Source organism: Streptomyces sp. NPDC005728, assembly GCF_040630895.1.
GTDB lineage: Bacteria > Actinomycetota > Actinomycetes > Streptomycetales > Streptomycetaceae > Streptomyces.
Map to the genome: position 1 here is coordinate 1 of NZ_JBEXYL010000024.1, position 57671 is coordinate 57671.

Below are 57671 nucleotides of genomic sequence, written 5' to 3' on the forward strand. Positions count from 1 at the left end.
CGCATCGGCGTCCACCTCTCCGAGGAGTTCCAGCTCCACCCCGAACAGTCCACGGACGCGATCGTGATCCACCACCCCGAAGCGAAGTACTTCAATGCACGGTGAGGCGCGCCGCACAGCGCGCTGATCGGATAAGTCGTACACTGGTCGGTCCACTGCAGGCCGGTTCCCTGTCCGGGAACCGGCCTGGTCGTCCCCCAAGGAGGTGCGCCAGGATGACCAGCACAGTTCCTGCGCTCGGAACCCGTACGGCCGAAGGCTCCGCCCTGCAGGCGGTGCTCCTCGACATGGACGGCACCCTGGTGGACACAGAGGGCTTCTGGTGGGACGTCGAGGTGGAGGTCTTCGCCGCCCTCGGCCACACCCTGGACGAGACCTGGCGCCACGTCGTGGTCGGCGGTCCCATGACCCGCAGTGCGGGGTTCCTGATCGAGGCCACCGGCGCCGACATCACCCTCGCCGAGCTGACGACACTGCTCAACGACGGGTTCGAGGAGCGTATCGGCCGCACCCTGCCGCTGATGCCGGGCGCCGCCCGGCTGCTGGCCGAGCTGTACGAGTACGAGATCCCGACCGCCCTGGTCTCCGCCTCCCACCGGCGCATCATCGACCGCGTGCTGGCCTCCCTCGGCCCCCACCACTTCGCCCTGACCGTGGCCGGCGACGAGGTGTCGCGCACCAAGCCGTACCCCGACCCGTATCTGCTCGCGGCCGCCGGGCTCGGTGCCGATCCGGCCAGATGCGCGGTGATCGAGGACACCGCGACCGGAGTCGAGGCGGCGGAGGCGGCGGGCTGCCGGGTGGTCGCCGTGCCCTCGGTGGCGCCCATCGCACCGAGCGGCCGGCGTACGGTCGTGACCTCGCTCGAAGAGGTCGACCTGGCATTTCTGCGCGGTCTGATGACGGAAATGCGCTAGCCGTTCACCCAGCGTGCAAAGCTCATTGGACGGGTTGGACAAAATTCCGAGGAAGTACACCCGGGGGGAATTCAAAGCGGGCCGTCCGGCTGAATTCCGGTAACCGCCAACCCAGTTGGGGATGTGACGTTCCCCACTCCCGCTGGGCTCGACAACGTTGCCCTGATGTGCTGATCGCCCCCGTCCAGGGCTGTCTGGCGTGCCCTTGTGTCCCGATTGATGGGAAGCTGCACTAATCCTGCCGCTGTCGGGTTTTCGGTGTGTCCACGCCTGGTTTCACTGCGTGATGGGAGCCCAACTCAAGCGGCCGTGAACCCTGGTGCAGGCGCGGACTAATCTCATCGCGAGAACATCGCCGCAACCCCCGTGATCCGCCGCACCACCCCTGCATGCCGGGTACACGGATTCGAACAGCTCTGGAGAAACTCCCGCATGAACCGCAAGACTTTGGTGCTGCCGGCAGTGGTCGGTCTGCTGACGCCGGTTCTGGCCGCGTGCGGCGGATCCGACAGCGGGAGCAAGAGCGGGGACGCCATCGTCGTCGGCACCACGGACCGGTTCACCGTCACGAGCGACGCGCCGGCGCCCCTCGACCCCGCCTACGCCTACGACGTCGGCACCTGGAACATCCTGCGCCAGACCGTGCAGACCCTGATGACCCAGCCCAAGGGCGAGGGCGACCCCGTGCCGGACGCGGCCGAGAGCTGCACTTTCACCGACAGCGGCAACGAGCGCTACGCCTGCAAGCTGCGTGAAGGCCTGACGTTCGCGAACGGCGACAAGATCACCGCGCAGGACGTCAAGTACTCCATCGAGCGCGCCCTGAGCCTGAAGGCCGACAGCGGTGTCGCGGCCCTGCTGAACACCATCGACACCGTCGAGACCCAGGGCGACCGTGAGGTCATCTTCCACCTCAAGACGGCCGACGCCACCTTCCCGTACAAGCTGTCCACACCGGTCGCGGGCATCATCGACCCCCAGGACTACGCCAAGGACAAGCTGCGGGACGGCTTCGAGCTCGACGGCTCCGGCCCGTACACCTTCAAGGCCGACGTCAAGGACAACGAGATCGTCAGGGCCACCTTCACCAAGAACCCCTCGTACAAGGGCAGTGTGAAGGTGAACAACGACGAGGTCGTGATCCGCTCCTTCGGCGACGCCGACGCCATGGGCGCCGCGATCGACAAGGGCGACATCGACGTCATGACCCGCACGATGTCGCCGTCGCAGATCGACAAGCTCGACAGCGGCTCCGACGCGAACGTCGACCTCGTGGACATGCCGGGCCTGGAGATCCGCTACCTGGCCTTCAACACCAACGCGTCCACCGTGAAGACCAAGGCCGTCCGCCAGGCCATGGCCCAGATCATCAACCGGGGCGAACTCGTCTCCAAGGTCTACGGCACCCAGGCCGAGCCGCTGTACTCGCTGGTCCCGGCGAGCGTCACCGGCCACTCCAACTCGTTCTTCAACAAGTACGGCGACCCCAGCGTAGCCAAGGGGAAGAGCCTGCTGGCCAAGGCCGGCATCAGCACCCCGGTGAAGCTGACGCTGCACTACACGACCGACCACTACGGCTCGGCCACCAAGCAGGAGTTCCAGATCCTGCAGAAGCAGCTCAACGGCAGCGGTCTGTTCGACGTCAGCATCCAGGGCCACCCCTGGGCGACCTTCCGGCCCGCCGAGAAGAAGGGCGAGTACGACGTCTACGGCATGGGCTGGTTCCCCGACTTCCCGGACGCCGACAACTTCCTCGCGCCGTTCCTCGACAAGGACAACACGCTCGGCTCGCCGTACTCCAACGGCACCATCCAGCGCACGCTGATCCCGGAGTCCCGCCGCGAGGCCGACCGGCTCAACGCCGGCAAGAGCCTGACCGAGATCCAGGACATCGTCGCCGAGGACGTCCCCGTGCTGCCGCTGTGGCAGGGCAAGCAGTACGTCGCCGCACGGGACAATGTCACGGGTGTCTCCTACGCCCTCAACTCCTCCTCGACGCTTCAGCTGTGGGAGCTCGGCCGCGGTGTGAGCGGCTGACGGCATCCTTTGTCCGGGGCACGAAACGGGGGCCTCGGATTGACGAACCGACGACAAGGCACATAGTGAACCTGCGCAACCAGTGGCCAGTCCTGCCGATCATGGCGGGGCTGGCCTCCGGCCTGCTGACCGGCTGCGGCTCGGAGAGCGGTGGCTCCGGGGGTACCGGCTCCTCCGTGGTGATGGGGATGTCCGACGACGTCCTCGCCACGGACCCGGCCTCCGGTTACGACCCCGGCTCCTGGCTGTTGTTCAACAACGTCTTCCAGTCGCTGCTCGGCTTCCCCAAGGGCGCCACGCAGCCCGCGCCGGAGGCGGCCAAGGAGTGCACCTTCACCGACAGCCGGGCGATGGTGTACAAGTGCGAGCTCAGGGAAGGCCTGAAGTTCAGCAACGGTGACGCCCTCACCTCCGAGGACGTGAAGTTCTCCTTCGACCGCATGCTGAAGATCGCCGACGACGCGGGCCCGGCGATCATGTTCCCGATGCTCGGCAAGGTCGAGACCCCGAACGCGAAGACGGTCGTCTTCCGGCTCAAGGTTCCGGACGCCACCTTCCCCAGCAAGATCGCCTCCGGTGCCGGCTCCATCGTCGACCACCAGCAGTACGACGCGAACGGCCTGCGCACCGACGACAAGGCCGTCGGCTCCGGGCCCTACCAGCTGGACTCCTTCGGCAAGGACGAGGCGGTCTTCTCGGTCAACCCCAACTACCAGGGCACCGCCAAGACCAAGAACTCCGGCGTCACGCTGAAGTTCTTCCACGGCGACCGGACCGCCCTGAAGAACGCCCTGGAGAGCGGTGACATCGACATCGCCTACCGCGGTCTGACCGCGACCGACGTCTCCGACCTCGACCGGCAGGCCGGCAGCAAGGGCATCGAGGTCATCGAGGGAAGCAGCGCCGAGGTCCAGCACCTGGTCTTCAACATGAAGGACCCGGTCGCCGGCAAGCTCGGCGTCCGCAAGGCCATGGCCTATCTCCTCGACCGGGACGCCCTGGTCAGCAACGTCTACCAGGGCACCGCCACCCCGCTGTACTCGATCATCCCGGCGGGCATCGCGGGCCACAACACGGCCTTCTTCGACACCTACGGCGCCCGCCCCTCCCGGGCGAAGGCCGCCGCCGCGCTGCACGCCGAGGGCATCACCGGCAAGGTGAAACTCACGCTCCACTCCACACCGTCCCGCTACGGCCCCGCCACCGACGAGGAGCTGAAGGCCATCGCCGCCCAGCTCAACGCGAGCGGACTGTTCCGGGCCGACGTGGAGTCCGTCGCCTTCGACCAGTACGAGCAGGACATCGCCCGGGGCAAGTACGGCGTGTACGTGAAGGGCTGGGTGCCCGACTACCCGGACGCCGACAACTTCACGGCACCCTTCTTCGGCAAGGGCAACGTGCTGGGCAACGGCTACAGCAACAGCACGATCACCGGCTCCCTCATCCCCGGCACGGCCGCACAGAGCGACCGTTCGGCGACCGACGCGGACTTCGGCAAGCTCCAGGACATCGTCGCCGATGAACTGCCCGTGCTGCCGGTCTGGCAGGCCAAGCAGTACGCGGTGGTCCGTGACGGCGTCTACGGCCTGGAGTACTGCCTGGACGCCTCGACGGTGTTCCGGTTCTGGGAACTGAACAAGGGCTGACGCCCGTCCGGCCCGGTCGTGCGAAAGGGCGCCCTTCCTCACGGGGGAGGGCGCCCTCGGCGTCGTACGGGCCTACTGCTGCGCGCCGGGCCGCACCAGGCCGCTCTCGTACGCGTACACCGCGGCCTGCACCCGGTCCCTGAGGCCGAGCTTGGTCAGGACGTGCCCGACGTGCGTCTTGACGGTGGTCTCGCTGACGAACAGGTCGGCGGCGATCTCGGCGTTGGACAGCCCGCGCGCCACCAGCTTCAGCACCTCCACCTCGCGATCGGTGAGGGTGTGCAGGGTGTCCGGCACGGGCTCCTCGCCGGAGGGCAGATGCGTGGCGTACTTGTCCAGCAGCCGGCGGGTGATGCTCGGGGCCAGCATGGCCTCGCCGCTGGCGACGACCCGGATCGCCTGCACCAGCTCGTTGGCGGGCGCGTCCTTGAGCAGGAACCCGCTGGCCCCGGCCCGCAGCGCCTCCACCACGTACTCGTCCAGGTCGAAGGTGGTCAGCACCAGCACCTTGGCCGGGCCGTCCCGCCCGGGCCCGCTGATCTGCCGGGTCGCCTCCACTCCGTCCATCCGTGGCATCCGGATGTCCATGAGCACGACATCCGGTTGCAGGGCACGCACCTGGTCGAGGGCCTGCAGGCCGTCACCGGCCTCACCCACGACCGCGATGTCCTGCTCGGCCTCCAGGATCATCCGGAAACCGGTACGCAGCAGCGGCTGGTCATCGACCAGTAGGACGCGGATGGCCACGTGACACTCCTTCGCTAGTCCGGCCCCATTCTGCCCTGAGCGTGTGCAGCGGTTCGCCTCCGGGCTCACCCGGCACCCGGCTCAGGCGCCCGCACCGGCTCCGGGCTCGGGCGCCCGCACCGGCAGCGGATACGGCGGGGGAGTGCCGCCGAACTCCGGGCAGTGCGCCTGGTGGTCGCACCAGCCGCAGAGCTTGGTCGGCCGCGGCCGCCACTCACCGGTATCCGTGGCCTGCCGGATGGCCTCCCACAGGGCGAGGAGCTTGCGCTCCACACGCTCCAGGTCGGCGAGGACGGGGTCGTAGGTCAGTACGTCTCCGCTGCCGAGATAGACCAGCTGGAGCCGGCGCGGGACGACCCTCTTCAGCCGCCACACCACCAGGGCGTAGAACTTCATCTGGAAGAGCGCGCCCTCCGCGTACTCCGCCCGCGGCGCCTTGCCCGTCTTGTAGTCGACGATCCGCACCTCGCCCGTGGGCGCCACGTCCACCCGGTCGATGATCCCGCGCAGCCGCAGCCCCGAGTCCAGCTCGGCCTCCACGAACAGCTCCCGCTCGGCGGGCTCCAGCCGCGACGGGTTCTCCAGCGTGAACCAGCGCTCCACGAGCTGCTCGGCCTCACCGAGCCAGCGTGCGAGCCGCTCGCCCTCCGGATCGTCGGCGAACAGCTCGCCGACCTCCGGCCTGTTCTCCCGCAGCCGGTCCCACTGCCCGGGGATCAACGCCTTGGCCCGGGGCACGGTCCGCTCCGCGGCCGGAGCGTCGAACAACCGCTCCAGCACGGCATGCACCAGCGTCCCCCTGGTCGCCGCCTCGCTCGGCTTCTCCGGCAGCCGGTCGATCACCCGGAACCGGTACAGCAGCGGGCACTGCATGAAGTCACTGGCCCGGGAAGGGGACAACGAGGTGGGCGCGACGACAACACGGTCACCGACCGCCTCGCCGCCGCCGGCACCGGCTGCCTCCTCGACCGCGCCCGGCAGGGCGCCCGCGTCCTCGCTGCTGCTGTCCATGACCACAGACCATACGGCCCGGCACTGACAGTGACCCAGTCCGCGGGCCGGATGGGCCGTGCGACGGCGGGGCAAACACAAGGGGTGCCGGGGCGGAACGTGTCACCACGGCCGCATACCATCGAGTCAGACCCTTCCGGCCGTCAGGCGCGGAAGACGCTTCGAACGAGGGGACAGCGTGGACGTGAGCGGCGGGAGCGGGCAGCCGCGGTCCGGCAAAGACGAGCCGGCCGAGCACCCCGCAGGTCCAACGGCCCCGGCGACCGGCCCCACGGACCACCCCGGTCCGGAGCCCCACGACGCCCCGGAAGCTCCGGAGCGCACCCCTCCCGCGCCCCGGGACCCGGAAGACGTCACCGGCGAGGACGAGGACACCGCGATCCCGCAGTCGAAGCCCGACGAGGACACGCGCCCCACCGGCCCCGAGCCGGCGACCGGCGACGCCGCCCGGACGGTGAACCAGGAGCCGAAGGCGCGCGAGGATGCGGAGGGCGCCAGCGCGACGGCGGAAACCGACGACGCCGCGCGAGCGGCGACCTCCCGGTCGACCACCGACGCCGCCGCACGAGCCGCAACCTCCCAGCCGACGACCGGCGATGACACCCGGGCCGCAAGCTCCCGGCCGACGACCGGCGATGACACCCGTGTCGAGTCCGAGGGACACCGGACCCTCGCGCACTCCGGGATCGCCAAGGGCGAGCCTCCCCAGCCGCGGCCCGAGGAACCCGGTGGCGGGCTGCTCATGGGCCGTCTCTTCGGCGTGCCGGTGTACGTCGCGCCGAGCTGGTTCCTCGTCGCCGCGCTGATCACCTGGGTCGTCGGCGGCCAGCTCGACCGCGTGCTGCCGGAACTGGGCGCCGCCCGCTACCTGGTGTCCCTGGTCTTCGCCGTCGCCTTCTACGCCTCCGTCCTGGTCCACGAACTGGCCCACACGGTCGCCGCGATCCGCTTCAAGCTCCCCGTCCGCCGCATCCAGCTCCAGTTCTTCGGCGGCGTCTCCGAGATCGAGAAGGAAGCCGAGACCCCGGGCCGGGAGTTCGTCCTGGCCTTCGTCGGGCCGCTGCTCTCGCTCGTCCTCGCCGGGCTGTTCTACCTGGCCATGAAACCGGTCGAGCCCGACACCGTCCCGGGCGTCCTGCTGGCCGGCCTGATGATCTCCAACCTCATCGTTGCCGCCTTCAACCTGCTGCCCGGCCTGCCCCTGGACGGCGGCCGCATGCTCCGCGCCGTCGTCTGGAAGATCACCGGCAGGCCGATGAGCGGCACGGTCGCCGCCGCCTGGGTCGGCCGCGCCCTCGCCCTCTCCGTCCTGGTCGGCCTCCCGCTGCTCAACCAGTCCGGCGCCTTCGGCGGCGGCAACGAGGACATCAGCGGCATGGACACCGTCACGGACGCGCTGCTCGCTGCCATCCTCGCCGCGATCATCTGGACCGGCGCCGGCAACAGCCTGCGCATGGCCCGCCTGCGCGAGCACCTTCCCGAGCTGCGCGCCCGCACCCTGACCCGGCGGGCCGTCCCCGTACAGACCGACACCCCGCTCTCCGAGGCCCTGCGCCGCGCCAACGCCGCCGGCGCCCGTGCCCTGGTGGTCGTCGACGCCGATGGCAACCCCCTCTCCCTCGTGCGCGAGGCCGCCATCGTCGGCGTACCCGAGCACCGCCGCCCGTGGGTGGCGGTCAGTGGCCTCGCCCAGGAACTGAACGACGGCATGCGGGTCTCCGCCGAGCTGGCGGGGGAGGAGCTGCTGGACGCCCTGCGGGCCGCCCCCGCGACCGAGTACCTGGTGGTCGAGGAGAGCGGCGAGATCTACGGAGTCCTGTCCGCCGCCGATGTCGAGCGCGCCTTCGTGAAGGCCATGGCCAGGCCGTCCTAGTGGTCGGCGGCCTTCACAAACCCCGGTAGGCTGTTCACATGTCCGAACCGACCGGTGCCGCCCGCAGGCGCGGGCCCTTCAAGGTCGGGGACCAGGTTCAGCTGACCGACCCCAAGGGCCGCCACTACACGTTCACGCTCGAAGCCGGGAAGAACTTCCACACCCACAAGGGCTCCTTCCCGCACGACGAACTGATCGGTGCTCCCGAGGGCAGCGTTGTCCGCACCACCGGCAACGTGGCCTACCTCGCGCTGCGCCCCCTGCTCCCCGACTACGTCCTGTCCATGCCCCGCGGGGCAGCCGTCGTCTACCCGAAGGACGCGGGGCAGATCCTCGCCTTCGCCGACATCTTCCCCGGCGCCCGCGTCGTGGAGGCCGGCGTCGGCTCCGGTTCGCTCAGCAGCTTCCTGCTGCGCGCCATCGGCGACCAGGGCATGCTGCACTCCTACGAGCGCCGTGAGGACTTCGCCGAGATCGCCCAGCAGAACGTGGAGCGCTACTTCGGCGGCCCGCACCCCGCCTGGCAGCTCACCGTCGGCGACCTCCAGGACAACCTGTCCGACGCCGACGTGGACCGCGTCATCCTGGACATGCTCGCCCCCTGGGAGTGCCTGGAGGCCGTCTCCAAGGCGCTGGTCCCCGGCGGCATCCTGTGCTGCTACGTGGCCACCACCACCCAGCTCGCCCGGACCGTCGAGTCCATCCGCGAGATCGGCTGCTTCAACGAGCCGACCTCCTGGGAGACCATGATCCGCAACTGGCACATCGAGGGCCTGGCCGTCCGCCCGGACCACCGGATGATCGGTCACACCGGCTTCCTGCTGACCGCCCGTCGCCTCGCCGACGGCGTCGAGCCGCCCATGCGCCGCCGCCGCCCCGCCAAGGGCGCCTACGGCGAGGACTACGCCGGCCCCAACGCCGACGGCGGCGCCGGTCGCTGACCGCCCCCGCCGAGTACAACGCAACGGCGCCGTGGCCGCGTTCCCGACCGATTCCGGGAACTCGGCCACGGCGCCCTTTCGTTGGCCTGGCACCGGGATCCGTACGACCCCGCGCGCGTGCGCGCTCCTTGCCTGCGGGAATTCCGTACCGACCCCGCCGTTCCCCCGCACTGTGACGTGTGGCACCATGCTGGCCACCCCCCCCCACCGGCACAGCCCTCACAGGAGACACTCCTAGTGCAGCAATCCGCCGTCCCGGAGCTCGCCCACACGCACGCCCGGCCCATCCACTGGGTCGCCACAGCCACCGCGGTCGCCGGTGTGATCGCCCTGTCCTCCGTCGTACAGCCCGGATCGGCCACGGCCGCCCAGTCCGCCCCCGGCACCGAGACCAAGTCAGCCCCCGCCGCCGTCGCGCCGCCCGGCACGACGGGCGTGGCCTTCCCCCTCGAGTGCGGGCCCGTGAAGGCCGTGGTCGTGAAGAAGGCCACCGGAGACCTGGACGGGGACGGCAGGCCGGAAACCGTCGCGGTCGTGCACTGCGACGCCCCCATGGGCACCCCGCCGGACGGGGTCTACGTCCTCACCCGGGGCACGGACGGCGGCCCGGCCCGCGTGGTCGCCACGCTCGTCGACCCCAAGGACCGGCTCACCGTCACCGACTTCGCCCTGCGCGCGCGGGCCGTCAGCGCCACCCTGCTCGGCTACTCCTCGGCCGACGTGCCCAGTTGCTGCCCCGACGTGAAGACCCCGGCCAAGTGGCAGTGGAACGGCGGCGCGTTCCTCCGCTCCACCCCGGCCGGGGCCCACAGCATCTGACCCACCCGGGCCCGACCGGGACTCACGCCGTGTCGGGCCCGTACACCTCGACCCTGTCCGAAACCCGGCGCACGTGGATGCACTCGCCGGGGCACTCCTTCACCGAGTCCACGACGTCCGCGAGCAGCGGAAGCGGCACCGGTGTCGTGGCCCCCCTGTCCTGGAGCAGCTCGTCGTCCGAGCCCTTCACATAGGCCAGTCCGTCGATGTCCAGCTCGAACACCTCGGGGGCGTACTGGGCGCAGATCCCGTCGCCGGTACACAGGTCCTGGTCGATCCAGACCTCCAGCGTCTCGCCGCCCGGGGCCTCCTGCTGCACGGTCATCTCTCCTGCCGTCGGTTCGCCGGGCGGTGTTCCGGCGTGAACGCCAGCCGGGTCCGCTCCAGCGGCTGTTGGACACCCCGACCCTACCTCCGCGCGCTTTCCGGCCGTGTCCGACGGGTACGGGTCTCCGCCCGCGGGGTTTCCTCACGCGCCCCCTCGGGTACGAGCGTCCGACCGGGGAAGGGAGCCCCGAGGGCCGGGGGCGAACAGTTCAGGCCACCCCGGCGGTGACAACGACCGTCCGGACCGTCGCTCTGTGTGATGATCGCGCGAGCGTGCTCGCGCCTGCCTACGTACCGGACGACCGGCCGGGAACGGACAACTCCGGCCAGTCCTGAAGGGTTTTGACCGTCCCCGACAAGGAACAAGTCGCTTCCGAATCACGTTGAGTGGGTATTCCCTCCGTGCGAGAGGGAGCGCACCGGGTGACCGACGACACACCTTGACAGTCTTTGTGATCTAGGGGTTTCAATCGACACCCACCCAGGTAGGGTCTGGAAGCGTCCAGCTCCCCTTGGAGGAGGTGAGGACCGTGGCAGCCCACGACGACGACATGAACCGCGGCATCCGCCCGGGACGAGGGTCCGACGACCCGGCCGGGCAGATCGCCTACCTTGAGCAGGAGATCGCCGTCCTGCGACGTAAGCTCGCCGACTCTCCGCGGCACACGAGGATTCTCGAAGAGCGGATCGTCGAGCTGCAGACCAACCTGGCCGGCGTCTCCGCGCAGAACGAGCGTCTGGCCAACACGCTCCGCGAGGCCCGCGACCAGATCGTGGCCCTCAAGGAAGAGGTCGACCGGCTCGCCCAGCCGCCGGCCGGCTTCGGTGTCTTCCTGCAGGCGATCGAGGATGGCACCGCCGACATCTTCACCGGCGGCCGCAAGCTCCGCGTGAACGTGAGCCCCAGCGTCGAGCTGGACGACCTCAGGCGCGGCCAGGAGGTCATGCTCAACGAAGCGCTCAACGTGGTCGAGGCCATGGAGTACGAGCGCGTCGGCGACATCGTCACCCTCAAGGAGATCCTCGAGGACGGCGAGCGGGCTCTCGTGCTGGGGCACACCGACGAGGAGCGGGTGGTGCGGCTCGCCGAGCCGCTGCTGGACGTCACCATCCGCCCCGGCGACGCCCTGCTGCTCGAACCCCGCTCCGGTTACGTCTACGAGGTCGTGCCCAAGAGCGAGGTCGAGGAACTCGTCCTCGAAGAGGTCCCCGACATCGGCTACGACCAGATCGGAGGCCTGGGCAACCAGATCGAGGCCATCCGCGACGCGGTCGAGCTGCCGTACCTCTACCCGGACCTGTTCAAGGAGCACGAGCTGCGGCCACCGAAGGGCGTCCTGCTCTACGGGCCTCCCGGCTGCGGCAAGACGCTGATCGCCAAGGCCGTGGCCAACTCGCTGGCCAAGAAGGTCGCCGAGGTGACCGGCCAGGCCGCAGGCAAGAGTTTCTTCCTGAACATCAAGGGCCCCGAGCTGCTCAACAAGTACGTCGGCGAGACCGAGCGGCAGATCCGCCTCGTCTTCCAGCGTGCGCGTGAGAAGGCCAGCGAGGGCACCCCCGTGATCGTCTTCTTCGACGAGATGGAGTCGCTCTTCCGCACCCGTGGCTCCGGTGTCAGCTCGGACGTGGAGAACACCATCGTCCCGCAGCTGCTCGCCGAGATCGACGGCGTGGAGGGCCTGCAGAACGTGGTCGTGATCGGTGCCTCCAACCGCGAGGACATGATCGACCCCGCCATCCTGCGCCCCGGCCGGCTCGACGTGAAGATCAAGATCGAGCGTCCGGACGCCGAGGCGGCGAAGGACATCTTCGGCAAGTACCTCACCGAGCGGCTTCCGCTGCACGCCGACGACGTCGGCGAGCACGGCGGCAGCAAGGAGACGACCGTCCAGAGCATGATCCAGACGGCGGTCGAGCACATGTACGCCGAATCCGAGGAGAACCGCTTCCTGGAGGTCACCTACGCCAATGGCGACAAGGAAGTCCTCTATTTCAAGGACTTCAATTCCGGTGCCATGATCGAGAACATCGTGGGCCGCGCCAAGAAGATGGCGATCAAGGACTTCCTGGAGAAGACCCAGAAGGGTCTCCGCGTCTCTCACCTGCTCCAGGCCTGTGTGGACGAGTTCAAGGAGAATGAGGACCTGCCCAACACCACCAACCCGGACGACTGGGCCCGGATCTCCGGAAAGAAGGGCGAGCGGATCGTGTACATCCGTACGCTCATCACCGGAAAGCAGGGCGCGGACACCGGCCGCTCCATCGACACGGTGGCGAATACCGGTCAGTACCTGTAAACGGCAGGGCGGCTGCGGGTGCCCTCGGCGGGTACCCGCAGCCGACTGTTTTTCAGGCCACGACCGGAGCAGGCAATGACGCAAATGATCTCCCCACCAGCGCAAAGGCGTTCTAGGCTCTTTCCTACCGCCGAATCGCGCAGTGCGGGGACGGGCACCGCACACGCACCGGAGCGCCAGCGGTACTTGAGCGGCGCCCACGACCGAGGGTGCCGCCGGGCAAGGAGGGCCGCATGACCGTACGGCGAGTAATGGGCATCGAGACGGAGTACGGGATCTCCGTCCCCGGCCACCCGAACGCCAATGCCATGCTCACCTCGTCCCAGATCGTCAACGCCTACGCGGCGGCGATGCACCGGGCCCGCCGGGCCCGCTGGGACTTCGAGGAGGAGAACCCGCTGCGGGACGCGCGAGGCTTCGACCTCGCCCGGGAGGCCGCCGACGCCAGCCAGCTCACCGATGAGGACATCGGCCTCGCCAACGTGATCCTCACCAACGGTGCGCGCCTCTACGTGGACCATGCCCACCCCGAATACAGCGCCCCCGAGGTGACCAACCCCCGCGACGCCGTCCTCTGGGACAAGGCCGGCGAGCGGATCATGGCCGAGGCCGCCGAGCGGGCCGCCCAGCTCCCCGGTGCCCAGCCGATCCACCTCTACAAGAACAACACCGACAACAAGGGCGCCTCCTACGGCACGCACGAGAACTACCTGATGAAGCGGGAGACCCCCTTCTCGGACATCGTGCGCCACCTCACGCCCTTCTTCGTGTCCCGCCAGGTCTTCGCCGGAGCGGGCCGCGTCGGCATCGGCCAGGACGGGCACGAGCACGGCTTCCAGCTCAGCCAGCGCGCGGACTACTTCGAGGTCGAGGTGGGCCTGGAGACCACCCTCAAGCGCCCGATCATCAACACCCGCGACGAGCCCCACGCGGACGCGGAGAAGTACCGCCGACTGCATGTGATCATCGGCGACGCCAACCTCTCCGAGATCTCCACCTACCTCAAGCTGGGTACGACCGCGCTGGTCCTGTCCATGATCGAGGACGGCTTCATCGCGGTCGACCTCGCGGTGGACCAGCCCGTCCGCACGCTCCACCAGGTCTCCCACGACCCCTCCCTCAAACGCCTGGTCACCCTCCGCAGTGGCCGGACACTCACCGCGGTCCAGTTGCAGATGGAGTACTTCGAGCTGTCGCGCAAGTACGTGGAGGAGCGCTTCGGGGCGGATGTCGACGAGCAGACCAAGGATGTGCTCTCCCGCTGGGAGGACACGCTCAACCGGCTGGAGAACGACCCGATGAGCCTGGCCGGCGAGCTGGACTGGGTCGCCAAGCGAGAGCTGATGGAGGGCTACCGCCGCCGTGACGGCCTGGACTGGGACGCCGCCCGGCTGCACCTGGTCGACCTCCAGTACGCCGACGTACGTGCCGAGAAGGGCCTCTACAACCGCCTGGCGGCCCGAGGTCGGATGAAGCGGCTGCTGGACGAGTCCGAGGTCGACAGGGCCCGTACCAAGCCGCCGGAGGACACGCGCGCGTACTTCCGCGGCCGCTGCCTCGAGCAGTACGCGGACGACGTGGCCGCGGCCTCCTGGGACTCGGTCATCTTCGACCTGCCCGGCCGGGATTCCCTCCAGCGCGTTCCAACCCTCGAACCGCTTCGCGGAACGCGAAATCACGTCAAGGAGCTGCTGGACCGCTGTCGCACGGCGGAAGACCTGGTCAGGGTCCTGTCAGGCGGCTGAGCGCGCGCAGCTGGTGCTCGTACCGGCCCGGGCGGACAGGGTGGAAACCCCACCGTCCGGGAATCATCGAGGTGGTCCCCGTACGTTGTCGAAACTGCGGGGCCGATGTCGGACCCGGCTTGTAGGGTCTGATCATCACCGATCGGCAGGAATGCCGACCCGTCGACCATGTCGGGCGAACTGAGCGGGGTGAGGGTTATGGCAACCAAGGACACCGGCGGCGGCCAGCAGAAGGCCACGCGGTCCACCGAGGAGGTCGAGGAGCAGGCGCAGGACGCGCAGGCTTCCGAGGACCTCAAGGAGCGGCACGAGAAGCTGTCCGACGACGTGGACTCCGTCCTGGACGAGATCGACGATGTCCTGGAGGAGAACGCAGAGGACTTCGTGCGTTCCTTCGTGCAAAAGGGTGGGCAGTAAGGCGCCCTTGCCTTCGAATCCAAGGATCGAGGGTGTGGGTGTCGTGCGTGGCCGATGAGCGGACGACGGAGCGCTGCTCGCGGCCGCAGGAGTCCGGGCCGTGGGCGGTCTCCGTCACCGGCACCGGCTCCGGTCACACATGTGGATCATCACCACCAGCCGGGTAAGGTCCGTGGCATACCGCCAACTTGGAAGGAAACTCGTGGAAGCCAATACTCGTGGCACCGGGCGTCTACCAGCTGCCTTCCTGACGCCAGGATCCTCTTCGTTCATGGACTTCCTGTCGGAGCACCAGCCCGAGCTGCTGCCCGGCAAGCGGCAGCTGCCGCCCACCCAGGGCGTGATCGAGGCGCCGCACGGCACGACCATCGTGGCCGTCACGTTCCCCGGCGGCGTGGTGCTCGCCGGCGACCGCCGGGCCACCATGGGCAACGTCATCGCCCAGCGGGACATCGAGAAGGTCTTCCCGGCGGACGAGTACTCGGCCGTCGGGATCGCCGGCACCGCCGGTCTCGCCGTCGAGATGGTCAAGCTCTTCCAGCTCGAGCTGGAGCACTTCGAGAAGGTCGAGGGCGCCCAGCTGTCGCTGGAGGGCAAGGCGAACCGGCTGTCGACCATGATCCGTTCCAACCTGGGCATGGCCATGCAGGGCCTGGCCGTGGTGCCCCTGTTCGCCGGGTACGACGTGGACCGGGAGAAGGGGCGCATCTTCTCCTACGACGTCACGGGCGGCCGCTCCGAGGAGCACAACTTCGCGGCGACGGGCTCCGGCTCGATCTTCGCGCGCGGCGCCATGAAGAAGCTGTTCCGTGACGACCTGACCGAGGAACAGGCCACGACCCTGGTGGTCCAGGCCCTGTACGACGCGGCAGACGACGACTCGGCGACCGGCGGTCCCGATGTCGCCCGCCGGATCTACCCGATCATCACCGTGATCACCGAGGACGGTTTCCGCCGGCTCACCGGGGACGAGTCCTCCGAGCTCTCCCGTGCGGTGCTCCAGCGGCGCCTGGAGGAGCCGGACGGCCCCAAGGCCGCCCTGCTCTGAGTGCGGGCCCGGTTCTTATCAAGGTGATCCAGTGACCATGACAGAAAGGGACGGATAACCGGTGTCGACGCCGTTCTATGTCTCACCCCAGCAGGCCATGGCCGACCGGGCGGAGTATGCCCGCAAGGGCATCGCCCGCGGCCGCAGCCTGGTCGTGCTGCAGTACGCCGACGGCATCGTCTTCGTCGGCGAGAACCCGTCCCGCGCGCTGCACAAGTTCAGCGAGATCTACGACCGGATCGGCTTCGCGGCCGCCGGCAAGTACAACGAGTACGAGAACCTCCGCATCGGCGGCGTCCGCTACGCCGACCTGCGCGGCTACACCTACGACCGCGACGACGTCACCGCCCGGGGCCTGGCCAACGTCTACGCACAGACGCTGGGCACGATCTTCTCCTCCGCGGCAGAGAAGCCGTACGAGGTGGAGCTGGTCGTCGCCGAGGTCGGGGAGACCCCCGAGGGCGACCAGATCTACCGGCTGCCGCACGACGGTTCCATCGTGGACGAGCACGGCTCGGTCGCGGTCGGTGGCAACGCGGAGCTGATCAGCAACTATCTGGACCAGCGACACCAGGACGGCATGACCCTGGCCGAGGCGCTGAAGCTGGCCGTGCAGGCCCTGTCCCGCGAGTCGAACGGCAGCCAGCGGGAGATCCCCGCCGAGCGCCTGGAGGTCGCGGTGCTGGACCGTACGCGCCCGCAGAAGCGCAAGTTCAAGCGCATCGTCGGCCGCCAGCTCTCCCGTCTCCTGGAGGAGGGCGGCGCGGCCACCGAGGCGGAGAGCGACGAGGCGGAGGGCTCCGAGGAGGAGTAGACCGCCCCCATCCCGCTCTGGTGTGCCCCGACCGGTTCTCCGGCCGGGGCACTCCGCGTTTCAGGACCTGCGAGGCGGCGCCGTGGAGCCCCGCACGACCAGTTCGACGGGGATGTCCCCGCCGTCCGGTTCCCGACCCTCCAGGACCGCCAGCAGGGTCTCCATCCCGCGTTCCCCGAACAACTCGGCGTCCAGCCGCACCGTCGTCAGCTCCGGGTCGATGGCGGTGGCCAGGGCCAGGTCGTCCAGGCCGGTCACGGAGACGTCGTCCGGGACACGCAGGCCGAGGCGGCGCAGGGCCTTGTAGGCGCCGGCGGCCAGCTTGTCGTCGTCGCAGACCACCGCCGTCGGCCGGGGGCCGGGTGCGGTGAGCGCGTCCTCGGTGGCGGCCAGGGCCCCCTCGATGGAGATCGGCGCGGGGGCCGTACGGATCTCCGTCCCCGGTACGGCGGCCAGCCGCGCCGCCAGCTCGCGTGCCCGGATCTCGAACGTCCAGGAGGGCACGTCGGCGGAGAGGTGCAGGATGCGGCGGTGGCCGAGGTCCAGCAGGTGCTCGGCGACCTGCCGGACGCCGTCGGCGATGTCCAGGTTCACCGTCGCCGCGCCCAGGCTGCCCTCCGGGTCGCTGTCCAGCATGACCAGCGGGAGCTGGTCGCCCCTGATCGCGGTGAGCGCGTCGGCGGCCATGGAGGAGGCGATGACGCCGTCCAGGGCGGCCTGTGCGGAGGCGAAGGGGTTGCGGGCCGGGCCGATGCCCTCGGGGGAGGGGTACAGCACGACGCCGAAGCCGTGCCGGGCCGCCACCCGTGCCGCGCCCGTGTAGACGCCGGCGAAGAACTCGGTCGTCAGGGCCGGCACCACGAGCAGGACCGTGCGGGTGCGGCCCAGCCTCAGGTTGCGGGCGGCGAGGTTGGGCCGGTAGCCCAGGTCGCGCGCGGCCTGACGGACCCGCTCGGCGGTGGCCTCCGAGACCCGCCCGCGCCACTTGTCGCCCAGCACGAGCGAGACGGCCGCCTGGGACACCCCGGCCGCCTGTGCGACGTCACGGCTGGTCGGGCGCGTGCTGCTGCGTGCCACCGTGGGTCTGCTCCTCTTGCTCTGGTTCGTTCGCCTGCGGGCGCTGCGGCCCGTCGGCGCACTCCTGGTCGTCTGGACGTGTGAACAGCGCACATGGTACGTATGAGCGAGGACGTTATACGTAACACTTGGAGGCGGGATGGCCGCGGGATACCTGGAGATCCTCAGGGCGAGGCACGCGGCCCGGCTGCTGACCGGCACCCTGGTGGGCCGCCTGCCCAACGCGACCGCGGCGATCGCTCTGCTGCTCTTCGTCCGCGCCGAAGGCGGCACGTACAGCCTGGCGGGCGCCCTCGCGGCCGTGTACGGCGTCGCCAACGCGGTGGGCCAGCCGGTGCTGGGCCGGCTCGTGGATCTGTACGGGCAGCCGCGCGTCCAGCTCCCGGCCGCCGTGCTCTCCGCCCTGGCCATGACGGTCTTCGCCTTCTCCGGCACCGATCCGCTGCCGCTCGCGTACGCCGCCGTCGCGGCCGCCGGCCTCTTCGTCCCGCCCCTGGAGGGCGGCCTGCGCGCCCTGTGGCCCTCCGTGCTGCGCCGCGAGGAGCAGGTGCACACCGCGTACGCCATGGACGCCGTCGCCCAGGAAGTGATGTTCACGGTCGGCCCGTTGCTGGTGACCCTGTGCGTGTCGCTCTGGTCGGAGCGTGCTGCCCTGCTGGTGCTCAACGCCGTCGGCGTCCTCGGAGCCCTCTCCGTGGTCGTCTCGCCGCCCTCGCGCGCGTGGCGCTCGGCACCGCGCGAGGCGCACTGGCTGGGCGCCCTGCGCTCGCCCGGCCTGCTCGCGCTGCTCGGCGCCTTCCTGTTCGTCGGCGTCGCGCTCGGCTCCATCACCGTGGCCTCGGTGCCCTACGCCGACGACCACGGCGGCGACGCCGTCTACGGCTGGCTGATGGCCGCGCTCGGTCTCGGGGCGCTCGTCGGCGGCACCGTCTACGGCGCCCGTCGGTGGACCGGCACGCCCGAGCGGCGACTGCGCCTCCTGGTGGCCCTTCTGGCGGTGTGTTACCTGCCGCTGATGCTGATGCCGGGCGCGGTCGCCATGGTGCTGCTCACCGTGGTCGCCGGCGTGTTCCTCGCCCCCTGCATCGCCTGCGCGTTCATCATCGTCGACCGGCACGCGCCGAGCGGAACCGTCACCGAGGCGTTCTCCTGGCTCGTGACGACGTTCACCGTGGGTGCCTCGGTCGGAACGGGGCTGGCGGGCCCGGTGGTCCAGGCCGGTGGCGCGCTCTGGGGATTCGCGCTCCCGGGGGCGGCGGGAGCCGTGTCCCTGCTGGTCCTGCTCGCCACCGGACGGGTCCTCGCAGCTCCCGCGCGGAGCGGGGTCGTTGCGGCTTCACCGGAAAATGATCCAAATCGTGCTGTCGAACCCCGTTTCAGCTCAGGGGATCGGGCGTAATGTTCACTCATGGACCGCCGCATTTTCGGGCTGGAGAACGAGTACGGCGTCACGTGCACGTTCAGGGGACAGCGGCGCCTGTCTCCTGACGAGGTGGCGCGGTACCTCTTCCGCCGTGTCGTGTCATGGGGCCGCAGCAGCAATGTCTTTCTGCGAAACGGCGCCCGACTCTATCTCGACGTGGGCTCACATCCGGAATACGCGACACCCGAATGTGACAACGTGACCGAACTGGTCACCCACGACAAGGCAGGCGAGCGCATTCTCGAAGGACTCCTGGTGGACGCGGAACGACGCCTGCACGAGGAGGGAATCGCAGGCGACGTCTACCTCTTCAAGAACAACACCGACTCGGCGGGCAACTCCTACGGTTGCCACGAGAACTATCTGGTGGCCCGGCACGGGGAGTTCTCCCGGCTCGCGGACATCCTCATCCCCTTCCTGGTGACCAGGCAACTGCTGTGCGGCGCGGGCAAGGTCCTGCAGACCCCGCGCGGTGCCGTCTACTGCGTCAGCCAGCGCGCGGAGCACATCTGGGAGGGCGTCTCCTCGGCGACGACCCGCTCCCGGCCCATCATCAACACCCGCGACGAACCGCACGCGGACGCCGAGCGCTACCGCCGCCTGCACGTCATCGTGGGCGACTCGAACATGTCCGAGACGACCATGCTGCTCAAGGTCGGCGCGACCGACCTGGTGCTGCGCATGATCGAGGCGGGCACCGTGATGCGCGACCTCACCCTGGAGAACCCGATCCGGGCGATCCGCGAGGTCAGCCACGACATCACCGGCCGGCGCAAGGTGCGCCTGGCCAGCGGCCGGGAGGCGTCCGCGCTGGAGGTGCAGCGCGAGTACTTCGACAAGGCCGTGGACTTCTGCGACCGCCGCGGCATCCGCACCGGCACCGTCGAGCAGGTCCTGGAGCTGTGGGGCCGCACGCTCGACGCGATCGAGACCGAAGAACTGGACCGGATCGGCACCGAGATCGACTGGGTCATGAAGTACAAGCTCATCGAGCGGTACCGGGCCAAGCACAACATGACCATGTCGCACCCGCGCGTCGCCCAGATAGACCTCGCCTACCACGACATCCACCGCCGTCGCGGCCTGTACTACCTGCTGGAGAGGAAGGGCCAAGCCGCCCGGATCTGCAACGACTTGAAGATCTTCGAGGGCAAGTCGGTTCCCCCGCAGACCACTCGGGCCCGGCTGCGCGGCGACTTCATCCGCCGGGCACAGGAACAGCGCCGGGACTTCACGGTGGACTGGGTGCACCTGAAGCTCAATGACCAGGCACAGCGCACCGTGCTGTGCAAGGACCCGTTCCGGTCGGTGGACGACCGGGTGGAGAAGCTCATCGCCGGAATGTGACGAAGTTATGTGAGTCAAGCGTTTCCGCCCAGAATTGCCGGAACGCAACACGGGCGCCGTACGTTTCCCGTACGGCGCCCTTCGCACGCCGTAGAGTTGCGCGCGCACGCCAATCCACAAGATCGACCGATTACGAGGCATCTCCGTGCGCCGACGCTCACTCCTTCTGGCCGCTGTACCCGCAGGACTGGTCACGCTCGCCGGGTGCGGCGACGACAAGTCCGACTCGAGCAAGGCCGCCGCGTCACCGTCGGCCTCGGCCTCGGTGTCCGCCGCGCCTCCGCCCAAGATCGTGGACGGACCGCTGCCGGCGATCACGGCGGGCACGAAGTTCGGCGAGAAGCCGACCGTCGCCAAGGGGACGGGCGACCCCTCGGAGAAGCTCGCGGTCAAGACGGTCATCGCGGGCGGCGGCCGCACGATCGCGGAGAACGACTTCATCCAGGCGAACTACCTGGGCCAGATCTGGAGCACCGCCAAGGTCTTCGACAACTCCTACGACCGCCACCGCCCGCTGCTCATGCAGCTCGCCCAGGGCAGCATCATCGACGGCTGGCGGTACGCCCTCGCGGGCAAGAAGGTGGGCAGCCGCGTCGAGATCGCCGTCCCGCCCACCTGGGGCTACGGCAAGGCGGGGAACCCGCAGGCGGGCATCAAGGGCACCGACACCCTCGTCTTCGTCATCGACCTGATCGATGCCTTCAACTCCAAGAGCTCGTCCAAGGGCAAGCCGGTCGAGCAGCTGGTCGCGCAGGGCGGGGCCACGCTGCCGAAGGTCGGCACCAACACCGACGGCGCCGCGCCCAAGATCACCGTCCCGAAGTCCGACCCGCCCAAGAAGCTGGTGTCGGAGTACGTCCTGGAGGGCGACGGCGCCGAGCTGAAGGCGGACCAGGCGATCCTGTGCCAGTTCAAGGGCGTCGTCTGGGACGGCGGCAAGACGTTCGAGCAGACGTACGACTCCGGGCGGCTCAGCCAGTTCTCGCTGGAGCAGATGCAGCAGGCCGTCAAGGGCCTGGCCCAGGGCCTGACCGGCAAGAAGGTGGGCAGCAGGGTGATGATCGTCGTACCGCCGGACCTGGGCTACGGCGACACCCCGCCGGCCGGCGGCGCCGTCAAGAAGGGCTCCACCCTCGTGTTCTCGGTGGACATTCTGGCCGCGATGTAGGCGCAGCCGCGCCCCTTGTCGGTGGCGGGCGGCAGACCTGCGGAGATGAAAGACTGACCGTGTTCCGTGTCGTACACAAGCAGGAGCTTTTGACGTGAACATCGACAAGCCCGAGATCGACTTCCCGGGCGGCGAGCCGCCGGCGGACCTTGAGATCAAGGACATCTGGGAGGGCGACGGCGAGGTGGCGCAGGCGGGTCAGACCGTCACCGTCCACTACGTCGGCGTTGCCTTCAGCACGGGCGAGGAGTTCGACGCCAGCTGGAACCGCGGCACCCCGTTCCGCTTCCCGCTGGGTGGGGGCCGTGTGATCAAGGGCTGGGACCAGGGCGTTCAGGGCATGAAGGTCGGCGGCCGCCGCCAGCTGACCATCCCGGCCCACCTCGCCTACGGCAACCAGAGCCCGACCCCGCTGATCGGGGCCGGCGAGACCCTGATCTTCGTGGTCGACCTGCTCGCCGTCTGATCGCCGGATCCGACCGGACCCGATCATCTGGGGCCCATGCCTGTCCAGGCATGGGCCCTCGGCTTTTGCGGGGGTACGGGGGAGCGGTACGGTCGTCGCTCGTAAGCACCATAAGGAAGGCGTTGGGCGTCGATGGCCATTGCCAAGGCCGAGCGGTTGATGAACCTCGCGCTGTGTCTCCTCGGGACCCGGCGGCCGCTCAGCAAGCGCGAGCTGCGTGAGTCCATCGAGGCGTACCTCGAAGCGGGCAGCGACGACTCCTTCAACCGCATGTTCGAGCGGGACAAGGACGACCTGCGTGAGCTGGGCCTGGTCATCGAGACCGTCGAGAACCTCGACGGCGAGGTGGGCTACCTCGCCCGCCGTGACAGCAACCGCCTGCCTCCCATCACCCTGGACGCCGAGGAGGCCGCCGCCCTGGGCCTGGCCGCCAAGGTCTGGCAGCAGGCCCGCCTGGCCGGCGCGGCCAGCGGCGCGCTGCAGAAGCTGCGCGCGGCCGGGCTGCCGGAGGACGTCGACCCGTACGAGACCCATGGCGCCCTGGAACCACGCATCCCGGTGCACGAGGCCGCCTTCGAACCGCTGATGCTGGCCTGCCGCGACCGCCGTCCGGTCGTCTTCGACTACCGCAAGGCCACCGCCGCCCACCCCGAGCCCCGGCACGTCGAACCGTGGGCGCTGGAATGCTGGCGCGGCCACTGGTACCTGGCCGGCTGGGACCGCGACCGGAGCGCCGAGCGCGTCTTCCGGCTCTCCCGGATCACCGGCAGGGTCCGCTCGCGCGGTACGGGCTTCACGGCACCCGTGCCCGATGTCGTCACCGTGCGCGAGACCGTGGCCGGCTGGGCGGGCGAGATCGCCGACCGTTCGGCGCTGATCAGGCTGCGTTCCGGCGCTGGTTACCCCCTTCGGGCGAAGGCCACCGGGATCCGGGAACTCGGCGACGGATGGGACGAGTTGGAGATTCCGTACGGGCACGGGCTGGACGCCTGGCTGGTGGAGTTCGGACCGGACGTGGTGGTTCTGGAGCCGGCCGAGCTGCGGGCCGACGTGGTGGACCGGCTGCGTGCCGTGGCCAAGGGCTGAGGGGGAGCGAGCAGAACCATGGCAGGCAAATCGGCCAGGCCCGTGAACGCCATCGACCAGACCCGGCGGATGCTCTCGCTGGTCACGTACCTCAGGGAGCGCCCCGGCGCGCGGATCGCAGACGTCGCGCGCGCCTTCGGCATCACCGAGGACGAGCTGGTCTCCGACCTCGATCTGCTGCCCATGTGCGGCACCAGCTTCCGCGGCGGCGACCTGCTGGACATCGACACCGACGGCGAGCGCATCTGGTGGCACAACCCGGCCGCGCTCGGCGAGGACGCGGCGGAGCCGCTCCGGCTGGCCGCCGACGAGGCCACGGCCCTGCTCGTGGCCGCACGCGCGGTGTCGACCCTGCCCGGCCTGCGGGAGAGCGACCGCCAGGCCCTGCTGCGGGCGACCGCCAAGGTGGAGACGGCGGCCGGTGAGACCGCCGGCGCCAGCTCCCGCCTCTCGGTGACCTTCGAGTCCGAGGGAGGAGTCTTCGCCGACGTGGACCGGGCGATCTCCGAGCGCCGCCGTCTGTGGATCCGCTACTACTCACCCGCACGCGACGAGGTCACCGAGCGCGAGATCGACCCCATCCGTCTGGTCAGCGTCGGCCACACCTACGTCGAGGCCTGGTGCCGCCGCTCCGAGGCCCGGCGCACCTTCCGGCTCGACCGGGTCGCCGAGATCAGGATCCTGGACGCGCCCTCCGCGCCCCCGGAGATCGAGCTGCGGGACCTGTCCGAGGCCCTGGTGCAGCCGGCCGCCGAGGACCCGGAGGTCGTGATCGAGGTCGGCCCCGGCGGCCGCTGGGTCGCCGAGTACTACCCGCACGACAGCGCCGATGAGCTTCCCGACGGCGGGCTGCGTATCACTCTGCGCACCCCTGATCCGGCCTCCCTGCGCCGACTGGCCCTGCGCCTCGGCGGCGACGGCAGGATCGTCTCGCCGCCCGAGTTGGCCGACAGCGCCCGCCGGGCGGCCCGCGAGGCACTGGCGGCGTACGACACACCGCCGGCGGCGGCGCACGGCGTTCACGACAGGCCGGAGTGAGCCGCCCCGGCCATGCCCCGGCAGGGGCCTGTCGGACACTGCGCGCGCCGAAGGCGAACGACCAGGAGTAGAGGAGCAGAGCTTTGAGTGAGTCTCCGGGGGCCGGTGCGGGGGACATGACGGTGGCGGTCGCCTTCGCCGGGATGAAGAGAGTGGCCCCTGTGGTGTTCAAGGCCGGCTGCCCGGACTGCCGGGGCCGCTTCGAACTGGCCGCGAGCGCCCTGCGCCTCGCCATCGGCGCCACCAGCCGGACGACGTTCTACTCCTTCACCTGCCCCGACTGCGGCGCCTCCGTGCGCAAGCCCGCAGGGGAGCGCATCGTCGAGCTGCTCACCGGCGGCGGCGTCAGGACCCTGCGCCTGCACTCCACGGTGTAGGACCGTCTAGGCTCGACCTCATGTTCTGGCCGATGTTCGCGGTAGCCGTGGGTTTCCTGGGTCTCGCCGTCCTGGGCGTGCTCGCCGTCCGGGTCTTCCTGGAGGCGCGGCGCCTCGGGCAGCAGGTCGCGGACGCCGCGCGCCGTATCAACAGGGCGGCCGAGGACCTGGAGCGTGCGGCGGTGAGCGCGGCCCGTGCCGTGGACACCCTGTGAAGGACGCGGCGAGACCCTGTGAGACCCCTGCGGGTCTCGGTTTGGGTCACTTCGCCCTGTCATGTTGACCACCGGGACAGGTACGCTCTGATCGCGGCCCGGGAACGAGGCACGGTCCGCGGAGCAGGAGTACGCCGGGGGATTGTCCCACGTTCACCCCCAGGCGTTACGATCGCAGCCAGCATGACGTCCGGACAAGTGTCCGACCTGTCGGACGTGCCCGCCTCGGTGAGAAGGGGAAGATTTATGTTCCGCAACGGACTTGAGCCGTGGCACCTGCTGCTCCTCGCTCTGGTGATTCTCCTGGTGTTCGGCTCCAAGAAGCTCCCGGACATGGCGCGCTCACTCGGCAAGTCCGCGCGCATCCTGAAGAGCGAGGCGAAGGCGATGAAGGACGACGGCAAGCAGTCCGACGGCACCGCCCAATCCGCCGCCGAGGAGCCCGCTCCGGCTCAGCGCACGATCCAGGCCGCGCCTGGCGACGTGACCAGCTCCCGCCCGGTCAACGAGCCGACGGACACGACCCAGCGCTGACGCGAGGGCCGGGGGCATCCGGTCCGCTGCACGAGATGAGGATGTGGGTTGCTCAAGTCTGCCCGCAAGCAGGAGACGGATCCCGAGGGGCGGATGCCGCTCGCGGATCACTTGCGTGAGTTGCGCAACCGGCTCGCGAAGGGTGTTCTGGCGATCGTGGTCGTCACGATCGTGGCCGCGTTCTTCTACAGGGACATCGTCAACGTCATCACCGAGCCGGTGCTCGACGAGATCGGCTGCCGTCAGTCCTTCGGTGAGCTGGCCGAGGCCAAGAACGCCCACTGCGCGCACATCACGGTCAGCGGCCTGCTGGCGCCGTTCACCCTGGCCCTGAAGGTCGCCCTGATGGCTGGTGTCGTGCTCGCGTCGCCGGTCTGGCTCTACCAGCTGTGGGCGTTCGTCGCGCCGGGCCTGCACCGCAACGAGAAGAAGTACGCCTACGCCTTCGTCGGCTTCGGTTTCCCGCTCTTTCTCGGCGGCGGCTACCTCGCGTTCAATGTGCTGCCCACCACGGCACGGGTGATGATCGACCTCACACCCGGCGGTGCTGAGAACCTGCTGCCGCTGGACGACCTGCTGGACCTGGTCACCCGCATGATCGTCGTCTTCGGCCTCGCCTTCGAGATGCCGTTGCTGCTGATCATGCTCAACCTCACCGGCGTCCTCTCCGGGCGGCGCATGCTGGGCTGGTGGCGCGGCATGGTGGTCGGCATCACCGCCTTCGCGGCCGTGGCCACGCCCAGCCCCGACCCGATGACGATGCTGGCACTGGCGGCGCCGATCTGGGCGCTCTACTTCATCGCCGTGGCCATCGCGCTGATCAACGACCGGCGCCGAGCCCGCCGCGAGGCCGACGGCCCCGGGGACGACGAGGCCTCCGACCTGGACCTCACGCCCGAGGACATCGGCGACATCGAGCCCGTCTCGGCCAGCCGTGCCCTGCCGGAGCAGGCGAGCACGGACCGGGTCAACGGCTATGACGACGTGACCTGAGCGTCCACCGAGTTCGCACCGCGATGCCCCCGTCCCCCGAGGACGGGGGCATCCGTCTTTGTCGATCAGCCCACGTTGGGATAATGATCGTCCTGTTGTCAGTGGGGCCCGGTACGCTCGAAAGCACGATGACAGAGGACCTCTCACCGGCCGAGCGGTACGCGGCAGCCCGGAAGCGGGCAGTCGAGCAGGCCACCGCCCTCGCGTCCTTCCGCGAGATGTACGACTTCGGCCTCGATCCCTTCCAGATCGAGGCCTGCCAGGCCCTCGAAACGGGGAAGGGTGTGCTGGTGGCCGCCCCCACCGGCTCGGGCAAGACGATCGTCGGCGAGTTCGCCGTCCACCTCGCCCTGCAGCAGGGCAAGAAGTGCTTCTACACGACGCCCATCAAGGCGCTGTCGAACCAGAAGTACGCCGACCTGTGCCGCCGTTACGGCACGGACCAGGTCGGCCTGCTCACCGGCGACAACAGCGTGAACTCCGACGCCCCGGTGGTCGTGATGACCACCGAGGTACTGCGGAACATGCTGTACGCCGGCTCGCAGACCCTCCTCGGCCTCGGCTACGTGGTCATGGACGAGGTGCACTACCTTTCCGACCGCTTCCGCGGCGCCGTCTGGGAGGAAGTGATCATCCACCTGCCCGAGTCGGTGACCCTGGTGTCACTGTCGGCGACCGTGTCCAACGCCGAGGAATTCGGTGACTGGCTGGACACCGTCCGTGGCGACACCGACGTGATCGTCTCCGAGCACCGGCCCGTGCCGTTGTTCCAGCACGTGCTCGCCGGACGCCGGATGTACGACCTGTTCGAGGAGGGGGAGGGCCACAAGAAGGCCGTCAACCCCGACCTCGCCCGCCTCGCCCGCATGGAGGCGACCCGGCCGTCGTACCAGGACCGCCGGCGCGGCCGCGCCATGCGCGAGGCCGATCGCGAGCGGGAGCGCAGACAGCGCTCCCGTGTGTGGACGCCGGGCCGGCCCGAAGTTATCGAGCGCCTCGACTCCGAGGGGCTGCTGCCCGCGATCACCTTCATCTTCAGCCGCGCCGCCTGCGAGGCCGCGGTCCAGCAGTGCCTGTATGCGGGCCTCAGGCTCAACGACGAGGAGGCGCGGGAGAAGGTCCGCGCGCTGGTCGAGGAGCGCACGGCCGCCATCCCGTCCGAGGACCTGCACGTTCTCGGCTACTACGAGTGGCTGGAAGGCCTGGAGCGTGGCATCGCCGCCCACCATGCGGGCATGCTGCCGACCTTCAAGGAGGTCGTCGAGGAACTCTTCGTGCGCGGACTGGTCAAGGCCGTGTTCGCGACCGAGACCCTCGCCCTCGGCATCAACATGCCGGCCCGCTCGGTGGTCCTGGAGAAGCTCGTCAAGTGGAACGGCGAGCAGCATGCCGACATCACCCCCGGCGAGTACACCCAGTTGACCGGCCGTGCAGGCCGCCGTGGCATCGACGTCGAGGGCCACGCGGTCGTGCTCTGGCAGCGCGGCATGAGCCCCGAGCACCTCGCCGGTCTCGCGGGCACGCGTACCTACCCGCTGCGCTCCAGCTTCAAGCCGTCGTACAACATGGCGGTCAACCTGGTCGAGCAGTTCGGCCGGCACCGCTCGCGCGAGCTGCTGGAGACCTCCTTCGCCCAGTTCCAGGCCGACAAGTCGGTCGTCGGGATCTCCCGCCAGGTGCAGCGCAACGAGGAGGGCCTGGAGGGATACAAGGCCTCCATGACCTGCCACCTGGGCGACTTCGAGGAGTACGCGCGGCTGCGCCGCGAGCTGAAGGACCGCGAGACCGAGCTGGCCCGGCAGGGCGCGGTCCAGCGGCGCGCCGAGGCCGCCGTCGCCCTGGAGCGGCTCAAGCCGGGCGACGTCATCCACGTGCCCACGGGCAAGTACGCGGGCCTCGCCCTGGTCCTCGACCCGGGCCTGCCCGCCGGCCGTTCCAACGGCCACCGCGGTTTCGACCACCACGACGGCCCGCGCCCGCTGGTGCTGACCGCCGAACGGCAGGTCAAGCGGCTGGCGTCGATGGACTTCCCGGTGCCGGTCGAGCCGCTGGACCGGATGCGGATCCCGAAGAGCTTCAACCCGCGCTCCCCGCAGTCCCGTCGGGACCTCGCCTCGGCGCTGCGCACCAAGGCCGGGCACATCCCGCCCGAGCGGGCCCGCAAGAAGCGGTCCCAGGCGGCGGACGACCGTGAGATCGCCGATCTGCGGACGGCGATCCGGGCGCATCCGTGCCATGGGTGCAACGACCGGGAGGACCATGCGCGTTGGGCCGAGCGGTACCACCGGTTGTTGCGCGACACCTCGCAGTTGGAGCGCCGTATCGAGGGCCGTACGAACACCATCGCGCGGACCTTCGACCGGATCGTGGCGCTGCTGACCGAACTGGACTACCTGCGCGGCGACGAGGTCACCGAGCACGGCAAGCGTCTCGCCCGGCTCTACGGCGAACTCGACCTGCTGGCCAGTGAATGCCTTCGCGAAGGCGTCTGGGAGGGCCTGGCCCCGGCCGAACTCGCCGCCTGTGTCTCGGCGCTGGTGTATGAGGCGCGGGTCGGCGACGACGCCATGGCGCCCAAGCTGCCCTCCGGCAAGGCGAAAGCCGCGCTCGGCGAGATGGTCCGGATCTGGGGCCGGCTGGACGCTCTGGAGGAGGACTTCCGGATCAACCAGACCGAGGGCGTCGGCCAGCGCGAGCCGGATCTGGGCTTCGCCTGGGCCGCCTACATGTGGGCCTCGGGGACGGGGCTCGACGAGGTGCTGCGCGAGGCGGAGATGCCGGCGGGTGATTTCGTGCGCTGGTGCAAGCAGGTCATCGATGTCCTCGGGCAGATCTCGGCGGCTTCTCCTGTGGAGGGGTCGACGGTGGCGAAGGCCGCGCGTAAGGCTGTTGATCAGTTGCTGCGGGGTGTGGTCGCCTACTCGTCGGTGGGGTGATTCGCCGTTCGGCGGGTGCGGGTGCTTCGCGGTTGGTCGCGCCCACGCGGCGGAGCCGCATATCTGCTCGGCCCCGCGCCCTGGGGGAGTTGCCCTCACCGGTGTTTCAAGTAGTTCCGCCAACTGCCGTAGCCGGTGATGTCCTCGGCCTCCGGCAGGGCGCCCGGTTCGCACAGGAAGCCGGGGACGCTGGTGCCGTCCGCCAGCTCCACGCTGCCCAGGGTCATCGGGCGGGGCAGCGTGGTCAGGAGGCGGCCCAGGCCCCCTGCCGGGAGGCGCCAGATCTCCGTCTCGATCGGGGCGCCGCCCTCGCCCACGTGTACCAGGCCGGGCTTGGGCGGATTCGTACGCAAGGCGTGCAGGCGATAGACCGGGGCCGTCGTGGTCGTGCGGTCCAGGACGGCGCCCAACGCCAGGAGCTGGGGGTTCAGCGGCTGGCCGGTCAGATGGGCGCCGACCACGGCCAGGCGGGTGTCCGGCTCCAGAGTGCGGGCGACGGCGGCCAGGCGGTCGTCCGTGAACGCCGGGCCGATGAGCATCACGCCGAAGGGGAGACCGTTCACCTCGCCCGCGGGTACGGCGACCGCGGCCAGGTCGAAGAGGTTCGTGGAATTGGTGAAGCGGCCCAGGCGGGCGTTGGCGCCCAGCGGATCGGAGGCCACCTCGGCGAGCGTGGGGTGGCCCGGTGTGGTGGGGAGCAGCAGGGCGTCGGCGTCGGCCAGTCCGGCGAGCGCCCTCGCACGCAGGTCCGCCAGCCGGGCCTGATCGGTGAAGAGCTGGTGGGCGGGGATGTCACGGGCGCGGGTGATGATGCCGGCGACGGTCGGATCCAGCCCCTCACCGCCCTGGGAGATCAACTTGTCGATGAAGGGGCCCACGGCCGTGTAGCGCTCGGCCACGAACGCGCCCTCGTAGAGCATCGCCGCCGCCTCCGTGAAGGGCGCGAGGTCGATCTCCCGTACCGACGCGCCCACCTCGCCCAGGTGCTCCACCGTGCGCGCGTAGGCCTCGGCCCAGCCCGCGTCCAGCTCGCCGAGCCCCGCCCGGGACGGGACCGCGATGCGCCATGGGCCGGGGGCGCGCTGCGGGAGGGGCGGGAGAAGGCGGTCGGGCGGGGCGGCCATGAGCGCAAGGGCCTCCTCGGCCTCGGAGAGGGTGCGGGCGAACACTGTCACGCAGTCGAGGGAGGCGCAGGCCGGGACCACGCCCGCCGTGGGCACCAGGCCGCGCGTGGGCTTGAGGCCGACGATGCCGTTGAAGGCGGCCGGCACCCGGCCCGAGCCCGCGGTGTCCGTGCCGAGCGCGAGGTCGGCGATGCCGAGGGCCACCGCGACGGCCGAGCCGGAGCTGGAGCCCCCGCTGATCCTGGCCGGGTCGTGGGCGCTGGGGACCGCACCGTAGGGGGAGCGGGTACCGACCAGGCCGGTCGCGAACTGGTCCAGGTTCGTCGTGCCGAGGACCAGCGCGCCTGCCGCCCGCAGCCGCGCCACGGCCGGGGCGTCGGCGGCGGGGTCGTACGCGTACGCCGGGCAGCCCGCGGTGGTGGGCAGCCCGTGCACATCGATGTTGCCCTTGACGGCCAGCAGCCGCCCGGCGAGCGGGAGGCGGGCGCCTGCCGCCACCTGCTCGTCGATCGCGCGGGCCTCCGCAAGGACGTCCGCACGGGGACGCAGGCCGATCCACAGCTCGGGCCGTTCCACGGCGTCGATACGGGCGTAGGCGGCCTCGACGCGGCTGACGGTGCAGGTCATACGTGCTCCTCGGGCAGCTCCCGGGTGATGCCGGGATCAGTGGACGGCTCTGGTTCAGTTCGTGGGCGGCGCCAGGACGACCAGCGCGGTTCCCGCCTCCACCTGGTCACCCGGCCGGGCCAGGACGTCGCTCACCACGCCGTCGGCCGGTGCGGGCACCCTCGACTCCATCTTCATCGCCTCCAGGGTGAACAGGGGCTGCCCCGCCGTCACCGTGTCGCCCGGTGCCACGTTCACCTGCCACACGGACGCGGCGAACTCGGCCTCGACCAGCCGCCCGCCCGGCGGTACGACCACCTCGGCCGGCGGTGCCGCCGGTGCGGCCGCCGCCTGGGCCCGGGCGAACTCGCCCGCCGCCTCCCAGGCGTCCCGTTCCGCCGCGAACGCGGCCCGCTGCCGGACCCTGAACTCCGCGATGGAATCGGCGTGTTCGGCGAGAAAGGCCTGATGCGCGGAGAGCGAGAAGGTGCCCTCCTCGATGCGCGGGACGAAGCGGCCGGCGGTGATGTCGGCCCGCAGCCCGAGGAGCTCGTCCGGCTCCACCGGATACCACCTGATCCGGTCGAAGAAGCGCAGCAGCCAAGGAGCGCCCGGCTCGAACGCGCCCCGCTGCTGCCACCCCGACCACACCTGGGTCGTACGGCCAACGAACTGGTAGCCGCCGGGGCCCTCCATGCCGTAGACGCACAGGTACGCCCCGCCGATGCCGACCGAGTTCTCGGCCGTCCAGGTGCGCGCCGGGTTGTACTTCGTCGTCACCAGGCGGTGGCGCGGATCGAGCGGGGTGGCCACCGGGGCGCCCAGGTACACGTCGCCCAGGCCGAGTACGAGGTATTCCGCGTCGAAGACCGTGCGGTACACCTCCTCGACCGACCCGAGGCCGTTGATCCGGCGGATGAACTCGATGTTCCACGGGCACCAGGGTGCGTCGTCGCGGACGCCCGCCATGTAGCGGGCGATGGCCTCGCGGGTGGCCGGGTCGTCCCAGGACAGCGGGAGGTGGACGGTGCGGGAGGGGACGGTCAGCTCGGCGGTGGGCGGGAGCGCCGCCGTGATCCGCCCTACCGCGGCAAGGAGTTCGTGCTGCGGCAGGAGACCCGGGTCCGCCTGGATCTGGAGCGCGCGGATGCCCGGCGTGAGGTCCGTGACCCCGTCCAGGTCCGCCGCCGCCACCGCCTCCATCAGGGCGTGCACCCGCATGCGCAGGGCCAGGTCGAGCTGCATCGGGCCGAACTCGACGAGCAGGTTGTCGTCGCCGCTGCGGCGGTAGGTGACGTCCCCGTCGCGGGCCAGCACCCCGCCGTCGGCGATCTCCGGGCGGGGCGCGCCCGTCACGTCCACGGGCACGAAGCGGACCGTGTCGCCCGGCCGCAGCTGGCCCAGCTTCCACCGCTCGCCGCTCAGCACGGTCGCCGGGCACACGAACCCGCCGAGCGAGGGTCCGTCCGGACCGAGCAGCACCGGCATGTCGCCGGTGTAGTCGACGGCGCCGACCGAGTACGGGGTGTCATGGATGTTGGACGGGTGCAGGCCCGCCTCACCGCCGTCGGCGCGGGCCCAGCGGGGCGCCGGGCCGACCAGGCGGACACCGGTGCGCGCCGAGTTGAAGTGGACCTTCCAGCCGGCCGCGTAGAAGTCGCGGATGTCGTCCTCGGTGAAGAACTCCGGTGCCGCGTGCGGTCCTTCGACGGCGCCGACCTGCCAGACGGCGGTGAACTCGGGGCGCTCCGCCACGGCGGTGCCCTCGGCGACCGCCCCGCCGTGCAGGACGTCGCCCGTGCGCAGCGCCCGCCCGCCGTGGCCGCCGAACCGGCCCAGTGTGAAGGTGCTCGCGCTGCCGAGGAACGGCGGCACGTCCAGGCCGCCGCCCGCGAGGAGGACGTAGGTGCGCAGGCCGTGGGCGAGCGGCGCGCCGACCTCCAGGACGGCGCCCGCCGGTACGGTGACCGGCTCCCACTGGCCGACCTGCCTGCCGTCCACGGTGACCGGGGCCGGTGCACCGGTCACACAGACCGTCGTGGCGTGGCTGAACCTCAACGAGGGCCCCTGGAGCGTGCATTCGAGCCCGGGCGCGCCCTCCGGGTTGCCGAGCGCCCGGTTGCCCAGGCGGAAGGAGCGGTCGTCCATCGGTCCGCACGGCGGCACGCCCACCTGCCAGTGGCCGGTGCGGCCCGGCCAGTCCTGGACCGTGGTGAGCGTCCCGCCGGAGACCACCTCGATGCGCGGGGTCGGGTCGGTGACGCCGGCCAGGGTCGCCGTGGAGTGGCCGGCGGCCCGGAACTCCGGTGCGGCCAGTGCCGCCCGGACCAGGCCCAGGTTCGTCTCGATGCCGTCCACGCGGGTGCGGGCCAGCGCCTCGGCCAGCCGGCGCAGTGCCTGCGCGCGGTCGGGGCCGTACGCGATCACCTTCGCGAGCAGGGGGTCGTACGACGTCGTCACCTCGGTGCCGGTCTCCACCCAGCCGTCCACGCGCACCCCGGCCGGGAACTCCACCCGGGTCAGCAGACCCGCGCCGGGCCGGTGCCCGCGGGAGGGGTCCTCGGCGTAGAGGCGGGCCTCGACGGCGTGGCCTCGGGGAGGGCCGGGGTCGCGTACGACGTCCGTCTCGCCGCGCGCCAGACGCAGCATCCAGGCGACCAGATCGACGCCGTAGACCTCTTCGGTGACGGGGTGCTCCACCTGGAGGCGCGTGTTGACCTCCAGGAAGAAGGCCTCCTCGCGGGCCGCGTCGTACACGAACTCGACCGTGCCGGCGGAGCGGTAGCCGACCGCGGCGCACAGGTCGCGGGCGGACCGGGCCAGTCGGTCGCGGACGTGGCCGGGCAGTCCGGGTGCCGGGGCCTCCTCGACCACCTTCTGGTTACGGCGCTGCAGGGAGCAGTCGCGGTCGCCGAAGGTGACGACCCGGCCCGTGCCGTCGCCGAAGACCTGCACCTCGACATGGCGGGCGTGCTCGATCAGGCGCTCCAGGAAGACCCCGGCGGAGGCGAAGGACGCTGCGGCCACCCGCTGCACCCGCTCCCAGGCCTCGGTCAGCTCGGCGGCGGAGCGACAGGCCGACATACCGATACCGCCGCCCCCGCCGGTCGCCTTCAGCATGACGGGATAGCCGATGCGCGCGGCCTCGCGCAGGGCCTCGGGCAGGTCCGCCAGCAGCCCCGTCCCCGGCGCCGGCGGCACCCCGGCCGCCTCGGCCGCCGCGCGGGCCCTGTGCTTGGCGCCGAACAGCTCCAGCTGCTCCGGCGTCGGCCCCACGAACACGATCCCGTCGTCCTCGCAGCGCCGCGCGAAGGCCGCGTCCTCGGACAGAAAGCCGTACCCCGGGTGGATCGCGCCCGCTCCGGTGTCCTTGGCCGCCTTCAGCACCAGGTCCGCGTCGAGGTACGACTCCTTCGCGGGCGCCGGGCCGAGCCGCACCGCCTCGTCCGCCAGCCGGACGTGCGGCGCCGAGCGGTCCGGGTCGGCGAACACGGCGACCGTGCGCAGGCCGAGAGCGCGGGCGGTGCGGATGATCCGGACGGCTATCTCGCCCCGGTTGGCGACCAGTACCTTCTCGAAGGTCATGCCCCGGGCTCCGTGATCGTCATCTCCACCGCCGTCGGCTCGAAGCCGTTGCACGGGTTGTTGATCTGGGGGCAGTTGGAGACCAGCACCAGGACGTCCCGCTCGGCGCGCAGGGTCAGCGACAGATCCGGTGCCGAGATGCCGTCCACGATGCCGAGCGTGCCGTCCTTCTCGACCGGCACGTTCATGTACCAGTTGACGTTGGAGACCAGGTCCCGCTTGCCCAGGCCGTACTTCGCGCCCTCCGCGAGGAAGTTGTCCGCACAGGCGTGCTGCGCCCAGGTGTGGTGGCCGTAGCGCAGGGAGTTGGACTCCTTGGAGCAGGCGCCGCCGACCGTGTCGTGCCGGCCCACCTCGTCGGCGACGACGGTCATCAGCGGGGTGTGCTCGTTGGACAGCAGCACGCTGCCCGTGGTCAGGAAGATGGTGCCCTGCGCCTGGATCGTGTCAGGGGCGCTGTAGCGCACGGACGTGTCGTGGGCGTCGTACACGAGGAAGTCGACGGCCTGGTTGCCGTGCAGGTCGGTGATGGCCAGTGTGCCGCCGCCGCGGACGACGGACGACCAGGCGGCACGGGCCGGAACGACGGTCTTCATACGAGCCCCCTCGCGGCGAGGAATTCGGCGGTGTTGAGAAAGGCACGGCGGCCCTCCGGGGTGGCCTCCCACAGCGGGGCGCCGGGCGCGGTGGGCGCGGCCCGCCAGGCGAGGACCTCCAGGGGAGTGCTGATGTACTCGGGGCGCGGGTCCACCGGATGCGGCACGTTCGCGATCAGTACGGTCACGTCCTGCTCCGCGCGGAGCGTGACGCTGCCGCCGGGGCCGGCCGAGCCGGTGAACTCCAGGACACCGTCCTCGCGCACCTCGACGCCCTGGAAGAAAGAGAGGGAGGGCGGCAGGTCGCGTGGCTCCAGGCCGTTCTTGGCGGCGGCCAGCTTCAGCAGCTCGCGACCGGCGGGGGAGGGACCCTGCGGGGTGCCGTCGCCGTAGCGCGAGGTGTTGCGGACGAGGGTGGAGGTGCCGCACAGCGCGTCGTGGCGCCCGGAGGCGTCGGTGACGACGCTGGCGAGCACCCGGCCCTGGTCGGACAGGAGCAGCCGCCCCTCGCCCAGGTAGGCGTTCCACTGCACCTTCACCGTGTCGGCCGCGTTCAGTCGCTCCCAGGGGCGGCCGTCCACGTACAGGAGCAGATGCGCGCAGGCGTCGCCGAGCAGATCGGTCAGCCGCAGCTCGGTGCCGCGGGCCAGCACCCGGTGCGTGTAGTTGCCGCCCGCCACGGTCTCGGCCCACACCAGGTGGCCCGCCGAGCAGGGCGGCTCGGGCCAGTCCCGGGCCGGTACGACGGGCATGGCCTCGGCACGGCCGCCCTCCTGGGCGCGGGCGTGGTCACGGGCTCCGTGGGTGGTGGCTGTCGCCATGGCGGGACCTTTCGCCGAGGGGGGTGGGTGGATTTCTGTCGTGCGACAGAAATTAGGTGCGGGCCGGGTCGTCGGCATTGCGCGTGCGTTGCCGGGCGGTTACCGGGCCCTCACGGAGATCACCGGACGAGGGGGTGTGCGAGGATCGAACTCATGGGAACGGGCAGCAGTCGCCGGGTCGGCCGGCCGCGGGCCGCGCAGCGGCCGGACAGCGGCCTCGCACCGCGTGCCGAACTGCTCGCCGCGGCGGCCGAGTTGTTCACCACCCGCGGCTACGCGGCCACCACCACCCGGGCTGTCGCCGAGCGCGCCGGCATGCGCCAGGCGTCCATGTACCACTACGTCTCCGGCAAGGAGGAGCTGCTCGCCGAGCTGCTGGAGTCCACCGTCACGCCCTCGCTGGCCCGGGCCCGTGAGCTGCTCGCCGAGAGCGCCGAGGCCGCAGCGTCGGCCGAGGACCGGCTGTGGGAGCTGTGCCGCACCGACGTGGAGCTGCTGTGCGGCGGACCGCACAATCTCGGCGGGCTCTACCTGCTGCCCGAGGTGCGCACCGAGCGGTTCGCCGGCTTCCATGCCGTACGGGCCGAACTCAAGGACGCCTACCGGCAGTTGCTGGCCGCCACCGTCGCGGGCGGAGCGCTCGCCAAGAGCGAGCTGGAGCTGCGCACGGATCTGGTCTTCGGTCTGATCGAGGGCGTCATCCTGGTGCACCGCTCCGAACCGGAGCGCTCCGTCGCGGAGTTCGCCCGCGCCACCGCCGACGCGGCGCTGCGGATCGTCGGGGTCTGAGCCGCCTTTTCACCCATCACGGGGGGTCACTCTCGTGCGTCCGTACGTCGTCACGCCATGTGTTCGAACGAATGCCCAGCGTGCAAATGGGGCCGAGCGTACTCCTGTTGCGTGGGCGATTTCAGGTGCTTGCCGAATATGACACGGCGATGATCCGGTCGGACTAAGCTCGCCCGCGGCGCACCGAGTTGAGGTGTATTCGTGCGTCTGTTCCCAAACTTCTGGAAGATCCCTTCAGTTCCATGAACCTTCCCCCCACAAGCTCCCCCGACACCCAGCCGATTCGTCTCAGAAGGCATCCATGGTGAGTGTTCAGAAGCCTCCCGGCGGCCGTGAACGTCCTTATGCGCGCGTGCTGTTGCTGCCGGCCATAGCGATGGCCGCGGCGGCCGGGGCCGCGGTCGCCCTGGTCCCGGCCTCGGCCCGGATCGCCGTCGGCGGGTGCGGGGCAGTGGCCCTGCTGCTGGTCCTCGCCACGGCCACCGAGGTTGTCCGCCGCGGCCGCCGACTTCGCGAGGCGCAGGCGGAGCACGCCCGTCACACGGCGTATCTGGAGCACCGCCTCGCCGCCCACGACGCGGAGATCGTCCGCCTCGGATCCGAGATCCTGCCCACCGCGTTCCGCCGGCTGCGCTACGGAGAACCGCTCAGAGAGGTGATGCGCAAGACCGTCGACCTCGACCCCGAACTGCGCCACATGCCCGAGTCGCAGCGCACCCTGCTGCGCACGGCACTGAAGGGCGCCGACTTCGAGATCTCGATGCGCGACGCCACCGAGCGCTCCTTCGTGAGCATCGCCCGCCGCATCCAGGCCATCGTCCACCAGCAGGCCAACGAACTGCGCGAGATGGAGGAGGACCACGGCCGCAACCCCGAGGTCTTCGACGACCTGCTGCGCCTCGACCACGGCAGTGCGCTGATCGGCCGCCTCGCGGACACCATCTCCGTTCTCGGCGGCGGCCGCCCCGGCCGTCAGTGGCCGCTGCCGGTGTCGCTGTACAGCGTGCTGCGCGGTGCCATGTCCCGGATCCTGGAGTACCGGCGCATCGAGCTGAACTCGATCGTCAACATCAACATCAAGGGCACCTCCGTCGAGCCGATCATCCACGCGGCCGCCGAACTCCTCGACAACGCCACCCGCTACTCGCCGCCGTCGACCAAGGTGCACGTCACCGCCGCCGAGGTGCAGAGCGGCCTCGTCATCGAGATCGAGGACGCCGGCGTCAGCCTCAGCGAGGAAGGCCGTGCCCGCATCGAGAAGGCGATCCACGACGCCATGGCGGGCGACGACGCGGAGAACCTGGGCTCGAGCCCGCGGCTCGGCCTCGCCGTCGTCGGCCGGCTCTGCAAGGCCTTCGACATGCAGGTCTCGCTGCGTGCCTCCGCCTACGGCGGCGTCCGCGCGATCCTCGTCGTACCGAGCGTCATGACCACGACCGAGCCCGGCGTCGGCGCCGCCCACGGCATCGGTGCCACCGCCGTGCCGAAGCCCGAGCTCGGCGCCGTGGAGGGCCCGAAGCGCCCGCCCAAGAAGCGCCGCCCCACCAGCCCCCGCATCCCCGCCGGAATCTCCATGGAGGACGACGTCCCCGAGGTCACCGAGTGGACGGCGGGCGGTCTGCCGCAGCGCCGCAGCCGGGTGAAGACCCCGCTCAGTCAGCGGATCGCCGAGCAGGCCGCCATCGAACGCGCCGAGCGCGAGGGCAGGCCGACCATCTGGTCCCAGCCCGGGCCCAAGCCCGAACCGGAGCCCGAGATCGACCCCGAGCTGCAGAAGCTCCGGGACCGGCCGCCGGGCATGTGGGTCGACGAGTTCTGGGACGGCCTGCGCAAGGGCATGCCCGAGAACGCCACCGCGGCCGAACTGACCGACTTCACGCTGAACCCGACCGCGTACCTGCACCTGCTCAACGATTCGGACACCGCCACCGAGGGCGCCACCGACGACGAGGGGAACCTCAAGTGATCCAGCAGCGAGGCAACTTCGACTGGATGCTCAAGCAGCTCAACGACGGCGTACCGGGCATCGAGATGATCGTGGTCCTCTCCGCCGACGGACTGCGTATCGCCCGCTACGGCAGCGACCCCGACGCCGCAGACCGGGTGGCCGCCGCCTGCGCGGGCGTACAGAGCCTCGCCAGTGCCATCATCCAGGAACTCCCCGGCGCCGGGGAGATGAAGCTCGTGGTCATCGAGATCGAAGGCGGCTACTTCTACCTCATGAACGCGGGCGCCAACGCCTTTCTCGCCGTGCTCGCCGACGTCACCTGCGAGCCGGGCCGGATGAGCGGCATGATGCGCGACCTCGTCGTCCGGATGGGCACCCACCTCACCAGTCCGCCCCGGCGGAACGGGCAGACCGTATGACTCCTCCGCGACGCAAACGGCGCCGGCCGCAGCCCCTGCCGCCCCCACCACCGCCGCCCCCGCCACCCTCGGAAGCGGCGGACGGCGAGGAACCGCCCAGGAACCCCGAACGGCTGTACACCATCGCCGGCGCCGCCGACGGCGGCCGGGCCGAACTCGACCTGGTCACCTTAATCGTGGCGCGCGCCGCGCCGCCGCCGTCCGCCTCGCCGGAGGAGGCGGCAGTGCTCCGGCTCTGTACCGCGCCCCTGTCCGTGGCCGAGTTGTCGGCCTACCTCAACCTGCCGTTCAGCGCGATGACCGTCCTGATCACCGAGCTGATCGTGACCGAACTGGTGCAGGCGCGCGCCCCGATCGTGCGCCAGGCGGTCGCTGACCGTTCACTCCTCGAAGCGGTGATGCATGGACTTCAACGGCTCTGACACCATCCCCGGCCCACGCACCGAGGACCATCTTCCGCACACGGCCCAGGCCGCGGTGAAGATCGTGATCGTGGGCGGCTTCGGCGTCGGCAAGACCACCATGGTCGGTTCGGTCAGCGAGATCAGACCGCTGACCACCGAGGAGACCATGACGCAGGCCGGCATCGGGGTCGACGACAACTACGGATCCGACTCGAAGACGGCCACCACCGTGGCCATGGACTTCGGCCGCATCAGCATCACCGACAAGCTGGTGCTCTACCTCTTCGGCACCCCCGGCCAGGAACGCTTCTGGTTCCTGTGGAACGGCCTGTTCGAAGGCGCGCTCGGCGCGGTCGTCCTGGTCGACACCCGCCGCCTGGAGGTCAGCTACGACGTCATGGGACGGCTGGAAGAACGCGGCGTCCCCTTCGTCGTGGCCGTCAACTCCTTCCCGGACGCGCCCCGTTACCCCGTCGACGAGCTGCGCACCGCGCTGGACCTGGCCCCGGAGATCCCGATCATGGAGTGCGACGTGCGCCGCCGGGCCTCCAGCAAGGAAGTGCTGATGACCCTGATGCGCTTCCTGCACTCGCTCGCCCTGTCCGGCGCCCTGACCTGACCCACCCGACCTACCCCCACCTTCCGTTCCGGAGCGACACTGTGACGCCTGAACCCCAATCCCTGACGGGCACCGACCCCACCTCCGGCCCGCCGCCGGGCTGCCCGGCGCACGGCCGCGGTCCCGGGGGGCTGCACCGGCTCTACGGGCCCGACGCGGAGGACCTGGGCGACCTCTACGAGCGCCTGCGGGAGGAGCACGGCACCGTGGCGCCCGTGCTGCTCCACGAGGACGTACCGATGTGGGTGGTCCTCGGGCACGCCGAGAACCTGCACCTGGTGCGCAGCCCCTCCCAGTACGCCCGCGACAGCCGGATCTGGACCCCGCTGCAGGAGGGCATGGTCAAGCCCGACCACCCGCTCATGCCGCACATCGCCCGGCAGCCCATCTGCTCGCACGCCGAGGGTGACGAGCACCAGCGGTTGCGCGCGGCCGTCACCGGCGCCATGTCGACCATCGACCACCGCAGCATGCGCCGCCACATCGGCCGCTACACCCAGGAACTGGTCAACGACTTCTGCGAGCGGGGCCGGGCCGACCTGGTCTCCCAGTTCGCCGAGCACCTGCCGATGGCCGTCATGTGCGAGATCCTCGGCATGCCCGAGGAGTACAACGACCGGATGGTGCAGGCCGCCCGCGACGCGCTCAAGGGCACCGAGACCGCCATCCAGAGCCATGCCTACGTGATGGACGCGCTGAGCCGGCTCACCATCCGCCGCCGCGCCCGGCCGGACGACGACTTCACCAGTCACCTCATCACCCACCCCGCGGGACTGAGCGACGACGAGGTCCGCGAACACCTGCGTCTCGTCCTCTTCGCGGCCTACGAGGCCACCGCCAACCTGCTCGCCAACGCACTGCGGATGGTCCTCACCGAGCCGGGCTTCCGCGCCCAGCTCAACGGCGGTCAGATGACCGTGCCGGAGGCGATCGAACAGTCCCTGTGGGACGAGCCGCCGTTCAGCACCGTCCTCGGCTACTTCGCCAAGCAGGACACGGAGCTGGGCGGCCGGCGCATCCGCAAGGGCGACGGGCTGCTCTTCGCGCCCGCCCCGGGCAACGTGGATCCACGGGTGCGGCCCGACCTGTCCGCCAACATGCAGGGCAACCGCTCCCACCTCGCCTTCGGCGGCGGCCCCCACGAGTGCCCGGGCCAGGACATCGGCCGTGCCATCGCCGACGTCGGCGTGGACGCCCTGCTGATGCGGCTCTCGGACATCCAGCTGGACTGCCCGGAGGAGGACCTGCACTGGCGGCAGTCCATCGCCTCCCGGCACCTGGTGTCCCTGCCGGTGCGCTTCGAACCGAAGCCCCAGCAGGACGCGGGCCTTCCGCCCAGCCCGTCCCCCATCCCGCCGCAGCGCGCCGACTGGCAGGTCGGCTCCCTCCGCACGGACCCGACCCCCGCCCCGGACGACGTCCCGGCGCCCTCGCGCCCCGCTCCCGAGCCCGCTGTCGAGCCCGCCCCCGCGGCACCGGAGGCGCCCCGGCGGGACAACCTGTGGCGGCGGATGCTGCGCTGGTGGCGGGGGGAGTGAGCGGCCCTACGGCTCCTCGCCGGCCCACCGCTGCGGGGAGGACCATGCCCGCAGCGTCCGTCCGCTGACGAAGGTGTGCTCCGCCCCCGTGACCGGATCGGTGAACTCCAGCCTCCGCGCGAGCAGTTGCAGCGGACGCCGGAAGTCACCGGGCGGCACGGGGGCGGTCACCTCCGGATACAGCGGGTCGCCGAGGATGGGCACGCCCAGCGCGTTCAGATGAACGCGCAGCTGATGGGTCTGCCCTGTCTCCGGGACGAGCCGGTACCGGCCCAGTCCGCCCCGGTGCTCGGCCAGTTCCACACGGGTCACCGCGTTCGGCTCGCCTTCTACCTCCCGGGCGGCCGGCACCCCGCGTTCCTTCACGATCCGGCTGCGCACCGTCCGGGGCAGGGCGAGCGAGGGATCGTACGGCGCGACGGCCTCGTACTCCTTGCGTACCTGCCGGTCCCGGAACAACGTCTGGTACGCGCCACGCTCCTCGGGCCGCACCGTGAACAGCACGAGACCGGCGGTGAGCCGGTCCAGCCGGTGGGCGGCGGTCAGCGAGGGGAGGTCCAGCTCGTGTCGCAGCCGGGCCAGCGCGGTCTGGGTGACATGCGTGCCGCGCGGGGTCGTCGCGAGGAAGTGCGGCTTGTCGGCCACGACGATGTGCGCGTCCCGGTGGACCACCTCCACCGGGAACGGCACCACCACTTCGTCCGGCAGCTCCCGCTGGAACCACACGAACATCCCCGGCTCGTACGGCGCGTCCGGCGCCACCGCCCGCCCGTCGGCCCCCACGACCTGCCCCGCGTCGACCATCGCCTCGACCACACCGGGGCCGGCCCCCGTCAGCCGTGCCACGAGGTACTCCCGCACGGTCGCCCACGCCCCGTCGAACGGCAGCCGCACCCGCACCGGGTCGACACCGTCGCGCTGGGGGAGCGGGGCGGGAGGGGGTGGCGTACGGCGTCTCATCGGGGTCAAGGGTACGGGGGCCGGGGGCGGTGACCCCCGGGGCCGGCTCAGGCCGAGTCCGCGGACACCGCCACCACCGTCCCTCCCACGCCCGTCCGGCCGCGCTGGGCCCGCACCGCCCGGTACAGGACCCCGAGCACCAGCGTGACCAGCAGGAACAGCACGGTGAACCACTGGAAGTACCAGTGCCCGCCCGCCGGGTCGTACACCGCCGCGCGCGGCCAGGCCAGGTTGACGGTCATCGCGAGGCCGTAGAGGAGGGCCAGGGCGTTGACCGGGACGCCCCAGCGGCCGAGGGAGAAGAGGGGCGCGCCCGTCTCGTCGGTGCCCTGTGCGGTGAACTCCCCGCGCAGGCGGCGCAGCAGCAGCGGGCCCGTCACCATCGCGTACGCCAGGTACAGCAGCACGATGCATGTCGTGCCGATGGCGAGGAACGCCTCCGGTGAGGCGAAGTCGAGCAGGAGCAGGGCGGCGGCCAGGACGCCGACCACCAGCGCGGGGGCGCCCGGCATGCCGGTGCGCGCGTCGACCCGGGCCAGGCGGCGGGCGAAGGGCAGTTGTCCGTCGCGGGCCATGGAGAACAGCATGCGGCAGGCCGCCGTCTGGATCGCGAGCGTGGCCACGGCGATCGCCACCGCCACGTCGGCCAGCAGCACCCGGCCCACCCCGTCGCCCAGGCTGCTCGTGAGGACGTAACTCAGCCCGTCCACCGCCAGCCTCCCGTCGGTCAGGCTGGGTGCGGCGAGCAGGCCGCCGAGGACGACGAGGCCGCCGAGCAGGCCGGCCGCGCCGAGGGCGGTGAGGATGGTGCGCGGGGCCGTACGGCGGGGCAGGCGGGTCTCCTCGCTCAGCTCGCCCGCGCTGTCGAAGCCGATCATCACGTACGCCGCCGTGAACGAGCCGATGAGCAGGGCACCGAACAGGCCCGTTCCGGCGCCGCCGGTGGTGTGGAAGGTGATGCCGGGGGAGCGGCGGGAGTGGGTCAGCAGGAGCACCACGATCAGCAGCGCGCCGATGATCTCGGCGGTCACGCCGACCCGGTTGACCATGGACATCACCCGGTTGTCCACGAGGTTGACCAGCGTGGTCAGCACCAGCAGCGCCACGCCCAGTACCGCCGCGTTGGCCGCGCCGTCCTCGGAGGCGGGGGAGGTGTCCGTGCCGATCAGCTGGAAGCCGGACCAGAGGGCGGGCAGCACCATCTGGAGGGCCAGCGCGGCCGCGGCGACCACCACGATCTGCCCGATCACCATGATCCAGCCGGCGAACCAGCCGACGGCGGGGGTCGCGAGCCGCGAGGACCACTGGTAGATCGCGCCGGAGAGGGGATAGCGCGCGGCCAGCTCCGCGAAGCACGCGGCGACCGCGAACTGGCCGGTCAGCACGGCCGGCCAGGCCCAGAAGAAGAGCGGCCCGCCGAAGGAGTAGCCGAAGGCGAAGAACTGGAACACGGTGGTCAGGACGGAGATGAAGGAGAACCCGGCGGCGAAGGAGGCGTACCGGCCCAGGCTGCGGTGCAGCTCCTGGCGGTAGCCGAACTCCTCCAGGGAGCGGTCGTCGGTCGTCGTCACGGCGGCACCTGCCTAGGAGCGCGGGAGTGAGTTCCTGTCGAGCGACAGAAATTAGGGACGGGCTGTTTCCGCCGCGTCACGCGGGCGTGTCCGAGCCGGGCCCAAGTCCTCACACGACGAAGCGGCGGCACCCGTCAAGGTGCCGCCGCCTTCCCGTCGTTCACGCGGCCGCCGCGCCGCCGCTCTCCTGCTCGGCCTCGATACCGGCGTTCCACTCCCGCTTGGAGGCCTGCCAGCCGTCCTCGTTGTGGCCGAGGCGCCAGTAGCCGGAGACCGACAGGTCCTCGCGCGGAATCTGCAGCTCGACCCGGAGCAGCCGGCGCAGCGTCTTCACGAAGCTCGCCTCGCCGTGCACGAACGCGTGCAGCCGACCCTCGGGGAACTCCAGTGCGTGGACGGCCTCCAGCAGGGCCTCGCCCACCGGCCGGTCCCCGCGGTGCAGCCAGACGACCTCCACATCGGAGTCGATCTTCTGCTCCTCCTCGGGGCCGGACACCTCCACGAAGGCGTGTGCCCGGGTGCCGGCGGGCAGCGTCTCCAGGGCGCGGGCGATCGCGGGCAGCGCGCTCTCGTCACCGGCGAGCAGATGCCAGTCGGCGCTCGGGTCGGGCGCGTACGCACCGCCGGGGCCCATGAAGCGCACGCTCTCGCCCGGCTGTACCCGGGCGGCCCACGGCCCGGCCAGTCCCTCGTCGCCGTGGATGACGAAGTCCAGGGTCAGTTCGAGGTGCTCGGGGTCCCAGGCGCGCACTGTGTAGGTCCGCGTCACCGGCCACTGCTCGCGGGGGAACTCCGCGCGGATCCGCTCCAGGTCGAAGGGCTCCGGGTAGGTCACGCCAGGGGGGCCGAACAGCAGCTTCACATAGTGGTCGGTGCAGATGTCCGCGGCGAATCCGGCCAGACCCTCGCCGCCGAGCACCACGCGCTGCATGTGCGGGGTCAGTCGCTCGGTGCGCACCACCTGGGCGGTATGGGGCGTGCGCGGCTTTCGTCCCGGGCGCTCTGCCATCACGGCCTCCTGCTGCATTGGTTAGGTTTACCTAAGTTAGCATCCCTTTCCGTGTTCCACGCAGGCTTGGTCAACGCGTTTTGCCGGAATATTCCGGTCGGGCATCACTCCCCGAGCGTGGTGAGCAGCCGTTGCAGGGAACCCCCCAGTCCCCAGTGTGCCGCCAGTCCCTCCAACCCCGCCGGATCCCGCGGAGTGCGCGGCAGGGTGGTGTCGACGTCCGGCAACGGGACGTCGTCGGCCACCTTCACCACCGTCGGCGCCACCGCCACATACGGCCTGGCCTCGGTCAGCCGCTTGCGCTGGGACGGCGTGAGCTTCGCCCGCGGGTCCTCGACCGCCGCCATGATCCCGGCCAGGTCGCCGAACTCGGCGAGCAGCTTGGCAGCCGTCTTCTCGCCGATGCCGGGCACGCCCGGCAGGCCGTCGCTCGGATCGCCGCGCAGCAGCGCCAGATCCGCGTACCCCCGGCCGTCGACCCCGTACTTCTCGCGCAGCACCGCCTCGTCGGTCAGCTGCAGCGTGCCGACGCCCTTGAGCGGGTACAGCACGCGGATCTCGCGCTTGTCGTCGACGAGCTGGTACAGGTCGCGGTCGCCGGTGACGATGTCCACCGGACCGTCGGCACGCGCGGTGAACGTGCCGATCACGTCGTCCGCCTCGTACCCCTCGACCCCGACCCGGGCGATGCCGACCGCGTCCAGCACGGCCTCGATGACCGGCACCTGCGGGGAGAGCGTGTCCGGCACCTCCTCCTCGTCCGGCGCGCCCTCGTGTTCCTCGGCGACCCGGTGCGCCTTGTAGGTCGGGATCAGATCGACCCGCCACTGCGGCCGCCAGTCGGCGTCCATGCAGGCCACCAACTGCTGCGGCCGGTGGTCCTTCACCAGCCGGTCGATGAAGTCGAGCAGTCCCCGCACGGCGTTCACCGGCGTGCCGTCCGGCGCCTTCACGGAGTCCGGCACGCCGAAGTAGGCGCGGAAGTACAGCGAGGCGGTGTCGAGAAGCATGAGTCGTCCGGTCACGCTCGCATCATGCCGCACGGCACCGACAGCCATGGTGTGCTGCGCAACGAGTTGCGGCCTGCGCCTCCCTCGTGAAATGGCCCACCTGTGCGTTTGACGTGCACGGACCCGGGCAGGCGCGACCTCTGTCCTGTCCGACGAGGCAAGAGGTACGTGTGTCATCCAGGCTTGAGGCCGAGCATCTGTTCAAGGTGTTCGGCAGACGACCGGACCAGGCCGTGCAACGGCTGCGGCAGGGCGCCGACCGGGAGGAACTGCGCGCCGACGGCACCACCGCCGCCGTGATCGACGCCTCCTTCGCCGTCGAGGCCGGTGAGATCTTCGTCGTCATGGGCCTGTCGGGCTCCGGGAAGTCCACCCTGCTGCGCATGCTCAACGGCCTGCTGGAGCCGACCGCGGGCCAGGTCCGCTTCGACGGCCAGGATCTGACCGCGCTCAGCGACCGCGGACTGCGCGAGCTGCGCTCGAAGAAGATCAGCATGGTCTTCCAGCACTTCGCGCTCTTCCCGCACCGCAGCGTCCGCGACAACGCCGCCTACGGCCTCGCCGTGCAGGGCGTGTCCCGCGCCGAGCGCGAACGCCGCGCCGACGAGGCGCTCGCCCTGTGCGGCCTGGCCGGCTGGGAGGACTCCTGGCCCGACGAGCTGTCCGGCGGCATGCAGCAGCGCGTCGGTCTCGCCCGCGCCCTCGCCACCGACGCCGACCTGCTTCTGATGGACGAGTCCTTCAGCGCCCTGGACCCGCTGATCCGCCGCGACATGCAGGACCAGCTCCTGGAACTCCAGAAGACCCTGAAGAAGACCATCGTGTTCATCACCCACGACCTCAACGAGGCCATGCGCCTGGGCGACCGCATCGCCGTCATGCGGGACGGCCGCATCGTGCAGACGGGCACCGCCGAGGACATCCTGCTGCGCCCCGCGAACGACTACGTCGCCTCCTTCATCCAGGACGTCGACCGCTCCCGCGTGCTGACCGCCGCCGCCGTGATGGACACCGAGGTCCGCGGCGACGAGGCCGACTGCGGCTGCGAGACGGCCACCCCCGCCACACCGTTCGCCGAGCTGTGCGCGATCAGCGCCCGCCTCCCCCACCCGGTCGCCGTCCTCGGCGCCGACCGCGCGCTCGTCGGAGTCGTACCCCGGCAGCGTCTCGTCGGCTTCCTCGGCGACGAGACGGCCGAGCCCACGGCGTGCGACAACGGCGGGAAGAAGGTGATCGCCCGTGCCTAGGCTGCACCTCGGCGACTGGGTCGACTCCGGCGTCGACTGGCTGGTCGCCCACCTGTCCTGGCTGTTCGACGCGATCCGCGCGGTCGTGGAGGGCATGTACGACGGCATCGACGCGGTCCTGACCGCGCCCGAGCCGCTGCTGCTGGCCGGCATCCTCGCCGTCGTCGCCTGGTGGCTGCGCGGCCTGGTCGCGGGCGTCCTCGCCTTCGCCGGGTTCGCGCTGGTCGACTCGCTCGACCTGTGGGACCGGGCCATGTCCACCCTGGCGCTGGTCCTCGTCGCCACCGCCATCGCCCTGGTGATCTCGATCCCGCTGGGCATCTGGGCCGCCCGCTCCCGCGCGGTCAGCGCCGCTCTGCGCCCCGTCCTGGACCTGCTCCAGACGATGCCCTCGATGGTCCTGCTGATCCCGGCCATCCTCTTCTTCGGCCTGGGCACGGCGGCCGGCGTCATCGCCACCCTGATCTTCGCGCTCGCTCCGGGTGTCCGCATGACCGAGCTGGGCATCCGGCAGGTCGACGCCGAACTGGTCGAGGCCGCCGAGGCGTTCGGCACCACCCCGCGCGACACCCTGCTGCGCGTCCAGCTGCCGCTCGCCCTGCCGACCGTCATGGCCGGCGTCAACCAGGTGATCATGCTGGGCCTGTCCATGGTGGTCATCGCCGGCATGGTCGGCACCGGCGGCCTCGGCGGTGCGGTCAACGAGGCCATCGGCCGGCTCGACATCGGCTTCGGCTTCGAGGCGGGCGTCGGCATCGTCGTCCTCGCCATCTACCTCGACCGCATGACCAGCGCGCTCGGCACCCAGCTCTCCCCGCTGGGCCGCAGGGCCGCCGCCAAGGCCCGCAAGACCGCCTGGTCGTACCGGCCGCGCCCGGCGGTCGCCGTCGTCGGCGTGGTCGTCCTCGCGCTCGTCGCGGGCGGGATGGGCGTCTTCGGCTCCGCCGGCACCTCCGAGGCCTCCGGCACGGACGTCGGCAAGGGCAAGGAGATCAGGATCGGCTACATCCCCTGGGACGAGGGCATCGCCTCCACCTTCCTCTGGAAGGAGCTGCTGGAGCGCCGCGGCTTCAAGGTCACCACCACCCAGTACGCGGCCGGCCCCCTCTACACCGGCCTGGCCACCGGCCAGCTCGACCTCGAGACCGACTCCTGGCTGCCGACCACCCACGCCGAGTACTGGAAGAAGTACGGCCAGCAGCTGGACGATCTCGGCAAGTGGTACGGCCCCACCTCCCTGGAGCTGACCGTCCCCTCCTATGTGAAGGACGTGAACTCCCTGGCGGACCTGAAGGACCACGCCTCCGAGTTCGGCGGGAAGATCGTCGGCATCGAGCCCAGCGCGGGCATGATGGGCCTCCTCAAGGACAAGGTCCTCAAGGAGTACGGCCTTGAAGGCACGTACGACGTCGTCGACGGCTCCACGCCCGCGATGCTCGCCGAGCTGAAGCGCGCCTACGCCAGGAAGCAGCCGGTCGTCGTCACCCTGTGGTCCCCGCACTGGGCCTACAGCGACTACGGTCTGAAGAAGCTGAAGGATCCCAAGGGTGCCTGGGGCGCGGGAGACGGCGTGCACACCCTCACCCGCAAGGGTTTCGCCGCCGACAACCCCGAGGTCGGCAGGTGGCTGAAGGACTTCTCGATGACCGAGAAGCAGCTCACCGGCCTGGAGGCGCAGATCCAGAAGTCCGGCAAGGGCAGGGAGCAGGACGCCGTGCGCACCTGGCTGAAGCAGCACCCGGGCCTGGCCGACACGTGGGCGCCGGTCGCCCATGAGGGTGCAAAGAGCCAGGCGGCCGGGTGACCTGACCGTTCCGGACCGCCGCCCGAGGGGCGGGCACCGCCGTACGTCCACGGGCGTGGGGCGCTGCCCGCCCCTCGCGGTTTTCTTTGCGACTGCATCCCGGGGATCCGCCTACGGGAAGGATCCGGCCAACCACGGAGCGCCATCGGCCCCGGCCCGGCGGGAACATGGACGCCCGCTTCCGCCTTGAACCAGGGGAGACCCGTCCCGCACGGCGATCCGTCGCACTGGCGCGAACCATGGGGGTGCGGGCCCGGCGACGTGACAGGGATGTGTCAGCCGCATGAAACGGTTTGCCGAACATGCGTAGGGTGCAGAGAACTCATCAGAGAAGTGCCCGACGGCGGGTACCGGGTCGGCGGCACGACGAGTGAAGGAGGGAGCCGGAGCGATGGGCGACCACAAAGAGCAACAGCCCGTGCGGGTGGGCGCGGCCGTCCGGCGGCGTCGCCGTGCGCTGGAACTCACTCTCGCCGTCGTGGCCGAGCGCAGCGGCCTGTCCGTGCCCTTCCTCAGCCAGGTCGAGAACGACCGGGCCCGCCCGAGCCGCACCTCCCTGGAGAAGCTGGCCGACGCCCTGCGCACCACGGCCGTGGAACTCCTCGCCGCCGCCGACCCGGCGTGCAGCGTGGACGTCGTCCGCGCGGAGCCCGTCGCAGAGGGCGACCTCGACCCCCGCACCCGCTCCCTGGTGCGCGGTCACCACCAGCTGCACGCCTCCGAGTTCACCGGCGACCACGAGGCCGGCCGCGAGTTCCAGCACCGCAACGACGAGCTGATGTACGTCGCCGACGGCGCCGTCGAGATCGAGGCCGAGGGCCGCGCGTATCGCCTCGGACGAGGCGACACCCTTTACCTCACGGGCGGGGTTCGGCACCGCTGGCGGGCGACGGTCCCCGACACCCGGGTCATCGTGGTGGCGGTCGCCGAGCACATCGAGGCCGTCCAGGACCGGGCGCGTTAGTGCGGGTCGTCTCCCTCGTCCCGTCCCTGACGGAGGCGCTGGCAGCGAGCCTGCCCGGAGTCCTCGTCGGTGTCACCGGCTGGTGCACGCACCCGCCCGGTCTCGACGTCACCCGGATCGGGGGCACCAAGAACCCGTCCGTCGAGCGGATCCTCGCCCTCGCCCCCGACCTGGTGATCGCCAACGAGGAGGAGAACCGGGCCCCCGACCTGGACGCCCTGCGGGCGGCGGGCACGGAGGTGCTGGTCACCGAGGTGCGAACCGTGCCCCAGGCCTTCCGGGAGCTGGAGCGCGTACTGACCGCGTGCGGTGCGCGGACCCGGCCCGGCTGGCTGGACGAGGCGGAGGCCGCCTGGACCACGCTGCCGGAACCCTCCGGCCGTACGACGGCGGTCGTACCGATCTGGCGCCGCCCCTGGATGGTTCTGGGCCGCGACACCTTCGCCGGTGACGTCCTGGCCCGCCTGGGCGTGCACCATCGGTACGCCGACCACCCCGACCGCTATCCCCGCGTTCCGCTGGACGAGCTGCGGGCGGCGGCCCCGGACGTGGTCGTCCTCCCGGACGAGCCCTACCGCTTCACCGCCGACGACGGCCCCGAGGCCTTCCCCGGGCTGAGCTGCGCACTTGTCAGCGGACGGCACCTGACCTGGTACGGACCGTCGCTGGCCGAGGCGCCGCGGGTGCTGGCCGAGGCCCTGCGAGCAGCTCACCGCTGAGCAGACCCCGGACCGTCCCCGCCGCGGCCGCGAGCCACGCGGCGACCAGCAGGGCGTACAGGCCGACGGCCAGAGCTTCGTACCCGGCGAGCCCGGTGTGCCGGGCGAGGGCGGCGGCGCCGGTGACACAGGTGCCCACCGGGAAGGTGAACGCCCACCAGGTCATGGCGAAGCCCATGCCCTGCCGGCGGGCCCGCACCACGTGCGCGGCCGCGAGCGCCAGCCACAGCAGCGCGAACCCCATGACCGGCACCCCGTAGAGCAGAGCGAACACGGCGAAACCGCGGTCGTACGGGGCCGGAACGACCCGGGGAGCCGCGTCCGCGATCAGGCCGACGGCGGTGGTGGACTGCCCGAGCGGGCCGAGGACCAGGAACAGGGTCGGGGTGAGGGCGAGCGGCAGCGGGCCGGAGGTGATCAGCCGGGCGAAGACCAGCGGCAGCATCAGCAGCGTCGCCAGCAGGCTCAGCCCGAACAGCGCGAAGGACACCAGGAGCAGGGTCTCCCGGGGCTGCCCGGGCGGCAGATGCGGCACGAGCAGCGGACCGAGCGCGGCGGAGACCATGGGCGCGACCAGCGGCAGCAGCCAGACCGGGGTGGCCTGGGAGGCCTGCACGCGGTGGCGTACGGCCATCAGGTACGGCACTGCGACAGCGGCCGCCAGCCCGACCGCCGTACCGGCGGTGAACAGAACGGTGTCGAGGGCGACGGCCGGACCGGTGCCGATCCAGTCCCGGCCGACCGTCAGGGCACCGCCGCCCACCGCCAGCAGGGCCATGGACAGACAACCGTAGAAGGGGGCCATGGCGGGGTCGAGGAGGTGGGCGCGGGCCTGGTCGCGGTGGTGGGTCCAGTGCCGGGCGCGGGCGGTCAGCAGGGTCGCCAGCAGGAGGCAGGCCAGCGCCCAGACGGCCGTGCAGACCTCGCGCAGCCCGGCGACATGCACGGGGAGCGCGGCGCCGGCCGTGCCGACGACGGAGGTCCCCATGACGGAGGCGTACCAGTTGGGACCCAGGTGCCGGACGCGGACGGCGCGGCCGGCGGGAAGGGGATGCACTGCGGTGGCCATGACCCCACCTTCGTGCGGCCGATCGGCGCTGACCAGGGAGTTCACATCTATGAGGGCATAAGCTGGTCTTATGAGTGAGGAGTACGCTACGGACGACGGCCGGACCGGCGGCTCGCTGGCGCACCGGGTGCCGGACCTCGGCGCGCTGGAACTTCTGCTGGCCGTGGCCCGACTGGGCAGCCTCGGGGCCGCCGCGCGGGAGGTCGGCATCACCCAGCCGGCCGCCAGCAGCCGCATCCGCTCCATGGAACGGCAGCTGGGCGTCGCCCTGGTCGACCGCTCCCCGCGCGGCTCCCGGCTCACGGACGCGGGCGCTCTGGTGACGGACTGGGCCCGCCGGGTGGTGGAGGCGGCCGCCGCCTTCGATGCGGGCGCACGGGCGCTGCGCGACCGGCGGGACTCGCGGCTACGGGTCGCGGCGAGCATGACCATCGCGGAATATCTGCTCCCGGGCTGGCTCCTCGCGCTGCACGCCGAGCGCCCCGACACCGCCGTGTCCCTGCTCGCGGGCAACTCGGCGAAGGTCGCGGAACTGCTGCTGGCCGACGAGGCGGACCTGGGCTTCGTGGAGGGCCTCACGGTCCCGGCGGGCCTGGACTCCGCGGTGATCGCCCGTGACCGCCTGATCGTCGTCACCGCCCCCGGCCACCCCTGGGCCCGCCGCCGGCGCCCGCTGACCCCCGCGGAACTGGCCTCCACGCCCCTGATCCTCCGCGAGCGCGGCTCCGGCACCCGGCAGGTCCTGGACACGGCCCTGGGCGGCCTGGCACGGCCCCTGATCGAACTCTCCTCCACGACGGCGGTGAAGGCCTCGGCGGTCAGCGGCGCCGGCCCGTCGGTTCTCAGCGAGCTGGCGGTGGGGGAGGAGCTGGCGATGCGGCGCCTGGTGAGCATCCCGGTGGAGGGGGTGTCCCTGCGCCGTGACCTACGGGCGGTGTGGCCGACGGGACATCGGCCCACGGGACCGGCGCGGGAGCTGCTGTCGCTGACGAGGGCGTGAGTGCGGTCAGGACGCCGCCTGCACCAGCGCCCGCATGATCCGCGGATCCGCCCCCATCTCCGGATGCCACTGCACGCCGAGCACCCACCCCTCGCCCGACGGCAGTTCGACCGCCTCCACGGTCCCGTCCGCCGCGTGGGCCGAGGGCACGAGCCCCGCCCCGAGCCGCTCCACCGCCTGATGGTGATAGGTGGGCACGTCGGTCTCCTCGGGCACGATCCCCGCGTACAGCGTCCCCGGCACCGGCTTCACCGGATGCGCCCCGAACACGCCGACCACCTCCGCGTGGCCGTCCAGGTGCTGCACCAGCGTGCCGCCGAGCGCCACGTTCAGCAGCTGCATGCCCCGGCAGATCCCCAGCAACGGCACACCCGCCCTCAGCGCCGCGTCGATGAGTGCGAGTTCCCACGCGTCCCGCTCCGGCGCGGGCGGCCCCGTACGCGGTGAGCGCTCGGCGCCGTACCGGGACGGATCCACGTCGGGGCCGCCCGCGATCACCAGCCCGTCCAGGCGCTCCACCGCCGCGGCGGCCCGCTCGGGCGCGTCCGGCGGCAGCAGGAAGCCGAGCCCCCCGGCCTCCTGCACCAGCCGCGGATAGCCGGCCGGCAGCAGCACGGCGTCCAGCTCCCACACGCCCCAGCGCGTACCGGCCTCCAGATACGTGCTCACACCGATCAGTGGTCGTACGGTCACGCTGCCCTCCAGGGAATCCAAAGGTCCATGCACATACCTTTGCAGAGCCGGCTCACGCCAGGAACCCCCGCAGCAGGGCCGCCGTACCCGCGCAGTGCTCGCGCATCATCTCCCGCGCCCCGTCCGCGTCCCCGTCCAGCACCGCTTCCACCAGCGCGATGTGCTGCCGCTGCGAGTGCTCCAGGTTGCGCACCAGCAGCGGGATGCAGTCCAGCAGGTCGTTGACGGTCGCCCGCACCGCCGCGTACTGCGCGGTCAGCGACGGCGAACCGCACAGTTCGGCCAGCGTCAGGTGCAGCAGCGTGTCCAGCCGCCGGTAGTCCGCGAGCGGCGCCTCATGGGTCCGGTCCAGTGCCTCCCGCAGCCGGCCGGCCTGCTCGTCCGTCAGCCCGTGCGCCGCGCACAGCCCCGCCGCGCCCACCTCCAGCACCTCGCGGAACCGCAGGACGTCCTCGATGTCGACCTCGGTGATCCGCCGCCGCAGCTCGTCCTCGCCGCCCGCGTCCGTGCGCGGCAGCACGAACGTTCCGCCGTACCGCCCGCGCCGCGCCTCCACCAGCCCCTGGTCCTGGAGCACCTTCAGCACCTCGCGCAGCGTCACCCGGCTGATCCCGAGCCGTTCCGCCAGCTCCCGCTCGGCGGGCAGCCGCTCGCCGCCCGCCACCAGGCCGAGGCGTACGACCTGCAGGATCTGCTCCAGTGCCTCCTCGAAGCCGTTGCCCGCCCGCACCGGCCGCAGCACCGGAGCGAGCCGGTCGTCGACTCCCTGCTCGTGCGCCCCTTGCGCATCCGTCTCCTGTGACATCCGGCCGTACCCCCTTCCCAAGCAATGGTTCTCGGCAATACCTTATGGCTCCCGGCCCGGCCGAAAAAGCGTGAAGAAGCCGAAGGAGTTCTCCCGTGGCAGACCGCACAGCCCCGCTGAGCGTCGAGGAGCTGCACGCCCTCGTCGCCGGCGGTGAGATCGACACTGTCGTCCTGGCCTTCCCCGATATGCAAGGGCGTCTCCAGGGCAAGCGGTTCGCCGCCCGCTTCTTCCTCGACGAGGTCCTCCAGCACGGCACCGAGGGCTGCAACTACCTGCTCGCCGTCGACACCGAGATGAACACCGTCGACGGCTACGCGATGTCCTCCTGGGACCGGGGCTACGGCGACTTCGCCATGCACCCCGACCTGTCCACCCTGCGCCGCATCCCCTGGCACCCCGGCACCGCCCTGCTCGTCGCGGACCTCGCCTGGAACGACGGCTCCCCGGTCGTCGCCGCCCCGCGCCAGATCCTGCGCCGCCAGCTCGACCGCCTCGCCGAACTCGGCTACACCGCCCAGGTCGGCACCGAGCTGGAGTTCATCGTCTTCAAGGACAGCTACGAACAGGCCTGGGACGCGAACTACCGCGGCCTGACCCCGGCCAACCAGTACAACATCGACTACTCCATCCTCGGCACCGGACGCATCGAGCCCCTGCTGCGCCGTCTGCGCAACGACATGGCCGGCGCCGGCCTGACCGTCGAGTCCGCCAAGGGCGAGTGCAACCCCGGCCAGCACGAGATCGCCTTCCGCTACGACGAGGCCCTGCGCACCTGCGACCAGCACGCCCTGTACAAGACCGGCGCCAAGGAGATCGCCGCCCAGGAGGGCGTCTCGATCACCTTCATGGCCAAGTACAACGAGCGCGAGGGCAACTCCTGCCACATCCACCTCTCGCTCGCCGACGCCGAGGGCGGCAACGCGATGGCGGCGGAGCACGAACGCGGCATGTCCGACGTCATGCGGCACTTCCTCGCCGGACAGCTCGCGGCCCTGCGCGACTTCTCCCTCCTCTACGCCCCCAACATCAACTCCTACAAGCGGTTCCAGCCCGGCTCCTTCGCGCCCACCGCCGTCGCCTGGGGCCACGACAACCGCACCTGCGCCCTGCGCGTCGTCGGCCACGGCCGCTCCCTGCGCTTCGAGAACCGCCTCCCCGGCGGCGACGTCAACCCCTACCTCGCCGTCGCCGGACTGGTCGCGGCCGGTCTGTACGGCGTCGAGCAGAAGCTGGAACTGCCCGAGCCCTGCCCCGGCAACGCCTACACCGCGGACTTCGAGCACGTCCCGACCACCCTGCGCGAGGCCGCCGAACTCTGGGAGACCAGCCCGATCGCGAAGACCGCCTTCGGCGACGAGGTCGTGGCCCACTACCGCAACATGGCACGCGTCGAACTGGAGGCCTTCGACGCCGCGGTCACCGACTGGGAGCTGCGCCGCTCCTTCGAACGCCTGTGATTCGAACGCCTGTGAAAGGTCATCACGTGTCCGACCCGCACGAGCTGAAGGTCCTCAACCCCGCCACCGAGGAGGTCGTCGCCACCGTCCCCGCCGCCGACGCGGCCGAGGTGGACGCCGCCGTCGTACGGGCCTCACGCGCCCAGCCGAAATGGGCCGCCCTCCCGCCCGCCGACCGCGCCCGCCTGCTGCGTCGCCTCGCCGACGTCGTCGACGCGCACATCGAGGAACTGGCCCAGCTGGAGGTACGCGAGGCCGGCCACACCCTCGGCAACGCCCGCTGGGAGGCCGGCAACGCCCGTGACCTGCTGCTGTACGCGGCGGGCGGCGCCGAACGCCTCCTCGGCAGGCAGATCCCCGCCCCCGGCGGCTGGGACGTCACCTTCCACGAACCCCTGGGCGTCATCGGCGTGATCGCCCCCTGGAACTTCCCCCTGCCCATCGCCGCCTGGGGCTCCTTCCCGGCGCTCGCCGCGGGCAACGCGGTCGTCCTCAAGCCCGCCGAGACCACCCCGCTGACCGCTCTGCGCCTCGCCGAACTCGCGCTGGAGGCGGGCCTGCCCGAAGGGCTGTTCCAGGTCCTCCCCGGCTACGGCCACACCGCGGGCCGCGCCCTCGTCGACCACCCCGACGTCGCCAAGATCGTGTTCACGGGCTCGACCCGTACCGGCCGTGAGGTCATGGAGCGCTGCGCCCGGCTGGTCAAGCCGGTCACCCTGGAACTCGGTGGCAAGAGCCCCAACGTCGTCTTCGCCGACGCCGATCTCAAGGCCGCCCTCGACCCCTTCTCCTTCCTCGACAACTCCGGCCAGGACTGCTGCGCCCGCACCCGCATCCTCGTCCAGGAGTCGGTGTACGAGGAGGCTCGCGACTTCCTCGCCGACGCGCTGGCCGCCGTCGTGGTGGGCGACCCGGCCGACGAGAAGACGCAGATGGGCCCGCTGATCTCCCGTCAGCAGCTGGAGCGTGTACGGTCGTACGTCCCCGAGGACGCCCAGGCCCTGCGCGGCGGCGCCCCCGACGGTCCCGGCTTCTGGTTCCCGCCCACCGTCCTCACGGGGGAGCGGCACGACAGCGCGGCGGCCCGGGAGGAGATCTTCGGCCCGGTCGCCGTCCTCCTCCCCTTCTCGGACGAGGCGGACGCGATCCGCCTCGCCAACGACACCCCCTACGGCCTCTCCGGCTCCATCTGGACCCGGGACGTCGGCCGCGCCCTGCGCGTCTCCCAGGCCGTACGCGCGGGCAACCTGTCCGTCAACTCCCACTCCAGCGTCCGCTACTGGACCCCCTTCGGGGGCTTCAAACAGTCCGGCCTCGGCCGTGAACTCGGGCCGGACGCCCTGACCGCCTTCACCGAAACCAAGAACGTCTTCATCAGCACGGAGGGTCCCGCACAGTGACCGAAGACATTGTTTGCCGCCGTCTTGCCGGACGTACCGCTGTCGTCACCGGAGCCGGCAGCGGTATCGGCCTCGCCGCCGTCCGCCGCCTCGCCTCCGAGGGCGCCCACGTCGTCTGCGGCGACGTCGACGAGGCCCGCGGCAAGGCCGCCGCCGACGAGGTCGGCGGGCTCTTCGTGAAGGTCGACGTGACCGACCCGGAGCAGGTCGAG

Annotated in this window: 51 protein-coding genes and 1 pseudogene (1 of these 52 running past the window's edge); 37 read left to right on the forward strand and 15 right to left on the reverse strand. The window is 71.1% G+C overall.

The features are described from left to right. Positions 1–215 precede the first annotated feature (215 nt). The 3 genes from ABZ471_RS18145 to ABZ471_RS18155 all read left to right on the forward strand — a co-directional run bounded on the left by ABZ471_RS18145 (position 216) and on the right by ABZ471_RS18155 (position 4600). Entirely contained in the window at positions 216–917 is a 702-nt protein-coding gene (locus tag ABZ471_RS18145) for an HAD family phosphatase (RefSeq protein ID WP_359067618.1), read from the forward strand. 432 nt (positions 918–1349) lie between these two features. Beyond that, complete coding sequence (locus tag ABZ471_RS18150) at positions 1350–2954, forward strand: ABC transporter substrate-binding protein (RefSeq protein ID WP_359067620.1); 1605 nt, start codon at positions 1350–1352, stop codon at positions 2952–2954. A gap of 65 nt (positions 2955–3019) precedes the next feature. Then, on the forward strand, positions 3020–4600 hold the full coding sequence (locus ABZ471_RS18155) for an ABC transporter substrate-binding protein (protein ID WP_359067622.1): 1581 nt from the start codon (positions 3020–3022) through the stop codon (positions 4598–4600). 72 nt (positions 4601–4672) lie between these two features. Here the strand turns inward: ABZ471_RS18155 and ABZ471_RS18160 are convergent, their stop codons facing one another. Both ABZ471_RS18160 and ABZ471_RS18165 read right to left on the reverse strand, forming a co-directional pair. After that, positions 4673–5347, reverse strand: a complete 675-nt coding sequence (locus ABZ471_RS18160) for a response regulator transcription factor (protein ID WP_359067624.1) — start codon at positions 5345–5347, stop codon at positions 4673–4675. An 81-nt stretch (positions 5348–5428) separates the two neighbouring features. Next, positions 5429–6358: a RecB family exonuclease gene (locus ABZ471_RS18165; RefSeq protein ID WP_359067626.1), complete on the reverse strand. Its 930-nt coding sequence runs from the start codon at positions 6356–6358 to the stop codon at positions 5429–5431. A gap of 178 nt (positions 6359–6536) precedes the next feature. Between ABZ471_RS18165 and ABZ471_RS18170 the strand changes: the two genes are divergently transcribed. The 3 genes from ABZ471_RS18170 (at position 6537) to ABZ471_RS18180 (ending at position 9991) form a co-directional block, all read left to right on the forward strand. Further along, positions 6537–8231 carry a site-2 protease family protein gene (locus ABZ471_RS18170; protein ID WP_359067628.1) on the forward strand — a complete coding sequence of 565 codons (1695 nt, stop codon included), beginning with the start codon at positions 6537–6539 and terminating at the stop codon, positions 8229–8231. A gap of 38 nt (positions 8232–8269) precedes the next feature. Then, a complete protein-coding gene (locus ABZ471_RS18175; RefSeq protein WP_359067630.1) occupies positions 8270–9172 on the forward strand; it encodes a tRNA (adenine-N1)-methyltransferase in 903 nt (300 codons plus the stop codon). A 237-nt stretch (positions 9173–9409) separates the two neighbouring features. Continuing rightward, positions 9410–9991 carry a hypothetical protein gene (locus ABZ471_RS18180; protein ID WP_359067632.1) on the forward strand — a complete coding sequence of 194 codons (582 nt, stop codon included), beginning with the start codon at positions 9410–9412 and terminating at the stop codon, positions 9989–9991. 22 nt (positions 9992–10013) lie between these two features. On the opposite strand, the gene ABZ471_RS18185 is transcribed toward ABZ471_RS18180, so the two are convergent. After that, a complete protein-coding gene (locus ABZ471_RS18185) occupies positions 10014–10316 on the reverse strand; it encodes a ferredoxin (protein ID WP_359067634.1) in 303 nt (100 codons plus the stop codon). Positions 10317–10848: 532 nt separating this feature from the next. On the opposite strand from ABZ471_RS18185, the gene arc reads away from it, so the two are divergent. The 6 genes and pseudogenes from arc to prcA all read left to right on the forward strand — a co-directional run bounded on the left by arc (position 10849) and on the right by prcA (position 16639). Next, positions 10849–12615 carry a proteasome ATPase gene (gene arc / locus ABZ471_RS18190; RefSeq protein WP_359067637.1) on the forward strand — a complete coding sequence of 589 codons (1767 nt, stop codon included), beginning with the start codon at positions 10849–10851 and terminating at the stop codon, positions 12613–12615. A gap of 233 nt (positions 12616–12848) precedes the next feature. Then, positions 12849–14360, forward strand: coding sequence for a depupylase/deamidase Dop (gene dop / locus ABZ471_RS18195; protein WP_359067639.1), 1512 nt, complete (start codon positions 12849–12851; stop codon positions 14358–14360). A 198-nt stretch (positions 14361–14558) separates the two neighbouring features. Beyond that, positions 14559–14777 (forward strand): ubiquitin-like protein Pup, encoded by a 219-nt coding sequence (locus ABZ471_RS18200; protein WP_030608326.1) that lies wholly within the window; start codon positions 14559–14561, stop codon positions 14775–14777. A 126-nt stretch (positions 14778–14903) separates the two neighbouring features. Beyond that, positions 14904–15028 (forward strand): annotated as a pseudogene (locus ABZ471_RS18205) (recombination endonuclease VII); the annotation flags it as partial. Next, entirely contained in the window at positions 14980–15825 is an 846-nt protein-coding gene (gene prcB / locus ABZ471_RS18210; RefSeq protein WP_359067641.1) for a proteasome subunit beta, read from the forward strand. The pseudogene ABZ471_RS18205 and the gene prcB, both read left to right, overlap by 49 nt. A 61-nt stretch (positions 15826–15886) precedes the next feature. Then, positions 15887–16639, forward strand: coding sequence for a proteasome subunit alpha (prcA, locus tag ABZ471_RS18215; RefSeq protein WP_359067643.1), 753 nt, complete (start codon positions 15887–15889; stop codon positions 16637–16639). Between the two features lie 60 nt (positions 16640–16699). On the opposite strand, the gene ABZ471_RS18220 is transcribed toward prcA, so the two are convergent. After that, on the reverse strand, positions 16700–17716 hold the full coding sequence (locus ABZ471_RS18220; protein ID WP_359067645.1) for a LacI family DNA-binding transcriptional regulator: 1017 nt from the start codon (positions 17714–17716) through the stop codon (positions 16700–16702). Between the two features lie 139 nt (positions 17717–17855). Here ABZ471_RS18220 and ABZ471_RS18225 point away from each other — a divergent pair, with 139 nt between their 5' ends. From ABZ471_RS18225 to ABZ471_RS18275, 11 genes are all read left to right on the forward strand, one after another. Beyond that, positions 17856–19115, forward strand: coding sequence for an MFS transporter (locus ABZ471_RS18225; RefSeq protein WP_359067648.1), 1260 nt, complete (start codon positions 17856–17858; stop codon positions 19113–19115). A 9-nt stretch (positions 19116–19124) separates the two neighbouring features. Further along, positions 19125–20486, forward strand: a complete 1362-nt coding sequence (gene pafA, locus ABZ471_RS18230; protein ID WP_359067650.1) for a Pup--protein ligase — start codon at positions 19125–19127, stop codon at positions 20484–20486. A 145-nt stretch (positions 20487–20631) separates the two neighbouring features. Further along, positions 20632–21654 (forward strand): FKBP-type peptidyl-prolyl cis-trans isomerase, encoded by a 1023-nt coding sequence (locus ABZ471_RS18235; RefSeq protein ID WP_359067652.1) that lies wholly within the window; start codon positions 20632–20634, stop codon positions 21652–21654. Positions 21655–21748: 94 nt separating this feature from the next. After that, on the forward strand, positions 21749–22120 hold the full coding sequence (locus tag ABZ471_RS18240; RefSeq protein ID WP_359067654.1) for an FKBP-type peptidyl-prolyl cis-trans isomerase: 372 nt from the start codon (positions 21749–21751) through the stop codon (positions 22118–22120). Positions 22121–22252: 132 nt separating this feature from the next. Next, the gene (locus tag ABZ471_RS18245) at positions 22253–23206 is read left to right on the forward strand and encodes a WYL domain-containing protein (RefSeq protein WP_359067656.1); all 954 of its coding nucleotides are present in this window, start codon (positions 22253–22255) and stop codon (positions 23204–23206) included. 18 nt (positions 23207–23224) lie between these two features. Next, positions 23225–24244: a WYL domain-containing protein gene (locus ABZ471_RS18250; protein ID WP_359067658.1), complete on the forward strand. Its 1020-nt coding sequence runs from the start codon at positions 23225–23227 to the stop codon at positions 24242–24244. Between the two features lie 116 nt (positions 24245–24360). Further along, positions 24361–24621, forward strand: a complete 261-nt coding sequence (locus tag ABZ471_RS18255; RefSeq protein ID WP_359067827.1) for a hypothetical protein — start codon at positions 24361–24363, stop codon at positions 24619–24621. Positions 24622–24641: 20 nt separating this feature from the next. Further along, positions 24642–24836 carry a hypothetical protein gene (locus ABZ471_RS18260; RefSeq protein ID WP_359067660.1) on the forward strand — a complete coding sequence of 65 codons (195 nt, stop codon included), beginning with the start codon at positions 24642–24644 and terminating at the stop codon, positions 24834–24836. A gap of 246 nt (positions 24837–25082) precedes the next feature. Further along, positions 25083–25370, forward strand: a complete 288-nt coding sequence (gene tatA / locus ABZ471_RS18265; RefSeq protein WP_359067829.1) for a Sec-independent protein translocase subunit TatA — start codon at positions 25083–25085, stop codon at positions 25368–25370. Between the two features lie 48 nt (positions 25371–25418). After that, on the forward strand, positions 25419–26363 hold the full coding sequence (gene tatC, locus ABZ471_RS18270; RefSeq protein ID WP_359067662.1) for a twin-arginine translocase subunit TatC: 945 nt from the start codon (positions 25419–25421) through the stop codon (positions 26361–26363). A gap of 83 nt (positions 26364–26446) precedes the next feature. Continuing rightward, a complete protein-coding gene (locus tag ABZ471_RS18275; RefSeq protein ID WP_359067664.1) occupies positions 26447–29299 on the forward strand; it encodes a DEAD/DEAH box helicase in 2853 nt (950 codons plus the stop codon). 95 nt (positions 29300–29394) lie between these two features. Here the strand turns inward: ABZ471_RS18275 and atzF are convergent, their stop codons facing one another. The 4 genes from atzF to ABZ471_RS18295 are packed head-to-tail and all read right to left on the reverse strand — an operon-like array spanning position 29395 to position 36031. Continuing rightward, the gene (gene atzF, locus ABZ471_RS18280; RefSeq protein ID WP_359067666.1) at positions 29395–31050 is read right to left on the reverse strand and encodes an allophanate hydrolase; all 1656 of its coding nucleotides are present in this window, start codon (positions 31048–31050) and stop codon (positions 29395–29397) included. Positions 31051–31104: 54 nt separating this feature from the next. Then, positions 31105–34614: a 5-oxoprolinase/urea amidolyase family protein gene (locus ABZ471_RS18285; RefSeq protein ID WP_359067668.1), complete on the reverse strand. Its 3510-nt coding sequence runs from the start codon at positions 34612–34614 to the stop codon at positions 31105–31107. Next, positions 34611–35210: an urea amidolyase associated protein UAAP2 gene (locus ABZ471_RS18290; RefSeq protein ID WP_359067670.1), complete on the reverse strand. Its 600-nt coding sequence runs from the start codon at positions 35208–35210 to the stop codon at positions 34611–34613. The genes ABZ471_RS18285 and ABZ471_RS18290 overlap by 4 nt, the downstream gene beginning before the upstream one ends. Continuing rightward, the gene (locus ABZ471_RS18295; RefSeq protein ID WP_359067672.1) at positions 35207–36031 is read right to left on the reverse strand and encodes an urea amidolyase associated protein UAAP1; all 825 of its coding nucleotides are present in this window, start codon (positions 36029–36031) and stop codon (positions 35207–35209) included. Before ABZ471_RS18295 ends, ABZ471_RS18290 begins: the two co-directional genes overlap by 4 nt. Positions 36032–36184: 153 nt before the next feature. Here ABZ471_RS18295 and ABZ471_RS18300 point away from each other — a divergent pair, with 153 nt between their 5' ends. The 6 genes from ABZ471_RS18300 to ABZ471_RS18325 all read left to right on the forward strand — a co-directional run bounded on the left by ABZ471_RS18300 (position 36185) and on the right by ABZ471_RS18325 (position 41748). After that, positions 36185–36820: a helix-turn-helix domain-containing protein gene (locus tag ABZ471_RS18300; protein WP_359067674.1), complete on the forward strand. Its 636-nt coding sequence runs from the start codon at positions 36185–36187 to the stop codon at positions 36818–36820. Between the two features lie 301 nt (positions 36821–37121). Next, positions 37122–38786 (forward strand): ATP-binding protein, encoded by a 1665-nt coding sequence (locus ABZ471_RS18305; protein ID WP_359067676.1) that lies wholly within the window; start codon positions 37122–37124, stop codon positions 38784–38786. Beyond that, positions 38783–39187, forward strand: coding sequence for a roadblock/LC7 domain-containing protein (locus ABZ471_RS18310; RefSeq protein ID WP_359067678.1), 405 nt, complete (start codon positions 38783–38785; stop codon positions 39185–39187). Before ABZ471_RS18305 ends, ABZ471_RS18310 begins: the two co-directional genes overlap by 4 nt. Further along, the gene (locus ABZ471_RS18315; protein ID WP_359067680.1) at positions 39184–39609 is read left to right on the forward strand and encodes a DUF742 domain-containing protein; all 426 of its coding nucleotides are present in this window, start codon (positions 39184–39186) and stop codon (positions 39607–39609) included. Before ABZ471_RS18310 ends, ABZ471_RS18315 begins: the two co-directional genes overlap by 4 nt. Then, positions 39590–40210, forward strand: coding sequence for an ATP/GTP-binding protein (locus ABZ471_RS18320; RefSeq protein WP_359067682.1), 621 nt, complete (start codon positions 39590–39592; stop codon positions 40208–40210). The genes ABZ471_RS18315 and ABZ471_RS18320 overlap by 20 nt, the downstream gene beginning before the upstream one ends. Positions 40211–40251: 41 nt before the next feature. Beyond that, the gene (locus ABZ471_RS18325) at positions 40252–41748 is read left to right on the forward strand and encodes a cytochrome P450 (protein ID WP_359067684.1); all 1497 of its coding nucleotides are present in this window, start codon (positions 40252–40254) and stop codon (positions 41746–41748) included. Positions 41749–41754: 6 nt separating this feature from the next. On the opposite strand, the gene ABZ471_RS18330 is transcribed toward ABZ471_RS18325, so the two are convergent. From ABZ471_RS18330 to ABZ471_RS18345, 4 genes are all read right to left on the reverse strand, one after another. Continuing rightward, on the reverse strand, positions 41755–42708 hold the full coding sequence (locus tag ABZ471_RS18330; RefSeq protein ID WP_359067686.1) for an RluA family pseudouridine synthase: 954 nt from the start codon (positions 42706–42708) through the stop codon (positions 41755–41757). 47 nt (positions 42709–42755) lie between these two features. After that, positions 42756–44279 carry an amino acid permease gene (locus tag ABZ471_RS18335; RefSeq protein WP_359067688.1) on the reverse strand — a complete coding sequence of 508 codons (1524 nt, stop codon included), beginning with the start codon at positions 44277–44279 and terminating at the stop codon, positions 42756–42758. Positions 44280–44439: 160 nt separating this feature from the next. After that, positions 44440–45288, reverse strand: a complete 849-nt coding sequence (locus ABZ471_RS18340) for a siderophore-interacting protein (RefSeq protein WP_359067690.1) — start codon at positions 45286–45288, stop codon at positions 44440–44442. A 104-nt stretch (positions 45289–45392) separates the two neighbouring features. Further along, positions 45393–46313, reverse strand: coding sequence for a 5'-3' exonuclease (locus ABZ471_RS18345; protein ID WP_359067692.1), 921 nt, complete (start codon positions 46311–46313; stop codon positions 45393–45395). A 155-nt stretch (positions 46314–46468) separates the two neighbouring features. On the opposite strand from ABZ471_RS18345, the gene ABZ471_RS18350 reads away from it, so the two are divergent. The 4 genes from ABZ471_RS18350 (at position 46469) to ABZ471_RS18365 (ending at position 51032) form a co-directional block, all read left to right on the forward strand. Further along, a complete protein-coding gene (locus ABZ471_RS18350) occupies positions 46469–47545 on the forward strand; it encodes a glycine betaine/L-proline ABC transporter ATP-binding protein (RefSeq protein ID WP_359067694.1) in 1077 nt (358 codons plus the stop codon). Next, on the forward strand, positions 47538–49349 hold the full coding sequence (locus ABZ471_RS18355) for an ABC transporter permease/substrate binding protein (RefSeq protein ID WP_359067696.1): 1812 nt from the start codon (positions 47538–47540) through the stop codon (positions 49347–49349). The genes ABZ471_RS18350 and ABZ471_RS18355 overlap by 8 nt, the downstream gene beginning before the upstream one ends. Positions 49350–49740: 391 nt before the next feature. Further along, a complete protein-coding gene (locus ABZ471_RS18360) occupies positions 49741–50313 on the forward strand; it encodes an XRE family transcriptional regulator (protein WP_359067698.1) in 573 nt (190 codons plus the stop codon). Beyond that, the gene (locus tag ABZ471_RS18365; RefSeq protein ID WP_359067700.1) at positions 50313–51032 is read left to right on the forward strand and encodes a helical backbone metal receptor; all 720 of its coding nucleotides are present in this window, start codon (positions 50313–50315) and stop codon (positions 51030–51032) included. The genes ABZ471_RS18360 and ABZ471_RS18365 overlap by 1 nt, the downstream gene beginning before the upstream one ends. On the opposite strand, the gene ABZ471_RS18370 is transcribed toward ABZ471_RS18365, so the two are convergent. Then, the gene (locus ABZ471_RS18370; protein WP_359067702.1) at positions 50944–52101 is read right to left on the reverse strand and encodes a TDT family transporter; all 1158 of its coding nucleotides are present in this window, start codon (positions 52099–52101) and stop codon (positions 50944–50946) included. The two genes, ABZ471_RS18365 and ABZ471_RS18370, sit on opposite strands and share 89 nt — an antisense overlap. 70 nt (positions 52102–52171) lie before the next feature. On the opposite strand from ABZ471_RS18370, the gene ABZ471_RS18375 reads away from it, so the two are divergent. Continuing rightward, the gene (locus ABZ471_RS18375; protein WP_359067704.1) at positions 52172–53101 is read left to right on the forward strand and encodes a LysR family transcriptional regulator; all 930 of its coding nucleotides are present in this window, start codon (positions 52172–52174) and stop codon (positions 53099–53101) included. 6 nt (positions 53102–53107) lie between these two features. Here ABZ471_RS18375 and ABZ471_RS18380 read toward each other — a convergent pair whose 3' ends face one another. Then, positions 53108–53794: a gamma-glutamyl-gamma-aminobutyrate hydrolase family protein gene (locus tag ABZ471_RS18380; RefSeq protein WP_359067706.1), complete on the reverse strand. Its 687-nt coding sequence runs from the start codon at positions 53792–53794 to the stop codon at positions 53108–53110. A 52-nt stretch (positions 53795–53846) separates the two neighbouring features. After that, positions 53847–54599: an FCD domain-containing protein gene (locus ABZ471_RS18385; protein WP_359067708.1), complete on the reverse strand. Its 753-nt coding sequence runs from the start codon at positions 54597–54599 to the stop codon at positions 53847–53849. 95 nt (positions 54600–54694) lie between these two features. Here ABZ471_RS18385 and ABZ471_RS18390 point away from each other — a divergent pair, with 95 nt between their 5' ends. The 3 genes in view from ABZ471_RS18390 to ABZ471_RS18400 are tightly spaced (at most 26 nt apart) and all read left to right on the forward strand, a layout consistent with a single transcriptional unit that may run on beyond the window. After that, positions 54695–56059, forward strand: a complete 1365-nt coding sequence (locus ABZ471_RS18390) for a glutamine synthetase family protein (RefSeq protein WP_359067710.1) — start codon at positions 54695–54697, stop codon at positions 56057–56059. 26 nt (positions 56060–56085) lie between these two features. Further along, positions 56086–57459, forward strand: a complete 1374-nt coding sequence (locus tag ABZ471_RS18395; RefSeq protein WP_359067712.1) for an aldehyde dehydrogenase family protein — start codon at positions 56086–56088, stop codon at positions 57457–57459. After that, positions 57456–57671: the 5' portion of a 3-oxoacyl-ACP reductase gene (locus tag ABZ471_RS18400; RefSeq protein ID WP_359067714.1), read on the forward strand. 567 nt of this gene lie beyond the right edge of the window; the window shows 216 of its 783 coding nt (coding positions 1–216); its start codon is at positions 57456–57458; its stop codon lies beyond the right edge, outside the window. Before ABZ471_RS18395 ends, ABZ471_RS18400 begins: the two co-directional genes overlap by 4 nt.

What these genes read in the sequence shown, in the direction of transcription:
- ABZ471_RS18330 (WP_359067686.1), bottom strand. Translation starts at nt 42,708, where the DNA reads ATGAGACGCCGTACGCCACCCCCTCCCGCCCCGCTCCCCCAGCGCGAC.
- ABZ471_RS18150 (WP_359067620.1), top strand. Translation starts at nt 1,350, where the DNA reads ATGAACCGCAAGACTTTGGTGCTGCCGGCAGTGGTCGGTCTGCTGACG.
- ABZ471_RS18320 (WP_359067682.1), top strand. Translation starts at nt 39,590, where the DNA reads ATGGACTTCAACGGCTCTGACACCATCCCCGGCCCACGCACCGAGGAC.
- ABZ471_RS18285 (WP_359067668.1), bottom strand. Translation starts at nt 34,614, where the DNA reads ATGACCTTCGAGAAGGTACTGGTCGCCAACCGGGGCGAGATAGCCGTC.
- ABZ471_RS18175 (WP_359067630.1), top strand. Translation starts at nt 8,270, where the DNA reads ATGTCCGAACCGACCGGTGCCGCCCGCAGGCGCGGGCCCTTCAAGGTC.
- ABZ471_RS18185 (WP_359067634.1), bottom strand. Translation starts at nt 10,316, where the DNA reads ATGACCGTGCAGCAGGAGGCCCCGGGCGGCGAGACGCTGGAGGTCTGG.
- ABZ471_RS18300 (WP_359067674.1), top strand. Translation starts at nt 36,185, where the DNA reads ATGGGAACGGGCAGCAGTCGCCGGGTCGGCCGGCCGCGGGCCGCGCAG.
- dop (WP_359067639.1), top strand. Translation starts at nt 12,849, where the DNA reads ATGACCGTACGGCGAGTAATGGGCATCGAGACGGAGTACGGGATCTCC.
- ABZ471_RS18165 (WP_359067626.1), bottom strand. Translation starts at nt 6,358, where the DNA reads ATGGACAGCAGCAGCGAGGACGCGGGCGCCCTGCCGGGCGCGGTCGAG.
- pafA (WP_359067650.1), top strand. Translation starts at nt 19,125, where the DNA reads ATGGACCGCCGCATTTTCGGGCTGGAGAACGAGTACGGCGTCACGTGC.
- ABZ471_RS18375 (WP_359067704.1), top strand. Translation starts at nt 52,172, where the DNA reads ATGAGTGAGGAGTACGCTACGGACGACGGCCGGACCGGCGGCTCGCTG.
- ABZ471_RS18145 (WP_359067618.1), top strand. Translation starts at nt 216, where the DNA reads ATGACCAGCACAGTTCCTGCGCTCGGAACCCGTACGGCCGAAGGCTCC.
- ABZ471_RS18275 (WP_359067664.1), top strand. Translation starts at nt 26,447, where the DNA reads ATGATCGTCCTGTTGTCAGTGGGGCCCGGTACGCTCGAAAGCACGATG.
- ABZ471_RS18290 (WP_359067670.1), bottom strand. Translation starts at nt 35,210, where the DNA reads ATGAAGACCGTCGTTCCGGCCCGTGCCGCCTGGTCGTCCGTCGTCCGC.
- ABZ471_RS18340 (WP_359067690.1), bottom strand. Translation starts at nt 45,288, where the DNA reads ATGGCAGAGCGCCCGGGACGAAAGCCGCGCACGCCCCATACCGCCCAG.
- ABZ471_RS18370 (WP_359067702.1), bottom strand. Translation starts at nt 52,101, where the DNA reads ATGGCCACCGCAGTGCATCCCCTTCCCGCCGGCCGCGCCGTCCGCGTC.
- ABZ471_RS18225 (WP_359067648.1), top strand. Translation starts at nt 17,856, where the DNA reads ATGGCCGCGGGATACCTGGAGATCCTCAGGGCGAGGCACGCGGCCCGG.
- atzF (WP_359067666.1), bottom strand. Translation starts at nt 31,050, where the DNA reads ATGACCTGCACCGTCAGCCGCGTCGAGGCCGCCTACGCCCGTATCGAC.
- ABZ471_RS18315 (WP_359067680.1), top strand. Translation starts at nt 39,184, where the DNA reads ATGACTCCTCCGCGACGCAAACGGCGCCGGCCGCAGCCCCTGCCGCCC.
- ABZ471_RS18200 (WP_030608326.1), top strand. Translation starts at nt 14,559, where the DNA reads ATGGCAACCAAGGACACCGGCGGCGGCCAGCAGAAGGCCACGCGGTCC.
- ABZ471_RS18385 (WP_359067708.1), bottom strand. Translation starts at nt 54,599, where the DNA reads ATGTCACAGGAGACGGATGCGCAAGGGGCGCACGAGCAGGGAGTCGAC.
- ABZ471_RS18250 (WP_359067658.1), top strand. Translation starts at nt 23,225, where the DNA reads ATGGCAGGCAAATCGGCCAGGCCCGTGAACGCCATCGACCAGACCCGG.
- ABZ471_RS18255 (WP_359067827.1), top strand. Translation starts at nt 24,361, where the DNA reads ATGACGGTGGCGGTCGCCTTCGCCGGGATGAAGAGAGTGGCCCCTGTG.
- tatA (WP_359067829.1), top strand. Translation starts at nt 25,083, where the DNA reads ATGTTCCGCAACGGACTTGAGCCGTGGCACCTGCTGCTCCTCGCTCTG.
- ABZ471_RS18295 (WP_359067672.1), bottom strand. Translation starts at nt 36,031, where the DNA reads ATGGCGACAGCCACCACCCACGGAGCCCGTGACCACGCCCGCGCCCAG.
- ABZ471_RS18360 (WP_359067698.1), top strand. Translation starts at nt 49,741, where the DNA reads ATGGGCGACCACAAAGAGCAACAGCCCGTGCGGGTGGGCGCGGCCGTC.
- ABZ471_RS18260 (WP_359067660.1), top strand. Translation starts at nt 24,642, where the DNA reads ATGTTCTGGCCGATGTTCGCGGTAGCCGTGGGTTTCCTGGGTCTCGCC.
- ABZ471_RS18305 (WP_359067676.1), top strand. Translation starts at nt 37,122, where the DNA reads ATGGTGAGTGTTCAGAAGCCTCCCGGCGGCCGTGAACGTCCTTATGCG.
- ABZ471_RS18245 (WP_359067656.1), top strand. Translation starts at nt 22,253, where the DNA reads ATGGCCATTGCCAAGGCCGAGCGGTTGATGAACCTCGCGCTGTGTCTC.